The organism is Cognatazoarcus halotolerans (genome assembly GCF_009800965.1).
In the GTDB taxonomy this organism is placed as follows: domain Bacteria; phylum Pseudomonadota; class Gammaproteobacteria; order Burkholderiales; family Rhodocyclaceae; genus Cognatazoarcus; species Cognatazoarcus halotolerans.
This window is the reverse complement of record NZ_WUAF01000009.1, coordinates 1-57,671: the sequence shown is the minus strand read 5'-3', so window position 1 is coordinate 57,671 and position 57,671 is coordinate 1. Positions and strand designations below refer to the sequence as shown.

Below are 57,671 nucleotides of genomic sequence, written 5' to 3'. Positions count from 1 at the left end.
CGATCGACACCACCACCCAGAAGATCTTCGCGCCGCGTCCGCACCTGCTCAGCGAGCTCGGCGGTCCGCTGTCGGTGGTCGGCGGTTCGCTCGGCGAGCGCAACCTGGTGCAGGCCGTCCTGCTGCCCGGCGAGAAGAACGCGCCGCTGCTCGAGATCGGTCCGCAGCCGGACGAGCGCGACCAGATCGACACGCTCAACATCTACGACGACAGCAGCCGCGAGGACAAGAGCGGGGTGCTCAGCGCAACCGGGCTGACCGGCTTCAACATGGCGCCGGGCATCAGCTTCGACCATACGGCGCATGGCGAGCCCTCCACCTTCCCGGGCGGCATCAGCTTCGGCGATGCGGCGACCGGCAAATCGAGCATCGAAGTGCTCAACTTCATGATGGGTCAGGGCAACGATTCCCTGCTCATCACCGGCACCCTGCAGGCTGCGGACGAAGGGACCGGCGTGAACAAGGGGCCGGCGCGCCACGGCACCATCACCATCGTGCATGGTGGCGGCAACCTGCCGGTCTCGGCGACCGACGCCACCATCGGCGGCGACCACATCACCGTCACCGGCGGTGGTGGCGCCAATTCGCCGCTGGTGATCTACGGCGACACCTCGCAGGACGGCCTCTGGTACAGCGGCGATCCGAACAAGTCCTACAGCATCGAGCCGGGCGTGAGCCCGCGCGCGGACGAGCTGCGCACCGGGCCGAAGCTCTTTGACCAGGTGGGCACGGCGGACGATGACTTCCGCTTCCCGCGGGCCAATCCCTTCGACCACGCCGGTAACGACGTGATCGACGCCTCGGCGCTGTTCGTCGGTGCCGATCCGAATACCACGGTGCTGGGCATCGCGATCTACGGCGGTGGCGGCAATGACACCATCTACGGCACCCAGGCAGCCGATCATCTGGCCGGCGGTTCGGGCGACGACACCATCTATGCCGGCGGCGGCCTGGACCTGGTGTATGGCGATTCGGGCTTCAACGTCGATCCGATCACCCGTACCCTGGTGATGGTCACCCATGACCTCGGCTACGGCAGCCTCGCATTCGGGCCGGTCCGCGACCAGCTCGTCGCCGGCAAGGACAAGCTCTACGGCGGCACCGGCAACGACGTGATCTTCGGCGACCACGGCGTGGTGCAGCAGATCGTGCCGCGCGGCACCATCCACGAGGACTACGCCGCGGCGGCCGGGCGCTCGGCCTTCTTCAACGCCTTCAGCGCCACCGCCAGTGACAAGCTGCTCACCACCGGCTTCATCGAGGAGATCTACAGCGCCGAGCCCGGCAATGGCGCGAACGATACCATCGAGGGCAACGCGGGCCTCGACCGCATCCTCGGCGGCAACGGTTCGGACACCATCAGCGGTGGCGCGGATGCGGACGTGATCTTCGGTGACCAGGGACGGCTGAGCTACATCGCGGCCGACTACTTCGGCCACCCCGACAGCGACCTGACGACACTCGATCTGGTCGAGAGCATCGACACCGGCGCGGCCTACGGCGCGGCCGACACGATCACCGACGACGCCTCGGACGACATCATCTTCGGCGGCCAGGGTGGCGACATCATCGACGCGGGCGCCGGTCAGAACATCGTCTTCGGCGACCATGGCCGCATCCTCGGCGTCGATGCCGGCGTCAATGCGCCGGTCGGCAGCGCCAAGAGCGACGACGACTACCAGGTGCAGGTGCTCGGCCTGGTCACCTCGATCGCCACCGGCAGCACCAACGGCGCGGCCAATGAAGAGGGCAACGGCAACGACACGATCACCACCGGCATCGGCCGCGACATGATCTTCGGCGGTGGCGGCGACGACATCATCAACGCCTTCGCCAGCAGCGGCGGCACTGCCGTGGGCGATGGCAACAACATCGTGTTCGGCGACCACGGCTTGGTGGACTACCTGGCCGAGGAGATCCTGCAGGCCGAGCCGCTGGTGAATCCGGCGCGCACCGACGACATCGACCGGATCTGGTCGATCGCCACCGCGATGGGCGGCAAGGACACCATCGACACCGGCGACCGCAACGACATCGTGCTGGGCGGCCAGGACGAGGACGTGATACGCACCGGCCAGGGTTCGAACATCGCGCTGGGCGACAGCGGCAAGCTCACCTCGGCGGAGTTCGATGTCGCCCCGTCGCTGATGGTCTTCTCGGTGCATGAATTCATCGTCTGCGAGATCGAGACCATCGGCTTCGAGGACGGCGGGCGCGACTTCATCACCGGCAGCGACCTCAACGACGTGATCTTCGGCGGCGCGGGCGGCGACGTGATCTACGCCGGCGACGGGGACGACCTGGTGTTCGGTGACCAGGGCCGCATCGAGTGCAAGAACGGTGTGCCCTTCATCCCCGAGATCAGCCTGCGGCCGGTGTGCTGGGACCTCGAGAACCAGGACGGCTCCGCGCACGCCAACCAGGGCTTCCTGCTGTTCGAGGCGCTCAACGTCGACAAGAGCACCGGCGCCGGTGACGACCTGGTGTTCGGCCAGGGTGGCGACGACCTGATCATGGGCCAGCAGGGCGATGACGTGCTCTACGGCGGTGATGGCGACGACGTGCTGATCGGCGGCAGTAACGTGGCTGGCGTGACGGACGACCAGGGCGTGTTCCATTACGCCCTGGATGGCGACGACCGCATCGACGGCGGCGCCGGGGTGGACGCGATCGCCGGCGACAACGCCGAGATCTGCTATCGGCCAGACGATATCGATGTGCGTTTCCGGACGCTCTCGGGCACGCAGATCTACTATGTGCCGGGGGTGCCGAATTCGCCCAGCGCAGCTTCGATCAGCGATCGCCAGTTCGACGCGATCGACAGCTTCGCCACCGCGACCTGGCGCGCTGATCCGCGCCACCACACCCAGTTCCACATCATGCTGCTTGACCACAGCGACGACATCGAGCTGAACCACCCGGAGTCCTACGGCAACGACTATATCGCCGGCGGCGCGGGCGAGGACGAGATCTTCGGCCAGCTCGGCGACGACGTGATCCAGGGCGACGGCACGATCGGACTGGGTGCCAGCCTGCCGGCGCGTCTCTCCTATGCCGACAACCTGGCAGCGGCCCAGTTGAGCGTCACGCGCAGCGACGGCAGCAAGCTTGCCGTCACCGATTTCACCGCCTACGACGCCTGGCGCAACACGGTGGCCAGCGGCATCGGCGACCTGAATGTGGCGGCCAGCTTCGAAGGCCTCGGCGACGCCGACGACTACATCGAGGGCAATGGCGGCAGGGACGTGATCTTCGGCAACCTCGGCCAGGACGACATCCTCGGCGGCAGCTCCGACCTGTTCGGCTTCACCACCGCCGAAATGCGTCCGGACGGTGCCGACCTGATCTTCGGCGGTGCCGGCACCGACATCTCGCGCAACAACTACGGCGACGCCACGGTCGACGCAAACGGCGTGGTGACGGTCAAGCCCGACGGCCACGCCCTGGATGCGGACACCATCGTCGGCGACAACGGCCGCATCCTGCGCCTGGTCGGCGTCAATGGCACGGTACGCGGCACCGGCGACTATGCGCCGACGGCGGCCAACGGATTCGTGGCGAGCACCGGCGGCCTGCTCAACTACGCCTACGACACCGAGGCGATCGGCTCCGGCGCCGGCTACCACCACATCGTGGTGCGCGCGGTGGAACAGCTCGACTACACCCCGGGCGGCATCCTCTACGACGCCGCGGCTGCGTCCGACCGAGGGGGCAGTGACGAGATCCACGGCGAGTCGGGAGACGACTTCATCTACGGCCAGCTCGGCCACGACATCATCTTCGGCGAGGGCCAGGACGACGACATCATCGGCGGCACCGGCAACGACTGGATCTCGGGCGGCACCGGCAACGACGGGGTGATCGGCGACGACGGCCGCATCATGACCAGCCGCAACTCGACCATCGGCGAAGCGCTCAACGGCGTGGCCGGCCTTAAGGACAAGGATACCGACCTCAAGAACGCCAACGGCGACGTGCTCGACGAATTCATCAAGACGCCGGGCTCGATCCAGCAGGCCACCATCAACATCTCCGGCCAGCTCAAGAAGTCGGTGAACATCACACCCTTCAGCGTCGACCCGGACTGGGCGGGGCAATACGACGAGTTCGTCACCTCGGGACCGAAGCAGAACGATCCCTTCGAGTTCTTCAACAACGGCCACTACTCCAACGACATCATCTTCGGCGGTCTCGGCAGCGACTGGCTGCATGGCGGCTCGGGGGATGACGCGATCCTCGGCGGCGAGGCGCTCAGCGGGGAAGGGCTCGACAAAGCCTGGACCCAGGTGTCGAAGGCCGACGGCAGCCTTGCCGGCATCGAGCGCAGCGACTACGCGCGACCGTTCAACCCGGGCGATGCGTTGCGCTTCAACCCGGACGACGTGGATGGCTGGCACTACGACCGCCTGCGCCGGGCGGGCGAGTTCGCGCTCTACGACGAGTACGATCCGCTGCGCAAGATCCTGCTCAATGCGGACGGCTCGCTCAACAAGGATGGCACCGGCCTGCAGTGGTTCCTCAACTTCAGCACCCACGAAGGGGTGTATGTGCAGGCGGGCACCATCGATAAGGCTACCGGGCAGACGCCGGACAGCTACCCCGAGGCCTGGAACGACGGCGACGACCGCATCTTCGGCGACCTCGGCAACGACTGGCTCGTCGGCGGCACCGGGCGCGACGACATCTACGGCGGTTTCGGCAACGACCTGCTCAATGCCGACGACAACCAGGACACCAATGGTGGCGCCAACAACGCCCCCGACACCCAGCCCAGCTACGAGGACCGGGCCTACGGCGGGGCTGGCCGCGACATCCTGATCGGCAACACCGGCGGCGACCGGCTGATCGACTGGGTGGGCGAATTCAACAGCTACCTGGTGCCCTTCGCGCCCTTCGGCATGGCCACCGTGAGCCGCACGCTGCAGCCGCAGCTGGCGGAGTTCCTGTATGCCTTGTCCGGCTCCGACGGCGCCGACCCGACCCGCGCGGCCGATCTCAGCTGGACCGAGGCCGCGCGCAATGGCGAGCCGGCCGGCGAGCTCGGCGTGATCCGCCAGAAGGACTACGCCTGGCACGACCAGACCGGCGCGCCGACCGATCCGCAGGCGGGCAACATCCCCGGCGGCAAGCGCGACGTGCTCAGGAGCGCCACCTTCAACAGCGGCGCACCCGAGGCGCTGGCGGCGGACAGCGGCAGCTGGTCGGCGGTGAATGGCACCATGCAGGTGGCGGCGAGCTCGCTGCACGGTGACGCGGTGGCGGTGTACCAGGTAGGTGATGCGTTGCCGGGCTACTACGAGGTGCAGGCCACCATCCAGGGCTTCAAGCCCACCTCGGGTTGGAAGGCCAACAGCTACATCATCTTCGACTACCAGGGCGAGACCAACTTCAAGTTCGCCGGCCTCGACATTTCCAACAGCAAGCTGGTGATGGGCCATCGCAACGCCACCGGCTGGATCGTCGACGAGCAGGCCTCGGTGAAGGGCGGGCTGAAGGCCGACACCTGGTACAACATGCTGCTGGCGGTCAATGGCCTCACCGCCACCCTCGTCATCGACAATGCCAACGTGTTCAGCCACACCTACGCACCGACGGTGGTGGATGGCTGGAACTACGGGCTCAACTGGGGCCTGGTGGGCTTCGGCTCGGACAACGCGCGCGGCGCGATCGACAACATCGCTGTGCAGGTGCTTCCGCCCGCGGTGACGCTGAATACCCGGGAGGACTTCGGGGATGCCACCAACATTCTCTTCGCGGGTGGCGCGGATGTCTCGGGCGGCAGCTTCGCGCAGAGCGCGGGCCGCTATGTGGCAAGCCCGGCAGCGGGGCAGACCGCGTTGAGCCTTGCCAATCTGCAGGGGCTTACCCAGCTTGCCCCGGCTTCCGTTCTCGACCTGTCGGCGACCTTCAGCACGACGACCCAGGCGGGTTTCGTGTTCGACCTGTACAGCCCCACCGACTACAAGTTCGTGATGCTCGACGTGGCCAACAAGCAGGTCGTGATCGGCCACCGCCAGGGCAACAGCTGGACGGCCGACGCGACGGTGGCGAAGTCGCTCGTGGCGGGCACCGACTACCTGCTCGACGTGAAGTTGCGCGGCGCCACCGTGAGCGTCAGCGTAGGCGGCCAGGTAACCGCAGGATTCGCCTACAACGGCATCACCATCGACGGTCGCTTCGGACTCTTTGCGAAGGGGGCGGCGGCTTCCTTCGATTCGGTCGGATTCAAGACCAACGATCCGTCCTTCGCGCCCGACACGGTGATCACCAGCACGCTGATGGCAGCCGAGGCGGCCGGCAGCGGCCATCTCGCGGCAAGCCAGTCGCTCACCGACGCACGGCTCGCGCCGCTGGTCGATGAGGCAATCCGGCGCTGGTCGCTGGTCGAGGACGCGGCCTTCGTCGAGGCGCTGCGGCAGGTCGATATCCAGGTCGTCGATCTGGAAGGCCTGGAGCTGGGGGCCTATCGCGACGGCGTGGTGTACATCGACGCGGATGCCGCCGGCTATGGCTGGTTCGTCGATGGCACGCCGCGGGACGACCGCGAGTTCGGCTTGCTGCGCGGCCCCGCCGCAGGGCGCATGGATCTGCTCTCGGTGCTGGCCCACGAATTGGGCCACGCGGGCGGGCTGGACCATGCCGGCGACGGTGTGATGCAGGCGACGCTTGCCGCGGGGACACGCAGCGTCGCCCCCGCGGAGCCACCGCGGGGCCAGCATGAAACCCTGCTGCCGACCTTTACCGTACCGTCCGGTGGCGCAACAAGCGCTGCCGCACCGGTGATCGACTGGCAGGCGGTATTCACTCCGGGTGAGCGCCCTCTGGCAGGCGCAAAAGCACCGGTGGACTGGCTCGGCGATTTCGTCAATCATGGCGCGCAGAGCCAGCAGGAACGCAATCCGAACGCCGATCTGCGCGTGCTGATCCCCGTGACGACACGCACCTCGCCGCAGCTGGAGACGCAGGCGATGGCCGATCGATGACCCTTGATGCCAGTCACTGGAGGCTGCCTCCGGCAGCCCCAGCCTTACCCCCGATGGAGGAGAGTTGCGCATGACCCAGTTGCTGATCTACGAAACCGCGGTGCCCGTCTCCAAGGCCCGTCACGCCGACTGCTCGGTCAATACCGGCAGCGGCTACGCCTTCAGCCGCAAGGTGAATTCGGTGCCGCTGATGGCGGTCGAGTTTCCCGCGGCGGCACCCGAGTACGCAATCGTCTTTGCCGGCAAGGACGGGGTGATCATGCCCTCGGTGATTCTCGGCATGCGCGGCAACGAAAATGCCTACCTCGACTCCGACGACGGCTGGAAGGCCACCTACCTGCCGGCCTTCGTGCGCCGCTATCCCTTTGTTTTCTCGGCGAGCGACGACGGCAAGACCTTCACCCTGTGCGTCGACGAGGCCTTTGCCGGCTTCAATCGCGAAGGCCGCGGCCAGGCACTCTTCGGCGAGGACGGAAAACCGACCGAGTACGTCGATAACGTGCTCAAGTTCCTGCAGGAGTACCAGGCCCAGTTCCAGCGCACCCAGGCCTTCTGCGAGCGTCTCAAGGAGCTCGACCTGTTCGAGCCGATGCAGGCCACCATGGCCCTGCCCTCGGGCGAGCGGCTTTCGCTGACCGGTTTCATGGCGATCGATCGCAAGAAGCTCAAGGCCTTGTCGGGCGATGCCCTCGAGAAGCTGGCAAGCACCGACGAACTTGAGCTGATCTATCTGCATCTGCAATCGATGCGCAATTTCAACCTGATGCGCGACCGGATCGCGGCGACGACCGAGACGCCGCAGGCCGCGGCCGAGGACGCGGCAGCCGGAGCCCAGGCCGAGGCGGTTGCCGATGCTTGAGGCACGCGTCTTTGCGTAGTCCTTCCGCCAAGTCCGTGTTCAGCCTGCCCGCAGCCCGGCGGGCTGAGGGCGGCGCTGCCGGCAGCACGGCAGCATGACCCAGACCGCATCCGTCCATTCCATTGCCGCCGAGGATCACGCCCGCGCGGAGTCGGCGGCCTGGGCGCAGTTTTCCGCGGCTTCCGATACCGCTGCGTTCTGCCGCAGCTGGCTGGCCATCCTGTGTACCCAGGTGGAGCGGGTCAACGGCGCGTTGTTGCTGTCGCGCTCGGATGCGCAGGGCGCCTTCGCGGTGGCCGCGGTGTGGCCGGATGCGGGGCGCACCATGCAGTACCTCGCGCCGATCGCCGAGCGGACCCTGATCGAAGGACGCGGGATCGCCTCGGCGCCGGACGGCGTGTCGCCGCCGGTGCTGGATCAGCCCGCCTACGTGGGTTATCCGGTGCAGGTCTCGGGCGCCCTCGAAGCCGCGGTGGTGCTCGACCTCGCGCCGCGCAGCGAGGCTGAGTTGCAGCGCGCGCTGCGCCTGATCCACTGGGGCACCGCCTGGCTGGTCGATGATTTCCGCCAGCACGCGCTGGCGCGCACCCAGGCGCGCCTCGATCGATTCGGCGTGCTCACCGACCTGGTGGCCACCGCCATGCAGGAGCGGCAATTCGGCGCCGCGGCAATGGCGGTGGCCAACGAGCTTGCCGCGCGGCTGGGCTGCGAACGCGTCAGCCTGGGCTGGGAGGCATCGGGCTCGATCCGTGTGGACACGCTCTCCCACACCGCGGATTTCGACCGCAAGGCCGAACTGGTGCGTTGCATCGGTGCAGCCATGGACGAGGTGCTCGATCTCGATGTGGCGATCGTGTTCCCGCCGGCGAAGGCCGACGACCTGGGCCTGCTGGCTCACGCCGATCTTGCGCGTGAATGCGGCGATATCGGCATCGTCTCGGTTCCGCTGGTCGAAGGCGGTGTGACCTGCGGGGTGCTGACCCTGGAACGTACCGAGGGCGAGCCTTTCGGCGAGGGAGAGGTCGAGCTTGCGAAGACATTCGGCCTGCTGCTCGGGCCGATCCTCACACTCAAGCGCGAGAACGACAAGGGTGTCCTCGCGCGCGCGTCGGACGCTGCCACCGGGCAGCTGCGCAAGCTGTTCGGGCCACGCCACCCGGGTTTGAAGCTGGTGGTGTTCGTGGTCGCGGCGCTCGCGGTAGTCCTGACCTTCGTCGAGACGGACTATCGCGTCAATGCGAAGACCGTGATCGAGGGTGCGGTGCAGCGTGCCGCGGTGGCGCCCTTCGACGGCTATCTGCTCGAAAGCCTTGTCAGGGCGGGCGACCGGGTGAAGCAGGGGCAGGTATTGTGCCGCCTCGACGACCGCGAACTCAGGCTGGAAAAAACCCGCTGGCTGTCCGAGCGCGAACAGCTCATGCGCAAGCATCGACAGGCGTTCGCGGCCGGTGAGCGCGCGACCATGACGGTGCTCGCGTCCCAGATCAGCCAGGCGGAAGCCCAGCTCGCCCTGGTCGAGGACAAGCTGGCCAGAGCGACGCTGGTCGCGCCATTCGACGGCATCGTGGTGTCGGGCGACCTGAGCCAGTTGCTGGGCTCGCCGGTGGAGCTCGGTAAGAAGCTCTTCGAGATCGCGCCGCTCGATGCCTACCGCGTGGTGCTGCAGGTCGACGAGCGTGACATCACCGACGTCGGTCTGGGGCGCCCGGGCAACCTGGTCCTGTCCGGCCTCGCCGGCGAGGTCATGCCCTTCGAGGTGGAGCAGGTCACGCCGGTGGCGACCGCCGCCGACGGGCGCAACTATTTCCGCGTGGAGGCGCGTCTGCTGAACCCGTCGGTCCATCTGCAGCCGGGCATGGAGGGCGTGGGCAAGGTCGATGCGGGCAAGCGACGCCTGCTCTGGATCTGGACCCACAGCCTGGTCGACTGGCTGCGCATGGCTGCCTGGAACTGGCTGCCATGAATGCCGTCGCGCCTCGCGCGCAGCATCGATGAGCGCGCCGCTGCTGAGCAGCATCTGGTACCGCGTGGCGGGGCTCAGGCCGGCGCTGCGCACCCAAGTGCGGCTGCACAGGCATCGTTATCGCGGCGAGGTGTGGTACCTGCTGCAGGATCCCGCCTCGAACCGGGTGCATCGCTTCACCCCGGCTGCACGCCTGCTCATCGCGGCGATGAACGGCGAGCGTACCGTTGCCGATCTGTGGGCGCTGGCGGGACGGCAGCTCGGCGAAGATGCCCCGACCCAGGACGAGGTCATCCAGTTGCTTGCGCAGCTGCACGGTGCCGACCTGCTGCGTGCCGACGTGACGCCCGACGTGGCCGAAGTCTTCGAGCGCGGCGAGCGTCAGAGCCGCGCCAGGCGCACCCGCTCGTACGCGAACCCGATGGCGCTGCGCATTCCGCTGTGGGATCCGGACGCCTTCCTCAACCGCATCGCGCCCTACGTCGCGCCGCTATGGGGACGCTGGGGCGCGTGTTTGTGGTTGCTGGTTGTGCTGCCGGCGCTGGTGCTGGTGGCGGTGCATTGGAGCGAACTCACCCACAACCTCTCCGACCGCGTGCTCGGTGCGCACAACCTGCTGCTGCTGTGGCTGGTCTTCCCGGTCATCAAGGCGCTGCACGAGATGGGTCACGCCACCGCCACCAAGGCGGGCGGTGGCGAGGTGCACGACATGGGCATCATGTTGCTGGTGCTGTTCCCGGTGCCCTATGTCGAAGCCTCGGCGGCGACCGTGTTCCCCTCCAGGTACCGGCGGGCGCTGGTCGGCGCGGCCGGGATGATCGTCGAACTCTTCATCGCCGCGTTGGCGCTCTACGTATGGCTGCTGGTCGAGCCCGGCATGGTCCGCGCCCTGGCCTACAACGTGATGATCGTGGCGGGCGTGTCGACGCTGCTTTTCAACGGCAATCCGCTGCTGCGCTACGACGCCTACTACATCCTCGCCGACCTCATCGAGATGCCGAATCTCGCGCAGCGCTCGCTCGCCTACTGGGGCTACCTGCTGGAGCGTTACCTGCTCAGGATCGAGGGGGCCGAGCCGCCCGAGGCATCCACCGGCGAGAAGACCTGGTTCGTGTTCTACGGTCTCGCCTCGTCGATCTACCGGGTGCTGGTGACGGTGGCGATCGCGCTCTTCATCGCCAGTCGCTTCTTCGTGATCGGTGTGCTGCTGGCGATCTGGGCGCTGATCGCCACTGCGGTGGTGCCGCTGGTGAAGGGCGTGCGTCATCTGCTCACCCATCCCCGGGTGCATCGCAACCGTGGCCGCGCGGTCGGTATCGCCGCCGGCCTGCTGACCGGTCTGCTGCTCGTCGTGGTGCTGGTGCCGGCACCGTTTCGCAGCCAGGCCGAGGGCGTGGTGTGGCTGTCGGAGCAGGCCACCGTGCGGGCCGGGGCGAACGGCTTCCTGGGGCGCTTCGTGGTCACGCCGGGAGAGCGGGTTGCGGTGGGTGATGTGCTGGCGCAGAGCTACGACCCCGAGCTCGAGGCGATGATTCGCCAGGGCGAGGCGCGGGTTGCCGAGCTGGCGGCGACTTACGCGGTCTATTTCGTCGATGATCGCGCGCATGCGCAGGTCGTTGCCGAGCAGCTCGCCGCCGAGCGGGTGGCGCTCGAGCACCTGCGCACGCGCTCGGCGGATCTGGTGGTGCGCAGTGCCGCCGACGGGGTGTTCATCGCGCCCGGCTGGCAGGACATGACAGGACGCTACTTCGGCAAGGGCGAGCCGCTCGGCTACGTGACCGACAAGGTGCGCCCGCTTGCGCGGGTGGTGGTGAGTCAGGACGAGATCGATCGGGTGCGGCTCGCCACCGATCGGGTGCAGATCCGAATGGCGCAGAACTTCGGCGAAGTGCTCGACGGGCGCATCGTCCGCATGGTTCCGGCGGGCGAGGCGGCGCTGCCCAGCCGTGCGCTGTCCATTGCCGGCGGCGGACAGATCGCCGTCGATCCGCAGGACCCGCATGGCGACAAGGCCTTGTCACGCATGTTCCAGCTCGATGTGATGCTCGAGGGCGATACCCACGTGGCCTTCTTCGGCCAGCATGTGCGGGTGCGCTTCGACTTCCGTCCCGAGCCGCTGGCCAGTCAGTGGTACCGCGCGGTACGTCGGCTCTTCCTGACCCATTTCAATGTCTAGGGCCGCGATCTTTCCCGACGTGCACGATTTCGCGCCGTCGCGGCCCTATGCGGAGCGCGAGGAGGAAGAGGCTCGCTGGCACGACAAGGCCGCGGAGTTCCTGATCGGCCATGCCCTGCGCGTCCTCCCCGAGCGGGTGCGCCTCCCTGCCAGGAACCTGGAAGGGCTGGCCGCACAGGTCGAGCAAGCGGGCGGGACGCTGCATCACGAGAGCGATGCACGGCTGCGCGAGCGGGCGCATGGCCTGCGCCGCCGTCTGCGTCGCGAAGGCCTGGCGACCGAGGTCGTGACCGAGAGTTTCGCCATCGTGCGCGAAGCCGCGGCGCGGACCCTTGGCCGGCGTCACTACGGGTCGCAGCTCATGGCAGGGGCGGCGCTTCTCGACGGGCGTCTGGTCGAGATGGCGACCGGGGAGGGGAAGACCTTCGCTGCCACGCTGCCCTCGTGCGTGATGGCGTTGGCAGGCTACCCGGTCCATGTGATCACCGTGAATGACTATCTCGCCGCACGCGACGCCGAGGAAATGGCGCCGCTCTACGAATTCTTCGGCCTCGGCGTCGGTCGCGTGGTGCAGGGCATGGAGACCGCCGAGCGGCGCGACGCCTATGCGTGCGCCGTCACCTATTGCAGCAACAAGGAACTGGCCTTCGACTACCTGCGTGACCGTACCCGCTTGGGCGGGCGCACCAGCCGGTTGCATCTCGCCCTCGACCGCATCGGCGGCGCGGAACGACGTGACGGCCAACTGGTTCTGCGCGGCCTGTGGTACGGCCTGGTCGATGAGGCCGACAGCGTCTTCGTCGATGAGGCACGTACGCCGCTGATCCTCTCCTCGTCTTCCCCCTCGCAGAACGAGGGGGAAGACTGCCTGCGCGCGCTCGAGCTTGCCCGCGCGCTCGAGGCGGGGGAGGACTACCGGGTAGACGCAGGCGAGCGGCGGGTGAGCCTGACGCCCGCGGGCGAAGCGCGGCTGGCGTCCCTCGCCGATGGCCTCGACGGCGCCTGGCTGCTGGCACGCGAGCGCGAGGAACGGGTGAGCCAGGCGCTGTCGGCGCTGAAGCTGTTCCATCTCGACCAGCACTATGTGATCAGCGAAGGCAAGATCCAGATCGTCGACGAATCCACCGGCCGGGTCATGCCGGACCGCTCCTGGGAGCGCGGCCTGCACCAGATGATCGAGACCAAGGAGGGTTGCGCGCTGACCGAGCGGCGCGAGACCCTCGCGCGGATCACCTACCAGCGCCTCTTCAGGCGCTACCTGCGTCTTGCCGGCATGAGCGGTACGGCGCGCGAGGTGGCGCCGGAGATCCGCAAGGTGTATCGCCTCGAGGTGGTGCCGGTGCCGCTCAACCGGCCTTCGCAACGACGGCGCCTGCCCGATCGCCTGTGCACTACCCTGCAGGAAAAATGGTCGTTCGTGGCCGAGCGCGCCGGCCAGGTGGCGCTCGGGGACGGCCGGCCGGTGCTGATCGGCACCCGCTCGGTGCAGGCTTCGGAAGCGCTCAGCAGGGTACTGACCGAGCACGGCATCGGTCACGCCCTGCTCAACGCCAAACAGGACGGCGAGGAAGCACGCATCATCGCCGAGGCCGGGCAGCCGGCAAGGGTGACGGTGGCGACCAACATGGCTGGGCGGGGCACCGATATCCGTCTCGGCGCCGGCGTGGCCGAACGCGGCGGGCTGCATGTGATCCTCACCGAGTTCCACGAGTCGCGGCGGGTGGATCGGCAGCTCTTCGGGCGCTGTGCCCGTCAGGGCGATCCCGGCAGTTGCGAGGTGATCGTCTCGCTCGAGGACGAGGTCTTCGCGGTGCACGCGCCGCGCCTGAGCGCATGGCTGAAACACTTCGCCAGCCAGCGTGGCGGGGTGCCCGGGTGGGGCTTGCGCAGCCTGCAGCGGCTGGCCCAGGCCGCGTCCGAACAGCGCAGCGCGCGGGTGAGGATGGAGAATCTGAAACTCGATCGTCGAATGGAAAAATTGCTGGCCTTTTCGGGCCGGGGAGAATGAAAGGATGCCCGCAGTGCGTGTGCGAATGCGTGTGGTCGGAACCCGATGGGCCGTGCTTCCGTTCCTGTTGGGGGCGGGCGCCGCGCTGGCCGCCGCGCCTTACGAATGCCTGATCGAGCCGGTCCAGGTGGTCGAGCTGCGCAGTCCGGTGGAAGGGCTCATCGACAAGGTCAATGTGCAGCGAGGCGATGTCGTCAAGCGGGGCCAGGTGCTGGTCGAGCTCCGCTCCGAGGTGGAGCGCTCGACCGTCGAGCTTGCCCGCTATCGCGCCCAGATGGGCGGTCGCATCGCCGCGGCACGCGACCGGCTCGACTATGCCCGCAAGAAGGTCGCCCGTCAGCGCGAGCTGCACAGTCAGAATTTCGTGGCGGCCCAGGTCCGTGACGAGGCGGAGACGGAGATGCGCCTGGCCGAGTCCGAGCTGCGCGAGGCGATCGAGAATCAGGAGCTGTCGCAGCGGGAATACCGGCGGGCGGTCGAGCTGCTCAATCAGCGCGAGCTGCACAGCCCCTTCAACGGCGTGGTGATCGACCGCATGCTCAACCCCGGCGATCTTGCCGAATCCGGCACCGGGCGCAAACCGGTCCTCACGCTCGCTCAGATCGACCCGCTGAGGGTCGAGGTGGTCCTGCCGGCGCAGGCCTACGGCCGCTTCAAGGTCGGGATGGTCGGCGAGGTGAGCCCGGATGGCTACGCCGGCAAGTTTCCGGCCACCGTGACGGTCATCGACCCGGTGCTCGACGCGGCGAGCGGCACTTTCCGGCTGAGGCTCGAACTGCCGGGGCGCAAGGGCGGGCCGCCGGGCGGGGTGCGCTGCAGTGTGGCCTTTCCCCAGCTCAAGGCCGATGCGGGCGACCAGGCTGGCCTGCAGGCGACCAGCACGAAACGCAATTGAGACGCTTGCCGTCGGCTGCGCCCGCTACCGCCACATGCCCCGCATCCGGGCAGCCAGGTCCACCGCCTGTGCTCTCGACTCCGGCCTCCCTTCCAGCCCCGGTGGGGGCTTCGGCCAGCTGACCTGTTGGAAGCGTCCGAGCAGCGCGTTCGGAATGAAGCGGGTACGGCTGGCATAGACGTGGCGGTCGCCGCCGCCAGCCTGGTTCGAGGCGTAGAAGCGCTGCGGCACGACCAGGTCGAGATGGTCGCGGGCGCGGGTCATCGCCACGTAGAGCAGGCGCCGCTCTTCGTCGATCTGTTCGGCGCTGCCGGTGGCGAGATCGGACGGCAGGCAGCCGTCGACCACGTTGAGCAGGCTGACCGCGCCCCACTCCTGGCCCTTGGCGGAGTGGATCGTGGAGAGGATGAGGTAGTCCTCGTCGAGCTGCGGCACGCCCGCCTCGTCGCTGGTGGCATCGGGCGGGTCGAGGGTGAGCGCGGTGAGGAAGCGTTCGCTGGTGGGGTAGGTGGCGCCAATGCGCAGCAGCTGGTCGATGTCGGCGCGGCGCACCTCGGCATCCTCGAAGAGGCGCTCCATCTGTTCGCGGTACCACTGGCCGAGCGCGTCGAAGCCGGCCGGCCAGGGCGCGCGCGGGTTGCCGGCGTTCTCGACCAATGCGGCGAAAGTCCGCCATGCCGGGCGAAGCGAATCGGGCACCGGTTGTTCGCCGAGCAGGTCGCAACCGGCCGGTGCGTCGCGCAGGTTGTCGAGGATGCGGGTGGCAATCCTGGGGCCGATGCCGGCGAGCAGTTGGAGCGCACGGAAGCCGGACACCCGGTCGCGGCGGTTCTGCGCGAAGCGCATCACGGCAAGCAGGTCCTTGACGTGCGCGGCCTCGAGGAACTTGAGGCCGCCGAATTTCACGAAGGGGATGTTGCGGCGGGTCAGCTCGAGTTCGAGCCGGGCGCTGTGATGTGCTGCGCGAAAGAGCACCGCCTGGCGCTTGAGGCGCAGTCCTTCTTCGCGGCGTGCCAGCACGGTGTCGACGATGAACCCGGCCTGGTCGGCGTCATCGCGGACCGATACCAGCCGCGGCACCGTTCCGCCCTCGCGGGCGGTCCACAAGTCCTTGGTGAAGCGCTCGCTCGCCGCGGCGATGACCGCATTGGCAGCGGCCAGGATCGCCGCGCTGGAGCGGTAGTTCCGGTCGAGCGTGACTACCCGCGCCGGTGGATCGAAGGCCTGCGGAAAGTCGAGGATGTTGCGTACCGTGGCGCCGCGAAAGCCGTAGATGCTCTGGGCGTCGTCGCCGACCACGGTGAGGCCGCGGCCGTCGGGCTTGAGGCCGAGCAGGATCGCCGCCTGCAGGCGGTTGGTGTCCTGGTATTCGTCGACCAGCACATGGGAGAACTGCGCGCCCACCGCGTCCGCCAGCGCGGGCTCCTGCATCATCATCGACCAGTAGAGCAGCAGGTCGTCGTAGTCGAGCACCTGCTGCGCCTGCTTGGCCTCGACGTAGGCGGCGAAGAGGTTCTTGAGTTCATCCGCCCACTCCGCGCACCACGGAAAGGCCTGCTGCAGGACATCGCCGAGCGGGCTTCGGGTATTGACCGCGCTGGAGTAGATCGCGAGGCAGGTGGCCTTGAGCGGGAAGCGCCTCGCCTGACTGGATAGGCCGAGTTCGTGGCGCACCAGGTTCATGAGGTCGGCCGAGTCCTCGCGGTCGTGGATCGTGAAACCGGGGTCCAGGCCGATGCTGCCGGCGTACTCGCGCAGCAGGCGGGCGCCGATGCTGTGGAAGGTGCCCGACCAGGGCAGGCTCACGCCGCTCAGCTGGCGATGTTCCTGCGCTAGCTGCGCGACGATGCGCGTGACCCGCCGCGCCATCTCGTCGGCGGCGCGCCGCGAGAAGGTGAGCAGCAGGATGCGCCCGGGATCTGCCCCCTGAACGATGAGATGCGCCACCCGGTGGGCGAGCGTGTTGGTCTTGCCCGAGCCTGCCCCGGCAATCACCAGCAGCGGCGCATCGGTGTCGTTTCCCGGCTCGCCGCATCGATTGCCGCAAACGGCCTCGCGTTGCGCAGGATTGAGCTGCTCGAGATAGCCCGGCGTGACCGCCACGGCGTCATCGTTCATGTCTGCGCGCATGCGCTATCGGGCGCTTCGGTGAACCCTACCTGGCCCGACCGCGAAGCGTCCCCGGCATCGCTTTCCCCAGGTCTTGGAATCAGCTCGTCGCAGCACGGGCAGGCCCAGGCGGAGAGTCCGGCGCAGCGCACGCGTTCGAGCGTCTCGGTGGCAAGCGGGTGGTGGCAGTGCGGGCAGATGAAGCGTGGCATGGTTGTGGCGCAGATGTGTGGCTGTTCGCGCGGGAAAGGGCCCTGCCCTGGCAGGGGCGCTCGCGACCGGATTGAGGCTGTAAATATATATAGCTTTCGGCCGACCTTCAAGATCGTTTTCGGCAGGCCGGGTGCGCGCCGGATTTGACAGCGTGGCCGAACGCCTCAAACTGGCGGCCGGACCGATCCTCCTCGTGTGTGGTTTCATTTCAATGTCGAACATCATTTCTTTCGAGCAACTCGCCTGTCCGCTCGATGGCGGGCCGCTGAGGCGCAGCGGCATGGCATGGCGCTGTCCGGCAGGCCACAGCTTCGATGTATCCAGCCAGGGCTACACGCATCTGCTGCCGGTCCAGCAGAAGCGCTCGCGCGATCCGGGTGACAGCAAGGAGATGGTCGCGGCGCGGCGGCGTTTCCTGAACGCCGGCCATTACCAGCCGCTCGCCGATGCGGTCGGCGAGACGGTGCTGGCAGGGCTGGCGCCGCAGGCGGGTTGTGCCTGCCTCGACGCCGGCTGTGGCGAGGGCTATTACCTGCGCCGCCTCGCGGCCCGCACGTCGCCGGCGCTCACGCTTTCGCCGCTCGGCCTGGATATCTCGAAATGGGCGGTCCAGGCGGCGGCCAAGCAGGATCGGCGCATGCAGTGGCTGGTGGGCAGCAATGCCAACCTGCCGGTGCTGTCTTCGACGCTCGACCGGGTGTTGTGCATGTTCGGGTTTCCGGTCTACCCGGAGTTCGCACGGGTGCTGAAGCCGGGCGGCGTGCTGGTGCAGGTCGATGCCGGGCCGGACCACCTGCGCGAGCTGCGCGAGATCATCTACCCGGCGCTCAAGCCCGAGCGCGTGGCCGATACCGTAGCACCGGCAGGCTTCGCGCTGCTCGGCAGCGAGGCGCTGCGCTTCCCGGTGAAGCTCGAGGACGCCGGGCAGATCGCCGACCTGCTGCTGATGACGCCGCACCTCTTTCGCGCCGGCCCGGAGGGCCGGGCCAGGGCGTCGGCGCTGACGGCGCTGTCGCTGACCGTTGACGTGCGCCTGCTCCGCTTCGCCCGTCAGGGCTGACCTGACACGCCCCAACGTTCGTCTCGGCACGCCACCGCCCGGACGAGCGCTTCTCCTGCCAGTGTCATAGCCGCGCAACATTCCCGCGACACGCTGCAAGGTCGCGTTGCCGCACGGGGCGCGGGCGGCGGCCCGGCGATCCGTGCGGCCGCTTCTTCCGATGCATTCAGGAGCTGGACAATGAACAAGGTCAGAAAACCCGCGCTCGGCCTCATGGCCGCAGCGCTCTTCGCAGTTGCGGGCATGGCACATGCCGAAGTCAGGATCACCGAAGTCGCGCCATGGAGCAGCGGCGATTCTCCGATCGGAGCCGACTGGTTCGAACTCACCAATACTGGTGTCTCGGCCGTGGATCTTGCCGGCTGGTCGATGGACGACAACTCCGCCATCGCGGGTGTGGCGCCACTCAGTGGCGTGAGCAGCATCGCTGCCGGTTCGTCGGCCATCTTCGTCGAGGGCGACAGCACGACCACCGCGAGCTTCATCAACACCTGGTTCGGTGGCAACGCGCCGGCAGGTTTCGCGATCGGCACATACTCCGGCAAGGGCGTGGGTCTGAGCACCAGCGGCGATGCGGTCAACGTGTTCGATGCGGCCGGCGTGCTGCAGGCCAGCGTGAGCTTCGGTGCGTCAACCTCCGGCCTTAGCTTCGACAACGCCGAAGGGTTCGATGGCGGCACGATCTCCCGCTTGAGCGCGGTCGGTGTGAATGGTGCGGTTGCCGCGCTCGGTGACGCGACCGAAATCGGATCGCCCGGTCGGGTTGCCGCGGTCCCGGAGCCGGAGACCTATGCATTGATGCTGGCGGGTCTGGGCCTCATCGGCGGTATCGCGCGCAAGCGTCGCGCCTGAGCCTTGGGAGTGCAGATCATGAAGCTTCGTAAGCTGACCGTCGCACTTGCGGCGCTGGTGTCGATCGCCGCGCAGGCCGCGACATCGCTCGATCTCGGCAACTACCGGGTGTCGGGCACCTATGGGCTCGATGTGCTCGCCGGTACGAGTGGTGGAATCTCGGGTCTCGAGGCGTCAGCGGTGGCCTATGCCCGGGATCGTGGCTCGCTGTTCTTCGTCGGCGACGAAGGCACCGGTGTGGTGGAGGTTTCGCTGACCGGCCAGACCCTCGGCAAGATGGCTTTCGACTGGACCGGCACCGGCAGCACCAAGCACGACACCGAGGGCCTGACCTACCTGGGCGGCGGGGTGCTGGTGGTGGGTGAGGAGCGCCTCTTCGACGCCTACCGCTTCAACTACGTGAATGGTGGCACAGCCCGTCTGGCCGACGCCGCGGTATCGCTAAGTGACGCAAACGTCGGCAACAACGGCATGGAAGGCATCAGCTACGATCCGCGCGGGGCAGGCAGCTTCGTGGCGATCAAGCAGCAGGATCCGCAGGACATCCTTGCCGGTAACCTGAGCTTTGCCGCCGGCCTGGCTGGCGTGTCGAACATGACGACGCTTTTCGATCCGGCCCTGATGGGGCTTGCCACGCTGTCCGACGTGCAGACGCTCTCCCCGGTCGATGCGCTTGCCGGCACGGCAGCTGCCGACAACCTGCTGGTGCTGAGCCTCGGCTCGAGAAAGCTCGTCGAAGTGACCCGTACCGGACAGGTGCTGAGCAGCTTCGACCTCTCCGGGGTGCTACCGCAGAACGCCATCGAGGGCGTGACGGTGGACGAGAAGGGCACCATCTACCTGGTGGCCGAGCAGATCCAGGACGGCATCCTGCCGCCGAATCCGCAGTCCCAGCTGATCGTGCTCACCGCCGCGGTTCCCGAGCCGGAAACCTGGGGCATGATGCTCGCCGGCCTCGGCCTGCTCGGTGCCGCGGCGCGGCGCAGGCAGCGCGCCGGGCAGCGCTGAATCACGTTCGGCTCATCACAAACAGGCGCCGCGGCGCCTGTTTTTCCTTGGCCGGGGTGCGGCCCGGGGCGCGCCGGAGCATGTGCTCAGTAGATCGACGGGACCAGCATCTCCGGCGGAACCGGATGGCGGAGGTAGTCGGGGTTGTGCACCCGCGCGGGCAGTTCGACCGGCTCGCGCGGGATCTCTTCGTAGGGCACCTGGCTGAGCAGGTGGTGAATGCAGTTGAGGCGTGCCCGCTTCTTGTCGACACCCTCGACGATCCACCACGGTGCCTCCGGAATGTGGGTGCGCTCGATCATCTCTTCCTTGGCCTTCGTGTAGGCCTCCCAGCGGCGCCGTGATTCCATGTCCATGGGACTCAGCTTCCACTGCTTGAGCGGATCGTGGATGCGCATCAGGAAGCGGCGGTGCTGTTCGTCGTCGGTAATCGAGAACCAGTACTTGATGAGGATGATGCCGGAGCGCAGCAGCATCTTCTCGAACTCCGGCACGGTTCGGAAGAACTCTTCGTACTCGTCGTCGCTGCAGAAACCCATCACCCGCTCGACCCCGGCGCGGTTGTACCAGCTGCGGTCGAACAGCACGATCTCGCCGCCGGCTGGCAGGTGCGGCACATAGCGCTGGAAATACCACTGCGTGCGCTCACGCTCGCTTGGTGCGGGCAGTGCCGCCACACGGCAGACGCGCGGATTGAGCCGCTGGGTGATGCGCTTGATGACGCCGCCCTTGCCCGCGGCATCCCGGCCTTCGAACAGCACCACCACCTTGAGCTTCTTGTGCACCACCCAGTCCTGCAGCTTGACGAGTTCGCCCTGCAGGCGCAGCAGTTCGCGGAAATACCGGCGTCGGTCGAGATCCATACCCGCCGTCGCGGTTGCGGTTGCTTCATCGATCAACGCATCCATGCGCGCGTCGTCGATCTCCATTTCGAGTTCTTCGTCGAGGCTGTCCAGCATGTCGGCGTGCAGTCGCCGCGCTTCCTCGGAGCGTGTTTGCAAAAGGCTTTCGTTCATTGAGATTTCTGCCGCCGCGCAAGGCGGCTTCCTGCGCGATTGGTGGACCCGGGCGACGCTATCGCAGATATGTGACAGAAAAATGACAAGGGGTTTGACGGGCGCCTGTCTGTTCCTTCGCTTGAAACCGGCTTCGTCTAATAGAATAATAAGTTATTACCCAATTGGGCCGGATCGCCGGATGTTCGTGTTGGCGTTCGGCGCTTCCCGACGGGGGCAAGCCCCTGTCACATCGTGAAAGTGGAGATGGCAATGAGTGTGAGTGAAGTTCCCGAAACAACGAGTAGCGGCACGGTGGCGCCGGAGGCCGAGAAGGCTGTCGCTGCCCAGCCCGTGCCGCAGCCGGAGGTCAAGACCGCCGAATCCGCGCAGACAGCCGCGACAAAGACGGTCGAAACCGCGGCAACCGTGTCGGCACCCGGCAGCAGGCCGCCACGCAAGGCGCCTGCGAGCAGGGCAAAGACGCAGGCCGCAACCGTGAAAAAGGCACCGGCTTCCAGGCCCGCACCGAAGCCTGCTCCCAAGGCTGTACCGAAGCCTGTGCCGAAGGCGCCCGCGCCGGAGAGCAAGGCAGTTGCGGTCGCCCCGGAGCTTCCGGCGGACGAGGCCCTCGCCAAGGTGATCGAGGTCGCGAAGAAGGCGAAGCCCGCGAAGGCGCCCAAGATGGCTAAACCCGCAAAGGCCAAGGCCCCCAAGGTGAAGACGGCCAAGGAGCCGAAAGCAGCCAAGCCACGCAGCGACCGGATGGTCAATGAGAAGTTCTCGCTTCTCGAAAGCGAACGTGCCGCCCTCAAGGCCCGCCGTATCGAGCTCAAGGCAGCCGGCCGTGCGGTCAGCAAATCCGAGCTGCTGCGGGTTGCTCTAGGTGGGCTCGCCAGCCGCAAGAGCGAAGACATCATCGCGATGGTTGCGGCACTGCCCGCAGAGTCGAAGGTGAAGCGCGGCAAGAAGAAGTAGTCGCAACCCGTAGTGGGCGCTTCAGCACGTGTCGCCACCCGAGGGTGGCGCCGTGCTCAGTGTCCGAGTGCGCGCGGCAGGAAGAGCGACAGCGCTGGCAGGTAAGTCACCAGCAGTACGCCGATGGCCAGTACACCGAGCGCCGGCAGCACCGCGCGCGCGACTTCGCCGATCGGTTTTCCGAAGCGATAGGAGGCGAAGAAGAGATTCATGCCGACCGGCGGGGTGAGGAAGCCGAGCTCCATGTTGGCGAGGAATATGACTCCGAGATGGACCGGGTCAATGCCGAAGGCCTTGCCGATGGGGACGATCAGCGGCGTCACGACGATGATCGCCGAGAAGATGTCCATGAACGCGCCGACCAGGAGCAGCAGCAGGTTGAGCGCCAGCAGGAAGACCCAAGGGGAATGGATGGTGGCCTGTACCCAGTCCGATACCTGTTCGGCGATCTGCGCGTCGATCAGGTAGTTGGTGAAAGCGAGTGCCATGCCGAGGATGAGGATGATGCCGCCGACCAGCAGGCCGCACTCGGCCATCACCCGCGGCACGTCACGACGCACTGACAGGTCGCGATAGATCACCACCTCGACGATGAACGCATACAGGGCGGTCAGTGCTGCGGTTTCGGTGGGTGTCACCAGACCGCTGGCGAGACCGCCGAAGGTGACCAGCGGAATCGCCAGTTCCCATTTGGCGTCACCGATCGCGGCAAGCGCTTCGCGGCGGTCGAAGGCTTGCGGTGTGCTGTCGCGTGGCTGTCGCCAGATGCCGAGCGCGATCAGCATGGCGGTCATCGCCGCTGCCGGAACGATGGCCGCCAGCAGCATGGTTTCGATTGGCTGGCGGGCGATGATCGCGAACAGGATCAGCGGCAGTGCCGGCGGCATCAGCACGCCCAGCGAGCAGCCGCTGGTGATCAGTCCGATGCCGGCGCGCTCCGGATAGCGCACACCACCGAGCAACGGCAGCAGCAGGCCGCCGAGAGCGAGGATGGTGACCCCCGAGGCGCCGGTGAAGGAAGTGAAGAAGGCGGTGAGCAGCACCGTGACCAGCGCGGCGCCGCCCCGCAGCCCGCCGAACAGGGCGCGGAACACGCGGATCAGGCGCTGCGGCGCGCCGCCTTCCGCGAGAAAGTAGCCGGCCAGGGTAAACAGCGGGATCGCCGGCAGCGAGGGATTGACGGTGAGCTGGTAGTGGTTGAGCGGGATCGCTGCGAGCGGCAGATCGTCGCCGGCGAAGAGCACCAGCGCGATACCGCCGAGGACGATGAAGACCGGGGCGCCGAGCGCCGCCGCCACCAGCACCAGGGCCAGCCCGGGTGTGACGATTCCGTCACCGGCATGCTGCAACAGCCACCACAAGCCTGCGGCGAGTATCAGGGCGAGTGCCCTGCCAGGCCGCTGCTCGGCGCTGCGAACCAAAAGCCGCGCGGCGATCAAGGCGAAGCCGAGCGGCATCGCCGCTTGCACCAGCCACAGCGGAATACCGTAGGCAAGCAGGTTTGCGCCCTCGCGCTCGACCGAGACGAACTCGATGGCGGCACTTGCCAGCGTGGCGCTGACCGCGATCGCCACCGCCGCCGCGAAGATCCGGGCCGGCGGCTGCAGTCGTGTCGGCAGCCGTGTGGCGAGGCCGCCCATTGCGAGCAGGCGGCCTTCGCGCGCGGCCACCGCGGCGCCCAACATGCCCACCAGCAACACGCAGTGCTGTACCAGCGTGGCAGCATTGGCAATACCGATCGACAGGGTGCTGCGCAGCACGATTTCGGTCAGCGGCAGCACCACCATCGCCGCCAGCACGAACGACAGCACCAGGTCCTCGAGCTTGTGAAGCCGCCACCAGATGCCGGCGCGTTCCGAAGGGGCGTCGTAGAGCAGGGGAGGTGAGCTGGCTGTCATCGGCGTGTGCTCCGGCAGGCGACAACGGTGCCCCCGCCCTGGTCGGTGAGCTGCACGGCTTACTTGCGTGCGCGGTATTCTGCGAGCAGCCGGGTGACCTCGTCGAAGGTCTCGGCGGGCACCAGCTTGCCGCGGATCTGCGGATAGATGGTGGCGGCGAAGTCGCGCCATTCGGCATCAAGAGCGGGCGTCAGCGGGGTGACCTTGAGGCCGCGCTTGACCATCGCCGCCACGGCCTCGTCGACCTCGGCGCGCGCCTTGTTGCGCATCTCGGTGCCGGCCCTGGCCGCGGCTTCACGCAAGGCGGTCTGGCCTGCCGGCGTCATCGCTTCCCAGGCCTTGCGGGTCACCACCAGGGCACCGACGATCGGCGCCCAGTCGAGGTCCAGCATGTAGGGTGCGGGGCCGTTGAACTGCGCCGCGAGGGCGTAATACGGCGTCGCCGGCACGACCTCGATGAGACCGGTTTGCAGCGCCGGCAGGATGTCAGAGGTCTCGAGCGAGACCGGCTGGTAGCCGAGCGCCTTCATGATCTCCATCTGTTCCGGCTCGCCGGCCCAGGTGAACATCTTCATGCGCTTGTAGTCCTGCGGATGCGCGGCGGGACTGCGTGAGAAGAAGCGCACCCAGCCGGCGTCGCCCCAGGACAGCACCACGTAGCCCTTGTCGAGAAACTTGCGTTCCATCGCCGGGCGCAGCTTCTCCCGCACGTAATCGACCTCGGCCCAGCTGCGGAACATGAGCGGCATGGTCTGCAGCGCCGACACCGATGGTTCGATCTCGCGCAGCCCGACCACCGACAGCAGCCCGCCGTTGAGCTGGCCGATGCGCATCCGTTTTACGGTGTCGATTTCGCCGCCCTGCGCGCCATCGGTGAAGATGGTGATCGAGGAGCCGTCGGCCTGGGCCTTCTTCCAGCTCTCGCCCATCTCGAGCAGGGCGCGGTGGTACAGCGAGTTCCTCGGGGCCAGCGTGCCGAGTCTGAGCTTGACCGGGTCTGCCGCGGCCGGCTGGGCGAGGCCGATCGCCAAGGCCGCGGCGATCAGCCCGGCCAGTTTCATGAAACGGTGTCGGGGTGCGAATGTCATCTGTCAGTCCACGAAGAGCTCATCGGTCCGGCCGAGCAGCCAGCGCGCACGCCGCTGCATGACGAGGTTGCTGAGCCGCCACTTCGGCGTAGCGTCGGCATCGATCGCCAGCGCGGTTTCGAGCAGGCTGCTGAAGCGGGCCCGGTCCTGGCTGGCGATGGCGACACTCTCGGCCAGCGCCAGATAAGGGCCTGCCTGCTGCCCACCGCTCAGCGCCACCGCGCGCTCGAAGTGAGCGTCGGCGCGGGCGACGCGGTCACCGCCAGGGTCGGGGCGGGCCATCGCATAGGTCACCATGAAGCTCTGCAGGGCGCCGTCGTCGAAATCGGGGTCGAGCGCCAGCGCGCGGTCCATGATCGCGCTCACTGCTGACAGGTCGGCGACTGCGTCGGGGTCGTCCTTGGAGAGGCTCAGCAGCGCCGCCCATGCTGCGCCGGTCCAGTACAGGCGGGCGGTGTCGTCCGCGGTGAAGCCGGCCACTGCCTCGCGCGGCCTGTCGCGCAGCGCCGCGGTGATGCCCGGCTGTCGGATCTCGAGGCTGCGCAGGCCGTAATCGCGGGCGCGGCGATAAAGCCTGCGCGCGCGCTCGCGCAGTGCAAAGGCTTGGTCGAGATCATGCGCCTCGGTCTCGTCGGCCTGCTGCTGGACGAAGGCGTAGGAATACTGGGTGAAGCCGCGGCAGGCGGCGAGCAACAGGCCGGGGTGCTGTGGGCGCTGTGCGAGCAGACTTTCCAGGAGCTTCAGCGAGAACGGGCTGGCGTCGCGGATGAGGCGCGGATCGTCGTCGCTGGCGAAGACCTGGCCGCCATCGGCAAGTGCGTCGCCCAACCGGTCCACCGCGAGTTGCTGCATGGCGCAGGCGTTGAGCAGCAGGGCTGCCGCAAGCGCCGGTGTGAGACGGCAGAGGCGCGGGAGGATACGTCGCGTGAGGCTGTGGGCAAACACTGGGGGTGGGCCGTTTTCGAGTCGGCGGAGTGTAGCGATGGCCCGCTGGACAGGGCAAAAGAACTTTTTGTTAAGGAAAAGTTGCGATTTTGCTGCGCAACATGCTCGAGCCTGCGCCGGGCGAGCGGATTCTCTGTGGCCCCTCGTATACCGGGTGTCCTGTGGTACGAGGTCGGTACCGGTCACGACCGGGGCGAAGGCGAGACGGTGACAGCGGATGCCGGGCCCGCAGATTGCCACGAAGCTTGCACCCGCTCATCCGGCCCGTGACCGATCGATCATCGATATACCCTGCGGAGGCGATCAAGCTGTCCACCGATTTGTGTGCATTTCCTGTGGACAAGCTGTGCGTCAGGCGTGCAAGCGACTGAAACGTCTGCGCCGTTTGTGTCTGCCCGATTTGGCAGCACACACCGGATTACCGATTCCGGGGTGGGGCGAGGTAGATAGGATTGCGCGGATACGTTACCCTTTTTGCCATGCATGTCCGGTCGCCAGACCGCTCCGCCGATCTTCCGCCGGCTGATCCCTTGCTCCGCGCCGGGTTGAGCCGCACCAGTACACCGAAGCGGGCAGGCGCGCCCGCAGGACAGCGTCACGAAGGCTGCACGATGCGTAAAATTCTGGTCGCCAACCCGAAGGGTGGCTGTGGTAAATCAACAATTGCGGTACATCTCGCGAGCTGGTTCGCGATGAATGACGAGGTCGTCTTCATCGGCGATCTGGATCGGCAGCAATCGAGCCGGCACTGGCTCGACCTGCGTCCGCCTTCCCAGCCGAAGATTCACCACTGGGAGCCGACCGATGAGCTGGTGGCGCCGCCCAAGGGCTGCAGCGTGGCGATCTTCGATACGCCGGCCGGCCTTCATGGCAAGCGCCTCAAGCAGCTGCTGGGTGAGGTGGACCGGGTGATCGTGCCGGTGTCGCCGTCGCGCTTCGATATGATGGCAAGCCGGGATTTCTTTGAAGAACTCGCGCAGGTCAAGGCGGTGCGCAAGGATCGCGTCGGCGTGGGCATCGTCGGCATGCGGGTCGATGCGCGAACCAATTCGAGCCGCGAGCTCGTCGATTTCCTCGAGCAGTTCGAGCTGCCCCTGCTGACCTGCCTGCGCAGCACCCAGCGCTATGTCCGGGCGCTCGAATCCGGCGTGACGCTGTTCGAAAGCAGTGACGCGGCAGCGGCGATCGACCGCCTGCAGTGGCAACCGCTGCTCGAGTGGCTGGTCACGCGCCGGGCGTCCTGATATCGGCACTTTCCGCCGCAAGCGCGTAAGCTTCGGCCTTGCGCGGCGGGCTTCGTCGTGGTCGGGCTGCGCAAGGCCTTGATCTCTGGATGCCGGCGATGAAATCACTGCAAGACATACACTTTTCCATGCTTGACCTGGTGGCCGTGCGCGAAGGCGGGACGGTCGCCGACGCCTTGGCGGTCGCGGTGCGTACCGCACAGCATGCCGAATCACTCGGTTTTTGCCGTTACTGGCTGGCCGAGCACCACAACATGCCGGGTATCGCAAGTTCCGCCACCGCCGTGCTGGTCGGCCATATTGCCGGTCAGACCCACCGCATCCGGGTGGGTTCGGGCGGCGTCATGCTACCCAACCACGCACCGCTGGTGGTCGCTGAGGCCTTCGGCACCCTCTCGGAACTGTATCCCGGGCGGATCGACCTCGGGCTGGGGCGGGCCCCGGGCACCGATCCGGCGACGATGCGTGCATTGCGTCGCGACCGGCCGGAGACCGAGGCGGATTTCCCGAGAGCCGTGGAGGAACTGCAGCAATTGCTGGCCCCACCGCTTCCTGGGCAGCGCCTTGTGGCGATGCCTGGCGCGGGCACCGAGGTCCCGATCTGGCTGCTCGGTTCGAGCCTGTTTTCCGCCCGTCTGGCTGCGGAAAAGGGCCTGCCCTATGCGTTCGCCTCGCACTTCGCGCCGCGCCAGCTGCTGCAGGCGATCGACCTGTATCGCAGCCTCTTCCGGCCTTCCGCGGTGCGCTCGAAACCGTACGTGATCATCGGTGTGCCGCTGATCGCCGCACCCGACGATGACGAGGCGGAGTATCTCGCGAGCAGTACCTATCAGCGCGTGCTCGGGATCCTGCGCGGCGATCGCCGCCCGCTGCAGCCGCCGGTGCAACGCTTCCGCGAACGCTTGTTACCGGAGGAGCGTGGCGCAATCGACGATTTCCTCGCCGCCGCGGTGATCGGCGGGCCTGCAAGGGTCGCCGCCGGTCTTGCTGCGCTTGCCGAGGCGACTGCCGCAGACGAGTTCATGTTGGTCAGCGATGTCTTCGATCCGGCGCGTCGACTGCGCTCCCTCGACATCGCGGCGGCGGCGCGCGGGACCTGAGGGTCGGCCGGCTGTCGCGTCAGGTGGCGCGCTTGCGAGCCTTGCACGGTTGGAACGGCCTTTGAAACGGAGAGAAGGGTAGATGGATCTGGACATCCGGGCACTACTCGATCGCATGCCATCGCTGGTCGCGGTAATGACAGCGCCCGCGTTTCTCTATCAGGCGGGTGTCTTGCTGGCTTCGGCACTGGCGACCTGGCTGTTGCATCACCTTTACAACGAGTCGCTGCGTGCCCGGATCTACGCGCGGCCGCAGCACAGTCTGGGGCGCTTCCTGTTGCGGACGCTTCAGCGGGTACTGCTGCCGGCCTCGATGCTGGTCTGCGTGCTGCTCGGCCGCGGCATTCTCGGCAGCATGGGACAACCGGTGGGCCTGCTCGAGGTGGCGGTGCCGCTGCTGGTCTCGCTCGCGGCGATTCGCCTGCTGGTTTACGGACTGCGCAAGGGCTTTCCGGTAACGCCCCAGCTCAAGGCCTGGGAAAACATCATTGCCGGCAGCATCTGGGTGATGGTCGCGCTGCATCTGCTGGGATGGTTGCCGGCGGTCGAGGCGACGCTCGACGAGATCGCGATCACGATGGGCTCTTCGCGGATTTCGCTGCTGGCGACGATCAAGCTGATCGCCCTGATCGCAGTGCTGCTGACGCTGGCCTTCTGGGTTTCGGGGGTGATCGAGCGGCGCATGCGCGCGTCGCCCAACATGACGCCTTCCCTGCAGGTGGCTTTCGGCAAGTTCAGCAAGGTGTTCCTGATTACGCTGGCATTCCTGCTGGCGATCGATGCGGTCGGTATCGACCTCACCACGCTGACCGTATTCGGCGGTGCGCTCGGGGTTGGCATCGGCTTCGGTCTGCAACGCATCACCAGCAACTTCATCAGCGGTTTCATCCTCGTGCTGGATCGTTCGATCAAGCCCGGTGACGTGATCTCGGTCGGTGCCAACGATGCGAAGTTCGGGTGGGTGCAGGAATTGCGCGCACGCTACGTGGTGGTGCGCGATCGCGATGGGGTCGAGCGCTTGATCCCGAACGAGAATCTGATCACCTCCGAGGTGGTCAACTGGAGCTACTCGGACACCAATACCCGGGTGCGTATTCCGGTGCAGATCAGCTACGACGATGACCCGGAGCAGGCCATGGCGTTGTTGCTCGAGGCTGCTAAGGCGTCGTCGCGGATCCTCTCCGACCCGGTGCCGGCCGCGCGGATGCTTGCTTTCGCTGACAGCGGCATCCAGCTCGAACTGCGCATCTGGATAAGCGATCCCGAGAATGGCATCGGCAATGTGCGTACCGAAGTGAACGTGGCGATCTGGAAGCTCTTCAAGGCTGCGGGCATCACCATTCCCTATCCGCAGCGCGATGTGCACTTCAAGTCGGCGCAGGTATCGCCTGGCGCGATCGAAACTGCCGCGAACGAGGCCGAAAGTCCCGACTGAGCACGTTTCCGGCGATCCATTGCGCGGAATGCCGATGTCCCGAAGCGCGGGGCGCAGCGTTGTGGCGCCGTCCGTCAGTGGCTGCTAAGGAGACGGGCGGTAGCGGGCCGAAAATCTCACATTTTTCGCGACAGGCTTGCGGTGGCCCGGTTGCCGCAGCAACATGACGTCTGCGTCCCGCCGCGCATCGCAGCGGTGTGCTTCGAGAAGCGCGGAGCCCTTGGGTTGGCGGCGATGATTGAACCGCGATTGAGCTATTGAATATGTCTACAGCATCCGGCGTTCGGATGGGAGGGGTCAGCGGATCGGCCAATGGGCTCGGCGGACATGATGTGCGCCATGCGTGCCGTGCCGATCCGCCCGAGTCGCGGTGTCCGCCGTCTTGCGTGTTGCGGCGCGGACCCCGCCGGGGATGGCCAAGGTGAAACGGCAACGGGAAGCCCATCTTGTGGGCGGAAAGGCACGCGCATGGCTGCTCGCCATCCTCGCGGTACTGGCGGTGTTTGCCACCGAGCAGGTGATTGAACGCCTGGCGAGCGATCGCGCGCTGGAGCGGGAGCGGAACGGCGTCCTCGATCAGCTTGCCACGCTGCGGGCCAGGCTCGAAGGCGGAATCAATGCCAACATCTATCTGGCTCGCGGATTGACCGCGGTACTTGCCGCGCAGCCTGGGCTCGATCAGGCCGGTTTTTCGGCGATCGCTCGCGGCCTCGTGAACGAGGGGAGCGCTCTGCGCCTTGTCGCCGGAGCCCCGGATCTGGTGGTCTCGCTGATGTACCCGATGGCCGGCAACGAGTCGGTTGTCGGCCTGGACTATCGAAGCCATCCGACACAGCGGGATGCAGCGCTGCGCGCCCGCGAGAGTGGTCGCACGGTCGTTGCCGGCCCGCTCCCGCTGATACAGGGCGGACTCGGCATCATCGTTCGCGAGCCGGTTTTCCTGCCTGCCGAGGGCGGCGTCATGGCACCGCGTTTCTGGGGGCTGGTGTCGGCGGTGATCGATGCCGATAAGCTGTATCTCCAGGCCGGATTGAAGGATCCGGCCAGCGGTCTGCGACTTGCCTTGCGGGGCACCGATGGCAGCGGCGTGCAGGGGCCGGTCTTTTTCGGGGAGGCCTCGATCTTCGCTTCGCGACCGGTCACGCTCGATGTCCCGTTGCCGTCCGGCAGCTGGCGCCTGGCGGCCGAGCCGGTTGCCGGATGGGGGCGTGGCGGTTCCGGCGAAGGTGATCTCATTCGGCTGATGGGGATCGTTGCCGCAGCGGTGGGTGGGCTGCTCGTCTTCGGCCTGGTCCGCCGGACGCAGGCGGTGGCCAGCCACGGTGCGCGTGTTGAGGCCCTGCTCAATACCGTGCCGGATCTGATCTGGATGAAGGACCCGGGCGGTGCCTTCCTGGGATGCAATCCCTGCTTCGAGCAGTTTTTCGGCGTGCGTGACGAGGACATCATCGGCCGCCGCGCAGAGCATTTTCTTTCTGGAAAACAGGCGGCGGCCGGCATCAGCGTGTCCCGCGGCATCGACGAGTGGATCAGCTACGATCGCGACGGGAACGAGCGCGTGTTCGAGGCGATCAATACCCCGGTCACCGGTGCGGGTGGAAATCTGATCGGCATCCTCGGCGTGGCCCGGGACATCACCGAACGCAAGCGCGGCGAGACGGAACTGCGCCGCCAGCACGCGATTCTCGACCGTACCAGCCGCCTCGCCCGGGTCGGCGGCTGGGAGCTCGATGTGGCCGGCATGCGGGTTTCCTGGACCGACGAAACAGCACGGATCCATGGCCTGGAACCGACCCCCGGCGTCACTGTGTCGCAGTGGCTGACCCTGTTCCAGGAGGCGTCGCGCAGGATCATTGCGCAGGCCTTGAAGGATGCGGTGGAGCAGGGCAAGCCGTACGACCTCGAACTGGAACTTGCTGTCGACCGCGGCCGCGCCCGGTATGTCCGGACCATCGGATTCCCGGTCGCCGAGAATGACAAGGTGGTGCGCATCGAGGGGGCGATCCAGGATATTTCCGCGCGTCGCGCAGCCGAGGCCAGGGCGCAGCAGGGAGAGTTGGTGCTCGATTCGGTGTTCGAGGCATTGCCCGACATGTTCTTCCTGCTCGAGAAGGACGGCACGATCCGTGACTATCGGGCGCGGCGCGGCACGCTCTACATGTCGCCCGAGCGCTTTCTCGGCAAGCGGATGGTCGAATGTCTGCCGCACGAGGTCGCCACGCGTATCGAGGCCGGAATCGCGGCGCTCGCCGACGGTGCGGCGCCCGTGGTGGTCGAGTACGAATTGCCGGTGCCGGGTGGCACGAGGTATTACGAGGCCCGGTTGAGCAGCCTCCCCGGGGGCGCCAAATGCATCGCGGTGGTGCGGGACATGACCGACCGCGTGTTGGCACTGGCCGAGCTTGATTCGCAGCGCCGCGAATCCGCGTTTCTTGCCGATGTCATCGAACGCTCGTCCCAGCCCGTGGCCGTCGGTTTGCCCAATGGCGCGATGGGGCGCTGCAACCAGGCGTTTCTCGATCTGGTCGGATACACCCGTGAGGAAATTGCAGCGATCGATTGGGAGCGTGATCTTACGCCCGCGCACTGGTTGCCCAGGGAGCGAGAGGCCCTTGCGACCCTGCACGCGACCGGGCGTCCGGTACGTTACGAGAAGGAGTACATCCGCAAGGATGGGCGTCTGGTGCCGATCGAGATCTATGTCGACATCGTCCGTGGCATGGACGGGGTTGCCGAAGCCTATTTCGGGTTCGTCACCGATATCACGGAACGGCGACGCGCCGATGCGGCGCTGCGTGAGAGTGAGGCGCGCTATCGGCAGTTGTTCGAAAACAACCCGGCGCCGATGCTGGTCTACGAGCGAGGCAGCCTGCGGCTGCTGGCGGTCAATTCGGCCTTCGTCGAACACTACGGCTACAGTCGGGGGGAGGCGCTGAAAATGCTGCTCACCGATCTCTATCCCGAGGCCGAGCGACCCAGGATTGTCGAGATGGCGTCGAAACTGAGTGGCCTCGCCTATGCCGGGGAGTGGCAGCACCTGCGCAAGGACGGCAGCGTGATCATCATCGAGGCACGTTCGCATGACATCGATTACCGGGGGCACGTCGGGCGCGTCGCGGTAATCAATGACATCACCGGGCGCAAGCATCTCGAAGAGCAGATCCGCGCGCTCAACGCCGATCTCGAGTCGCGCGTCGAGGCGCGGACCCGGGAGCTCGAGGTGGCGAACAAGGAGCTCGAAACCTTCACCTACTCGGTGTCCCATGATCTGAAGGCACCGTTGCGTGGCATCGACGGCTACAGCCGCCTGCTGCTGGAGGATCATCGCGACCAGCTCAATGATGAGGGCCGACTGTTTCTCGAGAATGTGCATCGCGGCGTGCTCCAGATGAACCGGCTGATCGAGGATCTGCTCGCCTATTCCCGTATGGAGCGGCGCGCGCTGCAGGGCGAGCCGGTTTCGCTGGCCGAGCAGATCGAGCGCGTGCTCGATGAGCGGCGCGCGGAGATCGAAGCACAGGGCATGCGGATCGAGGTGGCGGTCGACGGCCTCGTGCCGAAAGGGGACCGCGAAGGGATTGCGATGGTCATTCGCAATCTGGTGGACAATGCCATCAAGTTCACCAAGGGGGTCGCGTCCCCGTGCCTCAGTCTCCGGGGACATCAGACAGAGGACCGGATCACGCTCGAGATCGCCGATAACGGCATTGGCTTCGAGATGCGGTTTCATGATCGAATCTTCGAGATATTCCAGCGTCTGCAACGAGCCGAGGACTATCCGGGTACCGGTGTCGGGCTGGCCATCGTGCGCAAGGCGATGTTGCGCATGGGCGGACGTGTCCGAGCGCAGAGCGCACCCGGCGAAGGTGCCACCTTCTACCTGGAGTTTCCCCGATGAGTACCGAAACCGATATGCGCCCGATTCTGCTCGTCGAGGACAATCCGGTCGATCTGGATCTGACGCTGCGTGCCTTCAAGCGCAGGAATTTTGCAAATCCCATCGAGGTGGCCCGCGACGGCCAGGAGGTGCTGGAGATGGTGCCGCGCTGGGTTGCGGGCGAGCCCTTGCCGCTGGTGATCCTCCTTGATCTGAAGCTGCCGCGGGTAAGCGGGCTTGAGGTCCTTCAGCAGTTGCGCGACACGCCGGTCAGCCAGAGCGTGCCGGTCGTAGTGCTCACCTCGTCCGACGAGGATGGCGACGTGCAGGCCGCGTATCGCCTGCGTGCCAACTCGTATATCGTCAAGCCGGTCAACTTCGAAAAATTCATGGACGTCGCGACGCAGATCGAGTTGTACTGGTGTCTGATCAATCATCCACCATCCTAGGCTTCAACAGCATGCGCGTACTTCACGTGGAGGACAATCCGGTCGATGCCGATCTGGCTGCGCGCGCGCTGCGGCGGGCCGTCCCGGATCTCGCGCTGACCCAGGTCGCCACGCTTGCCGAAGCGCGGGCCCGTATCGACGAGGGCGGCGTTTTCGATGCCGCGCTGATCGATCTGAACCTGCCCGACGGTTCCGGATTCGAACTGCTCGTGTGGATCAGGTCGCGGGTGCTGCCGATCGCGGTGATCATGCTCACCGGCTCGGGTGACCAGCAGGCGGCAGTGAGCGCGCTTCAGGCGGGGGCCGACGACTATCTGACCAAGGGGTCCGATTCCGCCGAGCAACTGGCCGCGACGATGCAAAGCGCCTGCAGTCGGTCGCAGCGCTCGCGCACGTTCTGCGCCCAGCGGCTGCGTGTCCTCTACGCCGAGCACACCGCGGCCGATATCGAGCTGACCAGGCGACATCTGGCCCGCGCGGCGCCACATATCGAACTGACCGTGGTCGAGGATGCAGCCAGCGTCCTCGACCTTCTTCCCTCCAACGGTGCGCAGCCGGCCGACTTCGATGTCGTGCTGCTGGACTATCGACTGCCGGGCCTCGATGCGCTCGACGTGGTTAAGATCGTGCGCACCTTCCGCGGGCTGGACATACCGATCGTCATGGTGACCGGCCAGGGCACCGAGGCGGTGGCGGCCCAGGCGATCCGCCTCGGGGTCGATGACTACATCTTCAAGCACGCGAGCTACCTTCACGAGCTGCCCGCCACCCTCGACAAGGTGCATCGGCAGGCCGAGTTGGCGCGCGAGCGCATGAGCCTGCGAGAAACGTCGAAGCGGCTCGGCCATGTGCTGGCGACCAGCCCGGTTGTCCTCTACACGCTGCGCAAGCGGGCGGGCGAGGTGACGTGCACCTGGGTAAGCGGCAACATCGCTCAGCGGATGGGTTTCACGCCCGAGCAGGCGATGGTGCCCGGATGGTGGCAGACGCACGTTCATCCCGAAGACCGTGACGCGGCGAGCGCAGCCCTTGCGGTGTCGCCCGGAGAAGGGCAGATCGCACATGAATACCGATTCTTCGACGGAAACGGGCGGATGTGCTGGATCCGCGATGAGCTGCGTTGTGCGGCTTCGGAGACGCCCGGCTGTGAAGAGCTGATCGGCGCATGGCAGGACGTGACTGCCCGCAAGCTTGCCGATCAGTTGCGCGAAACCCGCGTCGCGGTACTCGACGGATTGATGGCCAAGCGATCGCTCGAATCCATCCTGCTGCAGATTGCCACGCGGCTCGAACGGATCAAGCCGGAAACCCGCGTGTCGGTGCTGCTCCGCGATCCCCTCACCGGTTTGTTGAACACCGTGGCGGCACCGAGCCTGCCGGACTTCTACAACGATGCGGTCAACGCGCTCGAGCCCAGCGTTGGCCGCGGGTCCTGCGGAACCTCGGCGGCGATCGGCGAGCCGGTCATCGTCGGTGACATCCGCACCCATCCTTACTGGGCGGATTACCTGGTGGTGACGGAACCCGCCGGCTTGCGGGCCTGCTGGTCCATTCCGTTCAAGGACGAAGCCGGCCGCGTGCTCGGTACCTTCGGCATCTACTACGACGAGCCGCGCTCGCCGACCCAGGACGAACTGGATCTGATCGGCGAATTCGCACGCCTCGGCGGGCTCGCCGTCGAACGGGCCAGGACCGATGCATCCCTTCGGCAGGCCGCTGCGGTGTTGCAGAGCACCCGGGAGGGTGTCGTGATTACCGACCTGCAGGCCAGGATCGTCGCGGTCAATCCTGCCTATTCGCGGATTACCGGCTACCCGCAAGCAGAGGCACTGGGATCGAACCCGCGGATCCTGCAATCGGGCCGGCAGGATCGCGCCTTCTACGAAGCGATGTGGAGCAGCATTACCGAAACCGGTCATTGGCAGGGTGAAATCTGGAATCGCCGGAAGGACGGCGTGTTGTATCCGCAATTGCTCACGATCAGCACGGTGCTCGACGCGGAAGGGCTTCCCTGCAATTACGTCGGGGTGATGACCGATATCAGCCAGCTCAAGGATTCCCAGGCGCGGCTCGAGCATCTGGCCCACTACGATCCTCTCACCGCCTTGCCCAACCGGCTGTTGCTGCAGTCGCGGCTCGAGCATGCGCTCGAAAGCGCCCAGCGCCACGAGTGCAGTGTCGGCGTGCTCTACATCGATCTGGACCGCTTCAAGAACGTCAACGACAGCCTCGGGCATCCCGTTGGCGACGAATTGCTCGGCGCACTCGCTCGGCGCCTGCACGAACGGGTCCGCGACGAGGATACGCTCGGGCGTCTCGGCGGAGACGAATTCCTGCTGATTCTCGAAAATCTCAGGCGCTCGGACGATGCCGCCCGCGTCGCCCGCGAATTGCTCGAGCTTCTCGACAAACCATTCGAATTGCCGAGCGGACATCAGGTGTACATGGGCGCCAGTATCGGGATCTCGATGTACCCGGACAACGGGCAGACCGGTACCGAACTGATCCAGCATGCGGATGTTGCGGTCTATCAGGCAAAGGAGTCGGGCCGCAACACCTTCAGTTTCTACACGCCTGCGCTCACCCGCGCAGCCGATGAGCGCCTGGCGCTCGAGGCAGCCCTGCGGCGGGCGTTGGCGCAGGGTGAGTTCGTGCTGCATTTCCAGCCGCAGATCGATCTGGCATCCGGACGGATGCTCGGCTGCGAATCGCTGGTGCGCTGGGATGATCCGAACAATGGATTGATCGCGCCACAGCGTTTCATCCCGCTGGCCGAAGAAACCGGCCTGATCGTGCCGCTCGGAGAATGGGTGCTTCACGAGGCGTGCCGGCATGCCCGTGAGTGGATGGATGCCGGTCACGAGGATCTGGTGATGGCGGTCAATCTCTCGGCCCGTCAGCTCCTCCAGCCCGATATCGTCGAACGGATCACCGCCACGCTCGCCACCACCGGGCTGCCTGCCGCCAATCTCAGGCTGGAACTCACCGAGAGCATGATCATGGGGCACGGCGAGGAGGCGATTGCGCTGCTCGGTGCGCTCAAGGGGCTGGGGGTCGGTCTGTCGATCGACGATTTCGGTACCGGCTATTCATCGCTGGCTTACCTGAAGCGCTTTCCCATCGACGAGCTCAAGATCGACCGTAGCTTCGTGCGCGACATTCCCCATGATTCCGATGACATGGAGATTGCCGCGGCGATCATCAGCATGGCCCGCAGCTTGCGGCTCAAGGTGGTGGCTGAGGGCGTGGAAACCGAGGCGCAGCGGAACTTCCTGCGACATCAGGGGTGCCATGCCTGCCAGGGCTATCTCTTCAGCCCTCCCGTGCCGGCCCGGATCTTTGGCGAGTTGCTGGGCTGTGAGGCGCAAGGATGAGGCTCGCGGCACGATCTGCGCTCGCGCGCGTATCCGCCCCTTGGGCTTGCCCGAACGCCAATTTCACGCGTGCGATCGGATAGAGGCGGCATGCAGTTCGAGATCCTTCCCGGCGAAGTCGAAATCACCGCCATTCGTGCCCAGGGTTCCGGCGGGCAGAACGTCAACAAGGTCTCCACTGCCGTTCATCTGCGCTTCGATATCGCCGCCTCGTCCCTCCCGCAGGCACTCCGCGAGCGACTGTTGCGGCTCCGCGATCAGCGCATCACCGCGGAGGGGGTCGTGGTCATCAAGGCACAACAGTTTCGCAGTCTTGCGAAGAATCGCGCCGATGCGCTGGCCAGGTTGCACGATCTGATTGCCGGGGCCGCGGTCGTGCCGCGCAAGCGCGTGCCGACCCGGCCTGGGCGCCGGGCGGTGGCGAGGCGCCTCGAGCACAAGGCCCGGCGCTCCGCGTTAAAGGCGGAGCGGGGCAAGGTCGGTGAATGATCGACGGCGGATCAGCCCACCAGACGGCCGAAGAACACCAGGCTCATGATCAGGCCGATCGCGATCACGATCCCCCGCACGGTCTTTCGGCTGAGCTTGCGGGCAAGCCACGCCCCGGCATAGCCACCGACGATGGCTGCCACCATCATGAGCGCTGCGACCGGCCAATGGACGACACCGGCCAGAGCAAAGGTCAGTACCGAAATCGCGGAAATGATGAACGAAACCGCATTCTTGAGGCCGTTCATCGTGTTCAGACTCTCCATGCCCCACAGCGAATAGAGCGCCAGCAGAACGATACCGAGGCCGCCGTTGAAATAACCGCCGTAGATGGCCACAAGCACGCTGCCGGTCGCGCCGTATGGTTTCACCGCAAGACGGCTGCTTGCGGTCCAGCGCTGGATCTTTTCCTGAAACGCAAAGCAGGCCGTCGCGGCGAGCAGCAGGAAGGGCACGATCAAGGAAAAGAAAGCGTTCGACGAGACCAGTAGCAGCAAGGCGCCGACCAGGCCGCCGACCAGGCTCAGAAGAATCAGTCGCACAAGGTTTGTGCGATCGAGTGCCGCCAGCTCCTTGCGGAAGCCGGCCACCGCACCAAGGTAACCGGGGAATACCGCCACCGCGCTGGTCGCATTTGCGGCCACCGGCGGGATTCCGGCATAGACCAGCGCAGGAAAAGTCAGGAAAGTGCCGCCGCCGGCGATGCTGTTGAGAATGCCGGCGAGAAAGGCCGCGATGCCGGGCACGAAATAATCGAACAAGGAGGTGCTCCTGGAATCGCACGAACCGCAGAATCGACGGATTGTAGCACCGCGAGCAAGGTGCTCAAACGCCCGCACGATTCCGCGCTCAAGGATGCCGGCGGGTTACTCCGCTGTCGTCGAAGATCGGCAGGCGTGCATCGCGGCGGGGATGTTGGCTGTCGGCTGGACGAGCGTCGTCCATGATTCCGACCAACCCGGCCGCGGTTTAGGAGTGTATGGTGGAGGTGGCCATCCGCCGGATGCACGGGGCCATGCCTGCGGTACCGCGGCGGCGGGGCGCAGCGGACGAGGGGGAAGACGCTTGAATACAAATAACATCGAATTCGACAGCTTGCCGAGCGAGGCGGAAATGCTCGCCGCTCCGGCCAGCGAATATCTCAATCCGCGCCAGCTGGCGTTTTTTCGGGCGAGGCTGGTCGACGAACGCGACGCGTTGTTGGGCGCCGCACAGCAGACTACACGTCATCTTCAGGAATTCGAATCGACGCCCGACCCTTCCGATCGGGCCTCACTCGAGGAGGACCACACGCTGGAGCTTCGCGTGCGAGACCGTGAGCGCAAGCTCCTGCACAAGATCGACCAGGCTATCGCCCGCATCGACAACGGGACCTTCGGCTGGTGCGAAGAAAGCGGCGAACCGATTGGAATCGCGAGGCTGATTGCTCGCCCGACCGCGGTGTATACCGTCGAGGCGCAGGAGCGTCATGAGTCGCGCAGCAAGCGAATGAGCGGCTGATCCGGGCGTTTCCGCCTGGCCCGCCGGACAGCCGGGCTGGGCGACACCCTGATTCGCGACGGTTTGTCGCCCCATCTTTCCGAAGCGGCTTGCGCTCGGTGGTCGCGTATCCCGATCCGCGCCGGCGGTGACGGCGGCAATGCAGTCCATGGGGCGGAGGGAGGAACCTTCCGCCCGTTGCAGGTGCCTATGTGTCTTTGCATCCCGCCGCAGCGCGGGTGCTCTCCCTGAACCGCACTCGAGACCGGACCTGTGCCTGCAAGCTCTTCGTACTGCTGGTGGCGACGACTGCGCGCCATCCTGCTGGCGGTGTTTTTCCTGCCGCCCGGCTATGCCGTGGGCAGTTATTTCTTCAACGGCGAGGCCCATGCCGATTGGCGCAGTGCCCGTCAGGACAGCAGTGGCCAGGCGCCGGATCCGGCGCTTGTGTCCGAGGCCGTGATCCAGGTCTATGCCGCACGTGCGGTCAGGTGGCGCGGTGCCCTTGGCGTGCACACCTGGGTTACGGCCAAACCCTCGGGTGCTCAGCGCTATACGCGATTCGAGGTAATGGGTTTCGGCGTCGCCCGTGGTCGCGATGCGGTACGGGTGCACGAAGGGGTGCCCGATGGCTACTGGTTCGGCAATCGGCCAACGTTGCTTGCCGATTTGCGCGGAGGCTCGGAGGTCGACGAACTGATCGCGCGGCTGCATCGCCTGTCCGCCGAGTATCCGTACAACCATGAGTACCGCGTATGGCCGGGCCCCAACAGCAATACCTTCACTGCCTGGCTAACCCGGCAGCTACCCGAGTTGCGGGCGGAACTGCCACCCACGGCGATCGGCAAGGACTATCTCGCCGACAAGGCCGTGTTCGCTCCGGCGCCAAGTGGCGCTGGCTTGCAGGCCTCGCTCGGCGGGCTGATCGGTTTTACGGTAGCGCCTCAGGAGGGGCTGGAGCTGAATCTGCTCGGCCTGACGGCGGGGATCGATTTCTCGCCGCCCGCACTCAAGCTGCCCGGAATCGGACGGATCGGCTTTCCGGTGTTGCCCTGATTGGTAGGTGGGTCGATGTGTCCGGTCAGACCGGCTTTTCTTGTTGTGGCCAACGCCTCGGGGAAACGGCGTGGGATGGGCGTAAGAAGCGCGCTTGCACCCGTTCTGTTGGGGTATCGACCCGGCACCTTCTCGATGTCTGGTCCCGCCTGAATGGCGGGACCAGACATCGAAGGGCGATTCGCGTACGGATTCAGCGGTGCTTATGCCTTGCGACGGCGGACTGCTCCAAATGCGGCAAGTGCAAATGCGAGCAGGCCGATCGTTCCGGGCTCGGGGACCGTGCCGCCATTTCCGCCGCCAGTGTCGACGCCGCCTCCGCCAGCCTGGATTTCACCATAGACGGCCAAGCCATAGAGATCGGTCAGACCGGTACTCCAGCTTTCCTCTATGGCGCCGGTAGCAATGTTCACTTTGCGAACAGCCGAGCCGCCAAGCGTACCGGTCCAGAACGACGTTCCGTTCGGATCGAGGTTCAGGGCAAAGACGCTGCCGATTCCAATGGCATAAGTCTGCTGCAGGACACCGTTCAGATCCCAACGGTAGACGTTGCCGTTGCCCGATGCTGCCAGCACACCACCGTCTGCAAGGTAGCGTTTGGCAAACAGAGCGCCATACGCTCCGGAGGTAAATACCGTGTCGACGTTGGTTGCCGTATCGATCTGCCGAATGGTGCTGCCTTCATTACTGTATAGCAGCGTCGTCTGATCAGCAGCGAGATCGATCCAGTCCGTGTTCTGCAACACCGCGATGTTGGTGATCGGGGCACCAGTAGAGCTCACTTTCTGGATTTGGGCTGAACCAGCGTTGCCGAGGTAGGCGTTGCCGGCAGCATCGAACACGATCGATTCGACGCGCGATATACCGTTGGCCCAGGTGGCATCCACAAGGTTGCCGTTGTTGTCGAATTTCGAGACGACATTGGCGCTGAATGCGGTGACGTAGAAGTTGCCGTTCTTGTCGAAAGTGCCGCCAGTGGTAAACCCACCCAGACCGGTGTCGAGCGTCTGCTTAAACACCCCGCTCTGGCTGTAAACATTGACCTGGCCATTTCCTGTCGATGCGAACACGTCTCCCACCGCGAACGGCGCTGCCGATGCGATGGTGCTCATGCCGATACACGTCGCACCAATAAGCGATGCGACGAGCCCCTTGATTATCGATCTGCGAAACATTGTCTGATCCCCCTTGTTGTCGGACAGGTGAAACGCTGAGTGCGCCAAATCCGCCAATGTGGCGCATTCGAATCTTTCCGAGCATCATTTGTGCCAAAATGTAACTTTTAATGAATTCAAAGAGTTGCACTGAGCGCCAGGGGGTGGTGTGTAAAAATATCCGACAAAGGGCAAGGGTTATCGGAGTCGATCGCAGCGAGTGCGTCGATATCGTCAGATCATAGGTCATCAGCGTTCCGGCATATGGATGCTGACTACACAGATAGCTTGCTGGTGCCCCGATAGATCTTGATGGCGTCGACGAAATGCGGGCCCACGATCGCGCTGACCGGCACCTTCAGGGGCCGGGTTGTCGACCGGATGTCGAAGCAGCCACCATGCACCCGGTTCGCAAACGGCTATGGCCCCGGTGGCGGAGGTTTTCCGGTTGCAGGCGGCGCACGGTTGCCGGGCGATGCGTACTGCCAATCACCACATCATCCCCATTTCCAGTCGTGCCGCTTCGCTCATCATCTCGCGGCTCCACGGAGGATCCCACACCAGGTCCACCTCAGCCTCTTCCACCCCGGGGATGGTCAGCAGCTTCTCGCGTGCTTCGTCGGCGATGAGGGTACCCATGCCGCAGCCGGGGGCGGTGAGCGTCATCTTCACCGCGAGGCGGTAGCTGTCCTTGTCGATCGGCTCGGCGGTGCAGGCGTACACCAGGCCGAGATTGACGATGTCGATCGGAATCTCCGGGTCGAAACAGGTGCCCAGCTGTGCCCAGGCCGCCTGCTCGATGCTCTCGGCGCTGCGCTCGCCGTGCTCGGCCACGGTGGGCAACTCGACCAGCTGCGGCTCGAGGCCCAGCGCGTCGGCGTTGCGTTCGTCGATGCGATAGAGATTGCCGCCGCACATCACCGTGATCGAGCCGCCCAGGCGCTGAGTGATCAGTGCGTAGTTGCCGGCCTCCAGGGTTTCGGGACGGCCCCAGGGCACACTCACCGCCGCGCAGTCGCGGCTCAGGGTGCGGGAGTCGGTTTCGCCGTAAGCGTCGCCCATGGTCGTTTCCTTATTCGGTGCGCGCGGGGTCGTGCTCCCCGATCAGCGCGTTGTGCAGGGTGTGCCAGGCCAGCGTTGCGCACTTGACCCGCGCGGGGAATTCGCGCACGCCGCCGAGCACCGCGAGCTTGCCGAAGTCGCGGTCCGGTGGCGTGTCGGTGAGCATGGCGTGAAAGTCGCGGAACAGCGCCTCGACTTCGTCCACAGGCTTGCCCTTGATGGCCTCGGTCATCAGCGAGGCCGACGCGGTGGAGATCGCGCAGCCGTGGCCGACGAAGCTCGCATCCGCGATCCTGCCGTCCTCGATGCGCAGGAACACGGTGAGCTGGTCACCGCACAGCGGGTTGTGGCCATCGGCCTGGTGATCGGCCTCGGGCATTTCGTGAAAGTTACGCGGCTGGCGGTTGTGATCGAAGATCACTTCCTGGTAAAGCTCGCGCAGGTTGCCGTCCATGGTGCTCATCGTGTCTGCCTCGTGCCGAACATGTGTTGTGCCTTTTCGATCGCCTCGGCAAGCGCGGCGATGTCGGCCTCGTCGTTGTACACGCCGAGCGAGGCGCGGGCGGTACCGGGGATGCCGAAGCGGGTCATCAGCGGCATGGCGCAGTGGTGGCCGGCGCGGATCGCCACGCCCTCGGCATCGAGGATGGTGCCGAGATCGTGTGGGTGGATGCCGTCGACCATGAAGGACAGGATGCCGGCCTTGTTGGCCGCCGTGCCGATCAGGCGCAGCCCGGGGATTCCGTTCAGTGTCGCGGTGGCATGCTCGAGCAGGGCATGCTCGTGTACCGCGATGCTGGCCATGCCGATGCCCGATACATAGTCGATCGCCGCGGCCAGACCGACCACGCCGGCAATGTTCGGGGTGCCCGCCTCGAAGCGCTGCGGGACGTCGGCGTAGGTGCTGCGCTCGAAGCTCACCGTGCGGATCATGTCGCCGCCGCCCTGCCAGGGAGGCATTGCGGCCAGCAGCGCGTGGCGACCGTAGAGTGCGCCGATGCCGGTCGGCCCGTACAGCTTGTGGCCGGAAAAGGCGTAGAAGTCGCAGCCCAAGGCCTGCACGTCCACTGCTTGGTGGGCCACTGCCTGGGCACCGTCCACCAGCACGGTTGCGCCGACCGCGTGCGCCTGCTCGATCAGTCCGGCAAGCGGATTCACCGTGCCTAGCGCGTTCGACACATGGGTGATCGCCACCAGCCGGGTGCGCTCGCCGAGCAGCGCCGCGAAAGCGTCGAGCTCGAGCTCGCCGGCGTCGTTGATCGGCGCCACCTTGAGCACTGCGCCGGTCTGCTCACAGAGCAACTGCCAGGGCACGATGTTGGAGTGGTGCTCCATGGTGGTGATGAGGATCTCGTCGCCGGCCTTGAGCTGCGCGCGTCCCCAGCTCTGGGCCACCAGGTTGATCGCCTCGGTGGTGCCACGGGTGAACACGACTTCTTCGGCTTTCGCGGCGTTGATGAAGCGCTGTACCGTCTTGCGGCCTGCCTCGTAGAGGTCGGTGGCGTGTTGCGACAGCCAATGCACGCCCCGATGGATGTTGGCGTTCGACTCGCGGTAAAAGGTCCGTTCGGCTTCGATCACCGTCTCCGGCTTCTGGGTGGTGGCGCCGTTGTCGAGATAGACCAGGCGGCGGCCGTGCACCGTGCGGGACAGGATCGGGAAGTCGCCGGCCACCTCGAGGCGTAGCGGCGCGAGTGCGGCGCGGGCGGCGGAGCTCTGCGCATTCATAGCAATTCCTCCAGCAGTTCGCCGCCCGGCAGGCGGGCCAGCAGCGCCGCGCGGGCGCGCTTGCGCAGCGGCAGGAGCGTGATGCGTTCGAGCGCATCGGCGGCAAAGGCGTAGGTGAGCAGGCGGCGGGCGTGGATCTCGTCGAGCCCGCGCGAGCGCAGGTAGAAGAGGCTGTCCTCGTCGATCTCGCCGACGGTCGCGCCGTGCGAACACTTCACGTCGTCGGCGTAGATCTCCAGCTCGGGGCGGGCGTCGGCCTCGGCCTGGCGCGACAGCAGCAGATTGTCGCAGCGCTGCATCGCGTCGCTACGCTGGGCGTCGCGCGCCACCACCACCCGACCGGTGAATACCCCACGCGCATTGCCGTCGAGCAGGCCGCGGTAGAACTCGCGACTGCTGCCGTTCGGCCGGGCGTGGTCGATGCAGGTGTGATGGTCTACATGGCGGCGCCCGTCGACATGGTAGAGGCCGTTGAGCAGGGCCTCGCAGGCTTCACCTTCAAAGCGGGTGCGGATGTCGTTGCGCGCCAGCCGTGCCCCGAAGGACAGCGAGTGCGACGCAAAATGCGCGCCGCGCGCCTGTACCGAGTCAATGCTTGCGAGGTGGATGGTCTGTTCGTTCTCCTGCTGCAGCTTGAGGTGGGCGATGCGCGCGTCCGCCCCGGCTTGGATGCGGGTGACGGCGGTGGTCAGGGATGCCGCGGTGCCGCTGCCGACATGGTGTTCGACGATGCTGGCCTCGGCGGCGGCTTCCGCGATCACCAGATTGCGCAGGTGACGGCTGCGCTCCTCGGCCCCGGCGATGAAGACGAGATGGATCGGTGCCTCGAGCGCGATGCCGCGGCCAAGATGGATGAAAGCGCCGTCCGCGGCCAGCGCGGTGTTGAGCGCCGCAGGGCTGTCGCCGTCGTCTGCTTCGCCGAAGGCCGCCTCGAGCTGGTCGGGACGCTGGACCATTGCTTCCGCAAGGCTCTGGATGAGCACGCCTGCGGGCAGGGCACCGATATCGGAGAGCCCGGCATTGAAGCACCCGCCGATGAACACCATCCAGTGTCCGGCTTCGCCGCCACGCAGCGCGGCCAGGGCCGCCGCGGCGTCACCGGCACCCGATGCCGCGGCGAATTCCTGTTGCTCCATGAAGGCCAGCGAGCTGTGCTGCCAGCGCGGATGGCGGCGCGTCGGCCAGCCCTCGTCGGCGAAGCGTTCGATGGCCCGCTGGCGCCGGGCGGCCAGCCAGGGCAGGCCTGCGCCCGGCAGCTGCGCCGAGCGCGCCTTGAATTCGGCAACCCAGGTGTCTATCGCGCTCATCGCGTGGCCCCGCTTGCAGGCGGTTCGTGATGCACCTCGCCGCTGTCGCCGATCCAGCCGTAGCCTTTTTCCTCGAGCTCGAGTGCGAGTTCGCGGCCGCCCGAGCGCACGATGCGGCCCTGCGAGAGCACATGCACCTTGTCGGGGACGATGTAGTCGAGCAGGCGCTGGTAATGGGTGATGACGATCAGCGCGCGATCCGGCGAGCGCAGCCGGTTGACGCCGTCGGCCACCACCTTGAGGGCGTCGATGTCGAGGCCGGAGTCGGTCTCGTCGAGGATCGCCAGGCGGGGTTCGAGCAGCGCCATCTGCAGCACCTCGTTGCGCTTCTTCTCGCCGCCGGAGAAACCTTCGTTTACCGAGCGGTAGAGGAACTCTTCCTTCATGCCGACCGCCTTCATCTCAGCCTTTACGCGGGTGAGGAAATCCATGGCGTCGAACTCGGGCAGGCCGCGATGCTTGCGCACCGCGTTGACTGCCGCCTTGAGGAAATAGGCGTTCGACACGCCCGGTATCTCGACCGGGTACTGGAAAGCCAGGAAGAGGCCGGCGCGGGCGCGCTCCTCGATCGGCATGGCGAGCAGGTCCTGGCCGTCCCAGGTGACGCTGCCTCCGTCCACCGAGTAGGCCTCGCGGCCCGCCAGCACCTGCGACAGGGTGCTCTTGCCCGAGCCGTTGGGGCCCATGATGGCGTGCACCTCGCCGGCTTTGACGTGCAGGTCGAGCCCCTTGAGGATGGCCTTGCCTTCGACCGAGGCCTGTAGATTGTTGATGTCCAGCATGTTTGTTCGCTCCTTAACCGATGCTGCCTTCGAGGCTGACACCGAGCAGTTTTTGCGCCTCGACGGCGAATTCCATTGGCAATTCCTTGAACACCTCGCGGCAGAAGCCGTTGACGATCATCGACACCGCGTCCTCCGCGGTGAGGCCGCGCTGCATCGCGTAGAAGAGCTGGTCCTCGCCGATGCGCGAGGTGGTGGCTTCATGTTCGACCTGGGCCGAGGGGTTGCGCACCTCGATGGTCGGGAAGGTGTGGGCGGCGCATTGATCGCCGATCAGCAGGGAGTCGCACTGGGTGTAGTTGCGCGCGCCCTCGGCTCTCGGCGCAATGCGCACCAGACCGCGGAAGGTGTTGCTGCCGTGGCCGGCCGAGATGCCCTTTGAAAGAATGGTGCTCCTGGTGTTGCGCCCCATGTGGATCATCTTGGTACCGGTGTCGGCCTGCTGGCGATGATTGGAGAGCGCCACCGAGTGGAAGTCGCCCACCGAATCGTCGCCGCGCAGGATCACGCTGGGGTATTTCCAGGTGATCGCCGAGCCGGTTTCCACCTGCGTCCATGAGATGTGCGAGCGCGCACCGCGACAGTCGCCGCGCTTGGTCACGAAGTTGTAGATGCCACCGACGCCGTCCTTGTCGCCGGGGTACCAGTTCTGCACCGTGGAGTACTTGATCTTGGCGTCATCGAGTGCGATCAGCTCGACCACCGCGGCGTGAAGCTGGTTCTCGTCACGCATTGGCGCGGTACAGCCTTCGAGATAGCTTACCGAGGCACCTTCCTCGGCGATGATCAGGGTGCGCTCGAACTGGCCGGTGTCGCGGGCGTTGATGCGGAAATAGGTCGACAGCTCCATCGGGCACTTGACGCCCTTGGGGATGAACACGAAGGAACCGTCCGAGAACACCGCCGAATTGAGCGCGGCATAGAAGTTGTCGGACGGCGGCACCACCGTGCCGAGATACTGGCGCACCAGTTCGGGGTGATGCTTCACCGCTTCCGAGAACGAACAGAAGATGATGCCGTGTTCGCCGAGTTCCTTCTGGAAGGTGGTGGCCACCGACACCGAATCGAACACCGCATCGACCGCCACGCCGGCAAGCCGCGCCCGTTCGTGCAGCGGTACGCCGAGCTTCTCGAAAGTCTTGAGCAATTCGGGATCGACGTCATCGAGACTCTTCGGACCGTCTTTCTTCTTGGGCGCCGAGTAATAGACGATGTCCTGGAAGTCGATCTCCGGGAAGCTCACCGCGGCCCAGTGTGGCGGCGTCATGGTGAGCCAGTGGCGATAGGCCTCGAGGCGCCATTGGAGCAGGAAATCGGGCTCGCCCTTCTTGGCGGAGATGACGCGGATCACGTCTTCGGACAAGCCCTTGGGCAGGGTGTCTGCCTCCAGCAGGGTTTCGAAGCCGGCCGAGTATTCCTGTTCGAGGAAGGAATCGATCTGTCGCGCCGGGGTGGCGGTTTTCATGGGTTGAATCTCCATTTCATTGTGTCTTGAGCTTGTCGGCGATCACGCGCGGCGCCACGCGGGTGGCGATGCTGGAAGGGCGGACCGCGACTGGTGCCGGTTGCATCATGTCGGCAAGGCTGATGCCGTTCAGCACGCCACGAACCGCGGTGTTGATGCGTTGCCAGTTCGCGCGGATGCGACAACCGGACTCGAGATCGCACGTGCCAGACAGCGCGCTGCATTCGGTCAGCCCGAATGGTTGCTCCTCGAGCGCGTCGACGATTTCGGCGACGCTGATCGTGCCCGCGGGGCGGGCCAGCGCATAGCCGCCACGTGTTCCACGCACGCTTGTCACGAGGTTGTGGCGGCCCAGGGCCTTGAGCACCTTGCTGACCGTCGGCGTGTTCAGGCGCAGGGTCCCGGCGAGTTCGGTGACGCTGAAGAGTCGGTCGGGGCTGCCCGCCATGTGCGACATGACGAGCGTCCCGTAATCCGTGAGTTTGCTTACCCGCAGCATGACTCTTCTCCGCGGACGGATGTCCCCTGCATGTCGCCATCCCGCTTCGGCTGCTCTCGGGACGGTTCGACCGTGGTCCAGGCGCGCCTCGCTGCAGACGCGCGGCCGGCGCGCAGCTCGGCATCGTCGAGCCCGAAATGACGGGCGGACACGGCAAGAAAATCGAGAAGGGGAGCGGTGAGGTCCATGTTGCGGCTCCGGCAGGTGGACATGACGCAAATAAGACTAAAACGGTCCTATATTGAAGTCAAGTCTCCGTAGCGCTGCATGGCAGGCTTATCCGCCGCTCAAGGCCTGCACGATCAGGAGTTGTCCTTCCGGGTCGAGTGGGTGGGCGAGCGTCTTAACCATCTGTTCGCCGTGGAAGAAACGGATGTGGCGGCGGATTGCGCCCTGCTCGTCAATCATGCGGAAGCGGATGCCGGGGAATTGCCGGTCGAGGTCGGCGAGCACCTCCGACAGGACGGTGCCGCCTGCCTCGACCCAGGCTTGCCCGGTGTAGCTGCGCAGCGCGCTGGGGATCAGGACCTTCATCGCGCGCTCAGGGCAGCGTTGCCGCTTCGACGGCGTAGATCTCGGGAAGGTGGCGGGCGATGCAGTCCCAGCTCCGCCCCTCGTCGCGGCTTGCCCAGAGTTCGCCGCTGGTGGTGCCGAAGTAGAGGCCGACCTCGGCCTCGCCGTCGGCGCACATGGCCTGCCGCTTCACCGTCCACCACGCCTGCCCGGCCGGCAGCCCGTGGTCCTGGCGCTGCCAGCTCTCGCCGCCGTCGCGGGTCGCATAGACTGCCGGCCTGCCGCCCGGGCTGGTACGTGGCCACACCTGGGTGCCGTCCATCGGAAAGACCCAGGCGGAGTCCGGATCACGCGGATGCACCACCATCGGAAAACCGATGTCACCGACCTCCGCCGGCATGCCGCGGCCGATGCGCTGCCAGCGGGTTGCGGGGCGATCGAGGCGGTAGATGCCGCAGTGATTCTGCTGGTAGAGGCGGTCCGGTTTGGCCGGGCAGAGGCGGATGCAGTGCGGGTCGTGGAAAGCGATCGAGTTCGGGTCGAAGCCCTCGACCACTTCCATGCCTTCGACCAGCGGCGCGAAGCTGCGCCCGCCGTCGAGCGATTCGTGTACGCCGCCCCCGGACATCGCGATGTACAGGTGGGCCGGGTCGCGCGGGTCGACGATGATCGAATGCAGCTTTGGGCCGTCCGGTGTGCCGTCCTGTTCGGTGCCCATCCACTCGCGGTACTGCGGATCGTCATTGATCACCGAGAAGGGCGACCAGCTCATGCCGCCGTCTTCTGAACGGAACAGCCCCTGCGGCGAGGTGCCGGCGTACCACACGCCCGGCTCGCCGGCGGGGCCCGGAGTGAGCCAGAAAGTTTGCTTCACCGAACGGCCCGGCAGGCCGTTGGTTGCCGGGCCGAAAGCCGGCGGTCGGGTCGCTTCGGCCCAGCTCTTGCCGAAATCGGTCGAGCGGAAGAGGGTCGGCCCGAGGTGACCGGTGCTGGCGGCGGCGAGCAGGGTGCGACCGTCCCGCGGGTCCAGCACCAGGTGATTGATGATGTGGCCCAGAAAATGCGGACCGTCGACGCGCCAGCTGCTGCGCGCCGGGTCCGCGTGATAGAGCCAGGCGCCCTTGCGGGTGGCGACCAGCAGCGCAACGTGGCTGTCGGCGGGGGTTTGGCTGTTCATGGCTGTTTCCTCGCAGGGTTTGGCGGGTGGATCAATCCTGTTGCGTATGTGCAGCCTCGGCCGCAGCGACCGTTTCGCGGATCGGCCTGACCGGCCGGATCTCGATGCTGCCGACCCGCGCCGGCGGAATGCCCGATGCCACCCGGATCGCCTCGTTCAGATCGCGCGCCTCGATCATGTAGAAGCCGGCGAGCTGTTCCTTGGTTTCGGCAAAGGGGCCGTCGGTGATGCCGAGCTTGCCGTTGCGGATCCGCACCGTGGTGGCGGTATGCACCGACTGCAGGGCCTCGGAGGCCACGCAGTGCCCGCTTTCGCGGATCTCGCGGTCGTAGGCCACGCAGTCGGCATCGGGCAGTTCGTCGAGACGGGCTTCGTCGAGATAGACCAGACACAGGTATTTCATGGGGCGCTCCTTGGGTTGCCACCGTGTGCGCAGGTGGCGGGCTTCAGCTCATCGAATGAAGACCGATCATGTTGCCTTCGGTGTCGAGTACCAGCGCGATGAACCCGTACTGGCCGATCGGCATCTTGTCCTGATGGATGCGCCCGCCGGCGCCGGCGACGCGGGCCGCCTCGATCGCGCAGTCCTGGCAGGCGAAATAGACGATGGTGCTGGTGCCCCCGGAGGACATGCCCTCCATCTTCACCAACGCACCACCGGCGCCCACGCAGTCCTGCTGCATTGGGAAGGCCATCATCTCGAGGCCTGGAATCGGTGCGTCGAGCTTGTCGAGCCTGATGCCGAGGACGGTTTCGTAGAAGGCGGTCGCGCGATTGATGTCCTGAACGTAGATTTCAAACCAGACGACGGGATTGTGGTTCATGGCGGGTCTCCTTTGCTGCGGCGTTGTGGCCCGGGGCTGGTTCAATCAGTGCCCGGCGAGCCGGATGTCGGGTGTTCCTGACATCTGGTCGAATGGCCGCGCGCCGATTCGACATGACGGCAAAAATAAATTCCGAGGCCGTTCCGCCGCGTCCCCGATCAGTCCCCGAGTGCCGCCAGGCGGCGCGCCAGAAAGCGCTGCTCGGGGCCTTGCCGGGTCAGCGCCAGTGCCTGCCGGTAGGCTTCGCGGGCCTCCTCGTTGCGACCGAGGCGGCGACACATGTCGGCGCGGGCGGCGTGGGCAAAGCGATAGTCGTGTAGCTCGCCCCCCGCCAGCAGCGCGTCAACCAGCGCCAGCCCGGCGGACGGGCCGTCGCGCATCGCCACCGCCACCGCGCGATTGAGCGCCACCACCGGCGAGGGTTCGACCCGCAGCAGCACATCGTAGAGCCCGACGATCTCCCGCCAGTCGGTCTGGGCAAAGCAGGGCGCTTCGGCAGTGACTGCGGCGATCGCCGCCTGCAGACTGTAGGGCCCGAAGCGGCGCGAGGCCAGCGCCTGCTCGACCAGCGTGCAGCCTTCGGCGATCTGCGCCCGGTCCCACAGGCTGCGGTCCTGGTCCTCGAGCAGGACCAGTTCGCCTTCGGCGGTAGTGCGCGCGGCGCGCCGCGATTCGTGCAGCAGCATCAGCGCCAGCAGCCCGTGCACCTCGGCTTCCGGTAGCAGCTCTGCAAGCAGCCTGGCGAGGCGAATGGCCTCGGCGGACAGGTCGTGGCGGGTGATGGCGTCGCCCGCAGATGCGGAATAGCCTTCGTTGAACACCAGGTAGATGACCCGCAGCACGCTGTCGAGCCGCTCTGCCAGCTCCTGCGGCTGCGGCACGGCGTAGGGGATGCGGCTGTCGCGGATCTTGCCCTTGGCCCGCACGATGCGCTGGGCCAGGGTCGGCACCGGGGTGAGGAAGGCGTGAGCGATCTCCTCGGTGGTGAGGCCGCACACCTCGCGCAGCGTCAGCGCCACCTGCGCGTCGGCAGCGAGGGCAGGGTGACAGCAGGTGAAGATCAGCCGCAGGCGGTCGTCCTCGATCTCTTCATCGTTTGCGCTGTCGTCTTCGGCCGCAATCTCGTGGCCGTTGGCCTCGAGGTCGTCGAGCGCTGAAAAGCGCGCATTCCTGCGTACTGCATCGATCGCCTTGAAGCGGCCGGCCGACACCAGCCAGGCCCGCGGGTTCGACGGCACCCCATCGCGTGGCCATTGCTCCAGCGCCGCGCGAAAGGCCTCGTGCAGCGCCTCCTCGGCCAGATCGAAGTCGCCGAGCAGGCGGATCAGCGTGGACAGCACCCGCCGCGATTCGCTGCGGTAGATGCGCTCCAGCGCAGCGGCGATCGGCTCGTTCGGGTCCGTGGCCATGCCGCGACTATCCTGTCCGCCCGTGACGGCTATGCAGCGGCGGCTGGATCACTGCGCCGCCAGCGCCTCGTCGAGCGCCGCCAGCAGTCGGTCAACCTCTTCGACGCTGTTGTAATGGACGAGCGAGATGCGCAACACCCCTCGCGCCGGGTCGATGCCCAGCGCCTCGAGCAGCCGCACCGCGTAGAAGTGACCCGCGCCGACCATCAGGCCGCGCTGGCCCAGCGCCTCAGCCAGCGCCAGCGGTGTCTTGCCGTCGGGCACCACCGACACCGTGGCGGCACGTCCTTCGGGATTTGTGGGCCCGAGCACGCGCAGCCCCGGGCGACGATGCAGGCCGTCGAGCAGGCGGCCGAGCGGCGCCGCCTCGGCGTCGTGCAGCAGCGCCCGCACCCGCGCCGGCCGGTTGTCCGCGGCGGCACCCGGGTGGTGATGTGCGTCGAGTGCGTCGAAGTAGTCGGCAATGCCCGCCGCGGCCGCGACCTGTGCATGGTCCGGCCCGGCCGGGACGAGGCACTTGCGCGGCTGGTCGGCGTTGAAATAATGGGCCTCGTTGCCCAGCGCGTCGCGCAGATCGGGGCGGATCACCATCAGGCCCTGGTGCGGTCCGAAGGTCTTGTAAAGCGAAAACAGATAGGCGTCGGCACCCAGCACGCCCACATCGGGCAGGCCATGCCCCGCGTACGACACCGCATCGACCACGCAGCGTGCGCCGTGCGCGTGCACCATCGCCACGATCTCGGCCACCGGGTTGATTTCGGCGACGATGTTGGAGCAGTGGGGGAGGCACACCAGCCGGGTCCGCGGGCCGAGCAGCCGGGCTAGGTCGGCGGGGTCGAGATGGCCGCTTCGCCGATCCACCTGCCACTCGCGCACCACCACGCCGTCGGCAGCGAGGCGCCGCCACACGCCGCTGTTGGCCTCATGGTCCTGGTTGGTAACGACGATCTCGTCGCCGGGCGAGAGCAGCCGCCGGAAAGCCTGGGCCAGCACGTAGGTGTTCTGCGAGGTGGAGGGCCCGAAATGCAGCCAGTCTTCCGGCACGCCGAGATAGGGCGCGAGCCGCCGGTACGATTCGTCCATCCACTCGCCCGCCTCGCGCGAGGCAGGGTAGGCGCCATAGGGCTGCACCTTGAGCCGCCGGTAGTAGGTATCGAGCCGGCGGATCACCGCCTCGCAGGCGTACGAGCCGCCGGCGTTCTCGAAGAAGGCTGTCGACGCCAGCGTCGGCTCGGAAAAGGCGGGAAAACAGCTGCGGACGAATTCAAGGTCCAGGGGCATCGGGCAGGCTCCATGAAAATGCTGAATTCGCCAGACTATCCCAACGCCGCCCGTTTGTGCCGGCGGGCGGGCCGGATCGCGCACGGTATGCTATCCCTTCGCCCAGATGACCAGGCCCTGGGCATTCAGCTCCAGATCCAGCGACAGGATCGACCGCATCTCATCCTCGGACAGCTGGCAGCCGTGCGCGCGCGCTTCGGCCAGCAGATAGCTTTCCGTTTCCTTCTCGACCCGCGCGCAATCGTCGGCGTGGCGGCGGGCGATGCGCACACATTCGTCCATGCGGCGCAGCATGTCGGCGGCCAGCGCGCGGGGCTGTTCGAGGCGGCTGTAGTGGGTGAGATAGACGGCCTGCGGCTCGAACCCGAGCATGCGCTCCACCGAGTTGCGCATCTCCACCGGATCGAATTGCGAAGGCGTGGTGGAAGGGAAGATGAAGGGCCGACCATCCACATCGAATTCCCGGTAGCTGATGCCGAAGGTGTCTCCCGTGAAAATGCCGGCCGTCTCGCGATCGACGATGGCGATGTGGTGCTTCGCATGTCCCGGGGTGTCGATACACAGCAGCTCGCGCCGGCCGAGCCGCAGCACGGTGCCATCACTGGCTTCGATGATTCGCTCCGGGGCCACGGGACGCAGCTCGCCGTAGAGGACCGTCGCCCGCTCCTTGCCATAGACGGCCTCGACGCCGGCCATGAGCTTTGCCGGATCGGCCATGTGCCGCGCACCGCGCGGATGCACCACAAGGCGGGCGTTGGGAAAGGCATCCATCATCAGGCCGGCGGCACCGGCATGGTCGAGGTGGATGTGGGTGAGGATTACGTAGTCGACCGACTCCTTCGTCAGCCCCCGCGCTTCGAGCGCCGCCAGCGCACGTGGCAGGGCCGAATGATTGGCCGTATCGACAAAGGCCGCGCGGCCCTCGCTTTCGATCAGGTGAATGGCTGCCAGCTGCGGGCGCAGGTAGCCGGAGTCGATGGCGACGACGCCGTTGCCGTAGTCGGTAAGGGTTTCCATGCTGGTGTGCTCCGCCGGGCGGCGCGAATCGCTTGTGCACCGCAAAAGGGGATCATGATAGTCGGGGAAGCGGGGTGGCCGGAAGTGATGGTCGGCATCGTTGAGGCGTCTACGGCAGGAGGCCATGTCGTGGCTCTCACCTTCAACTCGGGATCGGTGACGGAGGCCGGATCGTCGGCGCGCCCGCCTGGCAGGTGCGGCCCGGATGGAAAACGGTGGCGCCGACATCGCCCAACGCGACGGCCGGGGCCACCGTAACGTCGAGTTCCTGCTGTCGCTCGTGTTGGCACTCAACGCGGAACCCGGCGTCCACGCGCTGGCGGGCGATACCGACGGCGTAGACGGTGGCGAGGAAATCGCCGGTGCGGTGGTCACGTCGGATACCCTGGCACGCGCCTGGGCGCTCGGAATCCGGCCCGCCGATTCCCACGCCCGCAAGGACGCCCATGCATTCTTCGAAGCTCTCGGCGACTCGGTCGTGATCGGACCTATGCTGACCAACGTCAATGATTTCCGGGCGGTCTATCTCGGCTGAAGGGGTAGGTGGCGCTGAGCGTTGCGGGCTCCGCAAGGATCTCCGGGAGCGGGTCGGGCAGTGCCGCCATTGTGGAAAGTGTGCATGGTTGGCTGCTGGACCAGCCAAGGCGGGTTTCGACCCAATTCCGCCGGTGGGATTTTCGGCAACTAAACGGCCGGTTCCGAAAGACAGCTGACGCTCCAAGTCAAACGCTGGTGACAACTGATCGGCCGAAGGGGCCGGTCAGTTCGCGTGGGGTGGAATGCTGGTTCACGGATCACTTCCGCCATCCACCGAGCAGATGCACCAATGCTAGACCGAACCCCGAAGTTGCTGCGCGGCCTCATCGCGTAGCGCCCAGCGACCGAATGGAGCGAGGTTGAATGATGGGATGGACTCCCCCTCCTTTTGCGCGCCCAATGGGCGCCACCGGTGCTCATGGGGATGGGGATCGGTTTTCAGAAGGAGGAGTCCGTCATGCATGCTACTACTGTTGCCGTCGATCTGGCCAAGAGCGTCTTTCAACTCGCCGTCGCCGATTCTTCCTGGCGTGTGATCGAAAATCACCGGCTCACCCGAACCCAGTTCGAGCGCTGGTTTGCTAATCGCAACGTCTCGCTTGTCATCATGGAAGCCTGCGGTTCGGCGCATCACTGGGCACGCTGGCTCAATTCGCTTGGTATCGAGGTACGACTGCTGCCCGCGGCCTATATCCGAGCTTACGTCAGGCGCAACAAGACCGATGCCGCCGACGCCCGCGCCTTGCTCGAAGCAGCCCGCGCGGCTGACATCGACCCGGTGCGTGTGAAGTCCGTCGAACAGCAAGCGCTGCAGGGCCTGCATCGAATTCGGTCGCTGTGGATGAGTACCCGTACTTCGCGCATCAATGCATTGCGTGGCTTCTGCCGGGAGTTCGGCTTGAGCATCCCGCAAGGTGCACGCACCGGTGTCGAGGCGATCAGCCGCGTACTGGCCGATCCGCGCTCGCCGGTGCCCGCGCTGATCCGCGAACCGATGCGACTGCTCATCGAGGAGATCCGTCTGCTCGAACAACGCATCGCACAGTTGGAGCGGGAATTCACCGAACTGGCGAGGCACAGTGCCGCGTGCACGCAACTGATGTCGGTGCCAGGCATCGGCCTGCTGACCGCGACGGCGATGGTGGCGGCTACCGGCGGTGACGTGACGCACTTCAAGGATGCCCGCCATTTCGCGAGCTGGTTCGGGCTCACCCCCAAGGAATACTCGTCGGGAAGTACCCGAAAGCTCGGCAGGATTTCGAAGCGGGGAGACCGCTATCTGAGGATGCTGCTTACCCATGGCGCCCGCGCCGTGCTGCGGGCAGCGGCGCTGGCCCGAAATGCGAGCCGACCCCTCGATGGACTGCGCGCCTGGGCAACCGAGGTGCAGCAGCGCACCAACCACAACAAGGCTGCCTGCGCGCTCGCCAACAAACTTGCCCGTATCTGCTATGCGGTCCTGCGTGACCACACCGCTTATGGCAATCCGCAACCGCGCCCGAACAAGAAGTTCGAACGTACCGCCTTTGCCATCGCCGCCTGACCGATTCACCCTTTCTTCTCACCCTTGCGCCGAGACTGATCGCTCATCATGGCAAACCGGGTCACACCCACGCGACAGAACGCCGATAACTCTTCCGGCTCTCCAGCAGCCGCTTGTAACGATTGGCGCTTCGCGGGCAGATTCCATGTCGGCACGGGTCACTCAGAACCCACCACAGATGCCGGATATACGACTGCAGGTGATTCATCCCGGAAAGTCAAAAACACGATCCGTCTTGATTTACGGGGGAGTCCATATACGCCATGTTAGGGATTGCCGATGGGGTGTTTTTCAAGAAACTTCTCCATCGCGGCCGAGAAAGGTTGCTGCAGATGAAAAGCGCCGTACTTTTCTATGAAGAGGGGCCAAGATTTCGACAGATGACCGCGTGCGCGAAAGTAAGGATGAAACCACGCCCATTGAAGTGACCAACTAGCCGGAGCGTCTGACCATTCGTACCAGCGAAAGCCGCAGGCGCCGATACAACGATGTTTGACTGGTTTGTCGACTTCGAAGAGGTCTCTTGCAACCTCGTGGAACAAATAGGCTTCGTACGGGATATAGCCGGGGCTACGAGTCGTTTCGGCCGCGTCGAACGGCACAACGTCGAAATGAAGTTCTCGACGGAAATGCTTTGCGAATGTTTCCACGAATTCGCGGAGACGGCGCGGTGAATCAGGCAACACAAGCAACGGACTCGGACTGTCCGTTAGCAGGGTGATGCAAAAGCGCCAGACTCCTCACCAGCAAAGGGCCCCAGCGTAATTTTCATGGCGACTTCACGGCGAGATTTGATTTTTCAATTCGATTCGAGGTGCCGAATCGCGCATCGGAGGACGC

Annotated in this window: 45 protein-coding genes (1 of these 45 running past the window's edge); 21 read left to right on the top strand and 24 right to left on the bottom strand. The window is 66.1% G+C overall.

Annotated elements, in window-relative coordinates; all coding sequences use genetic code 11:
• The 6 genes from GQB03_RS12840 to GQB03_RS12815 all read left to right on the top strand — a co-directional run.
• On the top strand, nucleotides 1–6,983 hold the final stretch of the coding sequence (locus tag GQB03_RS12840; RefSeq protein ID WP_159689827.1) for an LEPR-XLL domain-containing protein. 18,898 nt of this gene lie to the left of the window's left edge; only the last 6,983 of its 25,881 coding nucleotides appear in the window; its start codon lies off the left edge, out of view; the stop codon is at nucleotides 6,981–6,983.
• Nucleotides 6,984–7,053: 70 nt separating this feature from the next.
• Complete coding sequence (locus tag GQB03_RS12835; RefSeq protein ID WP_159689824.1) at nucleotides 7,054–7,842, top strand: SapC family protein; 789 nt, start codon at nucleotides 7,054–7,056, stop codon at nucleotides 7,840–7,842.
• Between the two features lie 94 nt (nucleotides 7,843–7,936).
• Nucleotides 7,937–9,805, top strand: coding sequence for an HlyD family efflux transporter periplasmic adaptor subunit (locus GQB03_RS12830; RefSeq protein ID WP_159689821.1), 1,869 nt, complete (start codon nucleotides 7,937–7,939; stop codon nucleotides 9,803–9,805).
• Nucleotides 9,806–9,833: 28 nt separating this feature from the next.
• Nucleotides 9,834–11,981: a peptidase M50 gene (locus tag GQB03_RS12825; RefSeq protein WP_159689818.1), complete on the top strand. Its 2,148-nt coding sequence runs from the start codon at nucleotides 9,834–9,836 to the stop codon at nucleotides 11,979–11,981.
• Nucleotides 11,974–13,989: a preprotein translocase subunit SecA gene (locus GQB03_RS12820; protein ID WP_159689815.1), complete on the top strand. Its 2,016-nt coding sequence runs from the start codon at nucleotides 11,974–11,976 to the stop codon at nucleotides 13,987–13,989. Before GQB03_RS12825 ends, GQB03_RS12820 begins: the two co-directional genes overlap by 8 nt.
• A 4-nt stretch (nucleotides 13,990–13,993) precedes the next feature.
• On the top strand, nucleotides 13,994–14,884 hold the full coding sequence (locus GQB03_RS12815) for an efflux RND transporter periplasmic adaptor subunit (protein ID WP_159689813.1): 891 nt from the start codon (nucleotides 13,994–13,996) through the stop codon (nucleotides 14,882–14,884).
• Nucleotides 14,885–14,908: 24 nt separating this feature from the next.
• Here the strand turns inward: GQB03_RS12815 and GQB03_RS12810 are convergent, their stop codons facing one another.
• Complete coding sequence (locus GQB03_RS12810) at nucleotides 14,909–17,002, bottom strand: ATP-dependent helicase (RefSeq protein ID WP_159689810.1); 2,094 nt, start codon at nucleotides 17,000–17,002, stop codon at nucleotides 14,909–14,911.
• A 355-nt stretch (nucleotides 17,003–17,357) separates the two neighbouring features.
• On the opposite strand from GQB03_RS12810, the gene GQB03_RS12805 reads away from it, so the two are divergent.
• From GQB03_RS12805 to GQB03_RS12795, 3 genes are all read left to right on the top strand, one after another.
• Nucleotides 17,358–18,266 (top strand): putative RNA methyltransferase, encoded by a 909-nt coding sequence (locus GQB03_RS12805; RefSeq protein ID WP_407644538.1) that lies wholly within the window; start codon nucleotides 17,358–17,360, stop codon nucleotides 18,264–18,266.
• Between the two features lie 180 nt (nucleotides 18,267–18,446).
• Nucleotides 18,447–19,118, top strand: coding sequence for a lamin tail domain-containing protein (locus GQB03_RS12800; RefSeq protein WP_200832213.1), 672 nt, complete (start codon nucleotides 18,447–18,449; stop codon nucleotides 19,116–19,118).
• An 18-nt stretch (nucleotides 19,119–19,136) separates the two neighbouring features.
• Entirely contained in the window at nucleotides 19,137–20,126 is a 990-nt protein-coding gene (locus tag GQB03_RS12795) for an SdiA-regulated domain-containing protein (RefSeq protein WP_159689808.1), read from the top strand.
• Between the two features lie 86 nt (nucleotides 20,127–20,212).
• Here GQB03_RS12795 and ppk2 read toward each other — a convergent pair whose 3' ends face one another.
• The gene (gene ppk2 / locus GQB03_RS12790) at nucleotides 20,213–21,142 is read right to left on the bottom strand and encodes a polyphosphate kinase 2 (protein ID WP_159689805.1); all 930 of its coding nucleotides are present in this window, start codon (nucleotides 21,140–21,142) and stop codon (nucleotides 20,213–20,215) included.
• 252 nt (nucleotides 21,143–21,394) lie between these two features.
• Between ppk2 and GQB03_RS12785 the strand changes: the two genes are divergently transcribed.
• On the top strand, nucleotides 21,395–22,099 hold the full coding sequence (locus tag GQB03_RS12785; RefSeq protein WP_159689802.1) for a hypothetical protein: 705 nt from the start codon (nucleotides 21,395–21,397) through the stop codon (nucleotides 22,097–22,099).
• Nucleotides 22,100–22,155: 56 nt separating this feature from the next.
• Here GQB03_RS12785 and GQB03_RS12780 read toward each other — a convergent pair whose 3' ends face one another.
• Genes GQB03_RS12780 through GQB03_RS12770 form a run of 3 tightly spaced genes read right to left on the bottom strand, consistent with a single transcriptional unit; the run spans nucleotide 22,156 to nucleotide 26,030 of the window.
• Nucleotides 22,156–23,997, bottom strand: coding sequence for a TRAP transporter large permease (locus GQB03_RS12780; RefSeq protein WP_159689800.1), 1,842 nt, complete (start codon nucleotides 23,995–23,997; stop codon nucleotides 22,156–22,158).
• A gap of 59 nt (nucleotides 23,998–24,056) precedes the next feature.
• Nucleotides 24,057–25,085: a TRAP transporter substrate-binding protein gene (locus GQB03_RS12775; RefSeq protein WP_235027051.1), complete on the bottom strand. Its 1,029-nt coding sequence runs from the start codon at nucleotides 25,083–25,085 to the stop codon at nucleotides 24,057–24,059.
• 3 nt (nucleotides 25,086–25,088) lie between these two features.
• Nucleotides 25,089–26,030: a TRAP transporter TatT component family protein gene (locus tag GQB03_RS12770; RefSeq protein WP_159689797.1), complete on the bottom strand. Its 942-nt coding sequence runs from the start codon at nucleotides 26,028–26,030 to the stop codon at nucleotides 25,089–25,091.
• Between the two features lie 611 nt (nucleotides 26,031–26,641).
• On the opposite strand from GQB03_RS12770, the gene GQB03_RS12765 reads away from it, so the two are divergent.
• The 7 genes from GQB03_RS12765 (at nucleotide 26,642) to arfB (ending at nucleotide 37,998) form a co-directional block, all read left to right on the top strand.
• Complete coding sequence (locus tag GQB03_RS12765; protein WP_159689795.1) at nucleotides 26,642–27,274, top strand: ParA family protein; 633 nt, start codon at nucleotides 26,642–26,644, stop codon at nucleotides 27,272–27,274.
• A 98-nt stretch (nucleotides 27,275–27,372) separates the two neighbouring features.
• Complete coding sequence (locus GQB03_RS12760) at nucleotides 27,373–28,374, top strand: LLM class flavin-dependent oxidoreductase (RefSeq protein WP_200832212.1); 1,002 nt, start codon at nucleotides 27,373–27,375, stop codon at nucleotides 28,372–28,374.
• A gap of 82 nt (nucleotides 28,375–28,456) precedes the next feature.
• Nucleotides 28,457–29,809, top strand: a complete 1,353-nt coding sequence (locus GQB03_RS12755; protein WP_200832211.1) for a mechanosensitive ion channel family protein — start codon at nucleotides 28,457–28,459, stop codon at nucleotides 29,807–29,809.
• A 412-nt stretch (nucleotides 29,810–30,221) separates the two neighbouring features.
• Nucleotides 30,222–33,707, top strand: a complete 3,486-nt coding sequence (locus GQB03_RS12750; RefSeq protein ID WP_159689789.1) for a PAS domain S-box protein — start codon at nucleotides 30,222–30,224, stop codon at nucleotides 33,705–33,707.
• Nucleotides 33,704–34,135 (top strand): response regulator, encoded by a 432-nt coding sequence (locus GQB03_RS12745; RefSeq protein WP_159689787.1) that lies wholly within the window; start codon nucleotides 33,704–33,706, stop codon nucleotides 34,133–34,135. The genes GQB03_RS12750 and GQB03_RS12745 overlap by 4 nt, the downstream gene beginning before the upstream one ends.
• Nucleotides 34,136–34,146: 11 nt before the next feature.
• Nucleotides 34,147–37,509, top strand: a complete 3,363-nt coding sequence (locus GQB03_RS12740) for an EAL domain-containing protein (RefSeq protein WP_159689784.1) — start codon at nucleotides 34,147–34,149, stop codon at nucleotides 37,507–37,509.
• A 90-nt stretch (nucleotides 37,510–37,599) separates the two neighbouring features.
• Nucleotides 37,600–37,998 carry an alternative ribosome rescue aminoacyl-tRNA hydrolase ArfB gene (gene arfB / locus GQB03_RS12735; RefSeq protein WP_159689782.1) on the top strand — a complete coding sequence of 133 codons (399 nt, stop codon included), beginning with the start codon at nucleotides 37,600–37,602 and terminating at the stop codon, nucleotides 37,996–37,998.
• Nucleotides 37,999–38,009: 11 nt separating this feature from the next.
• On the opposite strand, the gene GQB03_RS12730 is transcribed toward arfB, so the two are convergent.
• Nucleotides 38,010–38,759 (bottom strand): sulfite exporter TauE/SafE family protein, encoded by a 750-nt coding sequence (locus tag GQB03_RS12730; RefSeq protein ID WP_159689779.1) that lies wholly within the window; start codon nucleotides 38,757–38,759, stop codon nucleotides 38,010–38,012.
• 352 nt (nucleotides 38,760–39,111) lie between these two features.
• On the opposite strand from GQB03_RS12730, the gene dksA reads away from it, so the two are divergent.
• Nucleotides 39,112–39,498 (top strand): RNA polymerase-binding protein DksA, encoded by a 387-nt coding sequence (dksA, locus tag GQB03_RS12725; RefSeq protein ID WP_159690117.1) that lies wholly within the window; start codon nucleotides 39,112–39,114, stop codon nucleotides 39,496–39,498.
• Nucleotides 39,499–39,750: 252 nt separating this feature from the next.
• Nucleotides 39,751–40,533, top strand: a complete 783-nt coding sequence (locus GQB03_RS12720) for a DUF3750 domain-containing protein (RefSeq protein ID WP_200832210.1) — start codon at nucleotides 39,751–39,753, stop codon at nucleotides 40,531–40,533.
• 203 nt (nucleotides 40,534–40,736) lie between these two features.
• Here GQB03_RS12720 and GQB03_RS12715 read toward each other — a convergent pair whose 3' ends face one another.
• The 17 genes from GQB03_RS12715 to GQB03_RS23545 all read right to left on the bottom strand — a co-directional run bounded on the left by GQB03_RS12715 (nucleotide 40,737) and on the right by GQB03_RS23545 (nucleotide 55,041).
• Nucleotides 40,737–41,645 (bottom strand): PEP-CTERM sorting domain-containing protein, encoded by a 909-nt coding sequence (locus tag GQB03_RS12715; RefSeq protein WP_159689776.1) that lies wholly within the window; start codon nucleotides 41,643–41,645, stop codon nucleotides 40,737–40,739.
• Nucleotides 41,646–42,176: 531 nt separating this feature from the next.
• Nucleotides 42,177–42,749 (bottom strand): putative Fe-S cluster assembly protein SufT, encoded by a 573-nt coding sequence (sufT, locus tag GQB03_RS12710; protein WP_159689774.1) that lies wholly within the window; start codon nucleotides 42,747–42,749, stop codon nucleotides 42,177–42,179.
• A gap of 10 nt (nucleotides 42,750–42,759) precedes the next feature.
• On the bottom strand, nucleotides 42,760–43,212 hold the full coding sequence (gene sufU, locus GQB03_RS12705; protein ID WP_159689771.1) for a Fe-S cluster assembly sulfur transfer protein SufU: 453 nt from the start codon (nucleotides 43,210–43,212) through the stop codon (nucleotides 42,760–42,762).
• Nucleotides 43,209–44,477, bottom strand: a complete 1,269-nt coding sequence (locus GQB03_RS12700; RefSeq protein WP_159689768.1) for a cysteine desulfurase — start codon at nucleotides 44,475–44,477, stop codon at nucleotides 43,209–43,211. The genes sufU and GQB03_RS12700 overlap by 4 nt, the downstream gene beginning before the upstream one ends.
• Entirely contained in the window at nucleotides 44,474–45,784 is a 1,311-nt protein-coding gene (gene sufD / locus GQB03_RS12695) for a Fe-S cluster assembly protein SufD (protein ID WP_159689766.1), read from the bottom strand. Before sufD ends, GQB03_RS12700 begins: the two co-directional genes overlap by 4 nt.
• A complete protein-coding gene (gene sufC / locus GQB03_RS12690; protein ID WP_159689763.1) occupies nucleotides 45,781–46,566 on the bottom strand; it encodes a Fe-S cluster assembly ATPase SufC in 786 nt (261 codons plus the stop codon). Before sufC ends, sufD begins: the two co-directional genes overlap by 4 nt.
• A gap of 13 nt (nucleotides 46,567–46,579) precedes the next feature.
• On the bottom strand, nucleotides 46,580–48,031 hold the full coding sequence (sufB, locus tag GQB03_RS12685) for a Fe-S cluster assembly protein SufB (protein ID WP_159689760.1): 1,452 nt from the start codon (nucleotides 48,029–48,031) through the stop codon (nucleotides 46,580–46,582).
• Nucleotides 48,032–48,047: 16 nt separating this feature from the next.
• A complete protein-coding gene (locus GQB03_RS12680; RefSeq protein WP_159689757.1) occupies nucleotides 48,048–48,530 on the bottom strand; it encodes an SUF system Fe-S cluster assembly regulator in 483 nt (160 codons plus the stop codon).
• Complete coding sequence (locus GQB03_RS12675) at nucleotides 48,518–48,718, bottom strand: hypothetical protein (RefSeq protein ID WP_159689755.1); 201 nt, start codon at nucleotides 48,716–48,718, stop codon at nucleotides 48,518–48,520. The genes GQB03_RS12680 and GQB03_RS12675 overlap by 13 nt, the downstream gene beginning before the upstream one ends.
• Before the next feature lie 88 nt (nucleotides 48,719–48,806).
• Nucleotides 48,807–49,064 (bottom strand): ubiquitin family protein, encoded by a 258-nt coding sequence (locus tag GQB03_RS12670; RefSeq protein ID WP_159689752.1) that lies wholly within the window; start codon nucleotides 49,062–49,064, stop codon nucleotides 48,807–48,809.
• Between the two features lie 7 nt (nucleotides 49,065–49,071).
• On the bottom strand, nucleotides 49,072–50,220 hold the full coding sequence (locus tag GQB03_RS12665; protein ID WP_159689749.1) for a WD40/YVTN/BNR-like repeat-containing protein: 1,149 nt from the start codon (nucleotides 50,218–50,220) through the stop codon (nucleotides 49,072–49,074).
• A 31-nt stretch (nucleotides 50,221–50,251) separates the two neighbouring features.
• The gene (locus GQB03_RS12660) at nucleotides 50,252–50,623 is read right to left on the bottom strand and encodes a YciI family protein (protein WP_159689747.1); all 372 of its coding nucleotides are present in this window, start codon (nucleotides 50,621–50,623) and stop codon (nucleotides 50,252–50,254) included.
• A gap of 43 nt (nucleotides 50,624–50,666) precedes the next feature.
• Complete coding sequence (locus tag GQB03_RS12655) at nucleotides 50,667–51,044, bottom strand: VOC family protein (RefSeq protein WP_159689744.1); 378 nt, start codon at nucleotides 51,042–51,044, stop codon at nucleotides 50,667–50,669.
• A 158-nt stretch (nucleotides 51,045–51,202) separates the two neighbouring features.
• Nucleotides 51,203–52,453, bottom strand: coding sequence for an RNA polymerase sigma factor (locus GQB03_RS12650; RefSeq protein ID WP_200832209.1), 1,251 nt, complete (start codon nucleotides 52,451–52,453; stop codon nucleotides 51,203–51,205).
• Between the two features lie 48 nt (nucleotides 52,454–52,501).
• Nucleotides 52,502–53,734, bottom strand: coding sequence for an aminotransferase class V-fold PLP-dependent enzyme (locus tag GQB03_RS12645; RefSeq protein ID WP_159689742.1), 1,233 nt, complete (start codon nucleotides 53,732–53,734; stop codon nucleotides 52,502–52,504).
• Nucleotides 53,735–53,824: 90 nt separating this feature from the next.
• Nucleotides 53,825–54,751: an MBL fold metallo-hydrolase gene (locus GQB03_RS12640; protein WP_159689739.1), complete on the bottom strand. Its 927-nt coding sequence runs from the start codon at nucleotides 54,749–54,751 to the stop codon at nucleotides 53,825–53,827.
• On the bottom strand, nucleotides 54,667–55,041 hold the full coding sequence (locus tag GQB03_RS23545; protein WP_407644537.1) for a GMC oxidoreductase: 375 nt from the start codon (nucleotides 55,039–55,041) through the stop codon (nucleotides 54,667–54,669). The genes GQB03_RS12640 and GQB03_RS23545 overlap by 85 nt, the downstream gene beginning before the upstream one ends.
• On the opposite strand from GQB03_RS23545, the gene GQB03_RS12630 reads away from it, so the two are divergent.
• Together GQB03_RS12630 and GQB03_RS12625 are read left to right on the top strand one after the other, a co-directional pair.
• Nucleotides 54,957–55,286 carry an MOFRL family protein gene (locus tag GQB03_RS12630; RefSeq protein ID WP_159689737.1) on the top strand — a complete coding sequence of 110 codons (330 nt, stop codon included), beginning with the start codon at nucleotides 54,957–54,959 and terminating at the stop codon, nucleotides 55,284–55,286. The two genes, GQB03_RS23545 and GQB03_RS12630, sit on opposite strands and share 85 nt — an antisense overlap.
• Before the next feature lie 459 nt (nucleotides 55,287–55,745).
• Nucleotides 55,746–56,831, top strand: coding sequence for an IS110 family RNA-guided transposase (locus GQB03_RS12625; protein ID WP_159689734.1), 1,086 nt, complete (start codon nucleotides 55,746–55,748; stop codon nucleotides 56,829–56,831).
• A 266-nt stretch (nucleotides 56,832–57,097) separates the two neighbouring features.
• Here the strand turns inward: GQB03_RS12625 and GQB03_RS12620 are convergent, their stop codons facing one another.
• On the bottom strand, nucleotides 57,098–57,481 hold the full coding sequence (locus GQB03_RS12620) for a hypothetical protein (protein ID WP_200832207.1): 384 nt from the start codon (nucleotides 57,479–57,481) through the stop codon (nucleotides 57,098–57,100).
• Nucleotides 57,482–57,671 lie beyond the last annotated feature (190 nt).

Excerpts from the sequence above, each read along its gene's own strand:
- GQB03_RS12765 (WP_159689795.1), top strand. The coding sequence starts at position 26,642 with ATGCGTAAAATTCTGGTCGCCAACCCGAAGGGTGGCTGTGGTAAATCA.
- sufB (WP_159689760.1), bottom strand. The coding sequence starts at position 48,031 with ATGAAAACCGCCACCCCGGCGCGACAGATCGATTCCTTCCTCGAACAG.
- GQB03_RS12675 (WP_159689755.1), bottom strand. The coding sequence starts at position 48,718 with ATGGACCTCACCGCTCCCCTTCTCGATTTTCTTGCCGTGTCCGCCCGT.
- GQB03_RS12795 (WP_159689808.1), top strand. The coding sequence starts at position 19,137 with ATGAAGCTTCGTAAGCTGACCGTCGCACTTGCGGCGCTGGTGTCGATC.
- GQB03_RS12830 (WP_159689821.1), top strand. The coding sequence starts at position 7,937 with ATGACCCAGACCGCATCCGTCCATTCCATTGCCGCCGAGGATCACGCC.
- GQB03_RS12660 (WP_159689747.1), bottom strand. The coding sequence starts at position 50,623 with ATGAAATACCTGTGTCTGGTCTATCTCGACGAAGCCCGTCTCGACGAA.
- GQB03_RS12785 (WP_159689802.1), top strand. The coding sequence starts at position 21,395 with ATGAGTGTGAGTGAAGTTCCCGAAACAACGAGTAGCGGCACGGTGGCG.
- GQB03_RS12645 (WP_159689742.1), bottom strand. The coding sequence starts at position 53,734 with ATGCCCCTGGACCTTGAATTCGTCCGCAGCTGTTTTCCCGCCTTTTCC.
- GQB03_RS12670 (WP_159689752.1), bottom strand. The coding sequence starts at position 49,064 with ATGAAGGTCCTGATCCCCAGCGCGCTGCGCAGCTACACCGGGCAAGCC.
- sufC (WP_159689763.1), bottom strand. The coding sequence starts at position 46,566 with ATGCTGGACATCAACAATCTACAGGCCTCGGTCGAAGGCAAGGCCATC.
- GQB03_RS12665 (WP_159689749.1), bottom strand. The coding sequence starts at position 50,220 with ATGAACAGCCAAACCCCCGCCGACAGCCACGTTGCGCTGCTGGTCGCC.
- GQB03_RS12740 (WP_159689784.1), top strand. The coding sequence starts at position 34,147 with ATGCGCGTACTTCACGTGGAGGACAATCCGGTCGATGCCGATCTGGCT.
- GQB03_RS12800 (WP_200832213.1), top strand. The coding sequence starts at position 18,447 with ATGAACAAGGTCAGAAAACCCGCGCTCGGCCTCATGGCCGCAGCGCTC.
- GQB03_RS12775 (WP_235027051.1), bottom strand. The coding sequence starts at position 25,085 with ATGACATTCGCACCCCGACACCGTTTCATGAAACTGGCCGGGCTGATC.
- GQB03_RS12750 (WP_159689789.1), top strand. The coding sequence starts at position 30,222 with ATGGCCAAGGTGAAACGGCAACGGGAAGCCCATCTTGTGGGCGGAAAG.
- GQB03_RS12715 (WP_159689776.1), bottom strand. The coding sequence starts at position 41,645 with ATGAGCACCATCGCATCGGCAGCGCCGTTCGCGGTGGGAGACGTGTTC.
- GQB03_RS12630 (WP_159689737.1), top strand. The coding sequence starts at position 54,957 with ATGGAAAACGGTGGCGCCGACATCGCCCAACGCGACGGCCGGGGCCAC.
- GQB03_RS12760 (WP_200832212.1), top strand. The coding sequence starts at position 27,373 with ATGAAATCACTGCAAGACATACACTTTTCCATGCTTGACCTGGTGGCC.
- GQB03_RS12810 (WP_159689810.1), bottom strand. The coding sequence starts at position 17,002 with ATGAACGATGACGCCGTGGCGGTCACGCCGGGCTATCTCGAGCAGCTC.
- GQB03_RS12755 (WP_200832211.1), top strand. The coding sequence starts at position 28,457 with ATGGATCTGGACATCCGGGCACTACTCGATCGCATGCCATCGCTGGTC.
- sufD (WP_159689766.1), bottom strand. The coding sequence starts at position 45,784 with ATGAGCGCGATAGACACCTGGGTTGCCGAATTCAAGGCGCGCTCGGCG.
- GQB03_RS12780 (WP_159689800.1), bottom strand. The coding sequence starts at position 23,997 with ATGACAGCCAGCTCACCTCCCCTGCTCTACGACGCCCCTTCGGAACGC.
- GQB03_RS12815 (WP_159689813.1), top strand. The coding sequence starts at position 13,994 with ATGCCCGCAGTGCGTGTGCGAATGCGTGTGGTCGGAACCCGATGGGCC.
- sufT (WP_159689774.1), bottom strand. The coding sequence starts at position 42,749 with ATGGGCGACGCTTACGGCGAAACCGACTCCCGCACCCTGAGCCGCGAC.
- GQB03_RS12835 (WP_159689824.1), top strand. The coding sequence starts at position 7,054 with ATGACCCAGTTGCTGATCTACGAAACCGCGGTGCCCGTCTCCAAGGCC.
- GQB03_RS12655 (WP_159689744.1), bottom strand. The coding sequence starts at position 51,044 with ATGAACCACAATCCCGTCGTCTGGTTTGAAATCTACGTTCAGGACATC.
- GQB03_RS12820 (WP_159689815.1), top strand. The coding sequence starts at position 11,974 with ATGTCTAGGGCCGCGATCTTTCCCGACGTGCACGATTTCGCGCCGTCG.
- GQB03_RS12650 (WP_200832209.1), bottom strand. The coding sequence starts at position 52,453 with ATGGCCACGGACCCGAACGAGCCGATCGCCGCTGCGCTGGAGCGCATC.
- GQB03_RS12640 (WP_159689739.1), bottom strand. The coding sequence starts at position 54,751 with ATGGAAACCCTTACCGACTACGGCAACGGCGTCGTCGCCATCGACTCC.
- sufU (WP_159689771.1), bottom strand. The coding sequence starts at position 43,212 with ATGAGCACCATGGACGGCAACCTGCGCGAGCTTTACCAGGAAGTGATC.
- dksA (WP_159690117.1), top strand. The coding sequence starts at position 39,112 with ATGCTCGCCGCTCCGGCCAGCGAATATCTCAATCCGCGCCAGCTGGCG.
- GQB03_RS12680 (WP_159689757.1), bottom strand. The coding sequence starts at position 48,530 with ATGCTGCGGGTAAGCAAACTCACGGATTACGGGACGCTCGTCATGTCG.
- GQB03_RS12700 (WP_159689768.1), bottom strand. The coding sequence starts at position 44,477 with ATGAATGCGCAGAGCTCCGCCGCCCGCGCCGCACTCGCGCCGCTACGC.
- GQB03_RS12625 (WP_159689734.1), top strand. The coding sequence starts at position 55,746 with ATGCATGCTACTACTGTTGCCGTCGATCTGGCCAAGAGCGTCTTTCAA.
- GQB03_RS12825 (WP_159689818.1), top strand. The coding sequence starts at position 9,834 with ATGAGCGCGCCGCTGCTGAGCAGCATCTGGTACCGCGTGGCGGGGCTC.
- arfB (WP_159689782.1), top strand. The coding sequence starts at position 37,600 with ATGCAGTTCGAGATCCTTCCCGGCGAAGTCGAAATCACCGCCATTCGT.
- ppk2 (WP_159689805.1), bottom strand. The coding sequence starts at position 21,142 with ATGAACGAAAGCCTTTTGCAAACACGCTCCGAGGAAGCGCGGCGACTG.
- GQB03_RS12745 (WP_159689787.1), top strand. The coding sequence starts at position 33,704 with ATGAGTACCGAAACCGATATGCGCCCGATTCTGCTCGTCGAGGACAAT.